Raw genomic sequence first — 46957 nt, 5'->3', positions numbered from 1 at the left:
CCCGCAGGAAAGTGTCGTGGAGGCTATCCCCGGTAACAGCTGCATTGTTCATGAAGTTTCGGTGGAACGGACGCTAAAGTAACCACGCCGTTTTTGGTATGGTGCAGCTCGTTTTTTAACGGACTGCTTTCAAGCCTACGGATCGGCACCTCCTCTACAGTCAAAGAGCTGCTGCAGAAATGCCTGAACCAATACCAATCAAGGATCACGAAAAAGAGACGCGCCTGGTCAATAAAAGACTGATGGCCTGCGCCTTGTTCGTCGTCGCTATTACCTGCGCGCTGGTGGTGCGGCTGTATGTTCTGCAGGTGGTCGAGTATGACTACCACTCGACGATCTCCGAAAACAACCGCGTACACGTATTGCCGATCGCCCCTACCCGCGGGCTGATCTACGACCGCAACGGTGTGCTACTGGCGGACAACCGGCCCAGTTTCAACCTGACCATCACCCGCGAACGCGCCTCCGACGTCAAAGAAGAGCTGGATGAGGTGGTCAACCTCCTGCACCTGCCGGCTGAAGACCGCACGCTGTTCGACAAGGCGATGAAGCAGGCTCGACACCCCTTCGTGCCCGTCACCTTGTTCTACGAACTCAGCGAAGAACAGATTGCGGTGTTGGCAGTCAACGAGTTCCGTTTGCCAGGAATTGACGTAGAGCCACAGTTCGTTCGCCACTACCCGATGGGCGCACACTTCGCACACTCGATCGGCTACGTCGGCCGCATCAACGAGAAAGAATCCAAAGCCCTGGATACGGTGGAATACCGTGGCACCCAAGCCATCGGCAAGACCGGCATCGAGAAATTCTACGAGCCTGAGTTGCACGGCCATGTGGGTTATGAAGAAGTCGAGACCAACGCTCAGGGCCGCGTGCTGCGAGTGCTCAAACACACCGACCCGGTCCCCGGCAAAAACATCGTATTGAGCCTCGACGTCAAACTTCAGGAAGCAGCCGAGGAGGCGTTGGGCGATCGCCGTGGCTCGGTGGTCGCTCTCGATCCGTCGACCGGTGAAGTGCTGGCCATGGTCAGTAAGCCAAGCTTCGACCCGAACATGTTCGTGACGGGTATCAGCTTCAAGGAGTACGCGGCGCTGCACGATTCCATCGACCGGCCGCTGTTCAATCGTGTGCTGCGTGGGCTCTACGCGCCGGGCTCGACCATCAAGCCGGAAGTGGCTATCGCCGGTCTCGACACCGGGGTGGTCACCCCGCAGACCCGCGTCTTCGATCCGGGTTATTACCAGCTACCGGATTTCGATCATAAATACCGTAACTGGAACCACAGTGGCGATGGCTGGGTGGACATGGACGCGGCGATCATGCGCTCCAACGACACCTACTTCTACGACCTGGCGCACAAGCTGGGTATCGATCGCCTGCATGACTACATGGCCATGTTCGGTCTCGGCGAGAAAGTCTCGCTCGACATGTTCGAAGAGTCTGCCGGTTTGATGCCATCGCAAGCCTGGAAGCGTGCCACGCGCCGTCAGGCATGGTTCCCTGGCGAGACAGTGATCCTCGGCATCGGTCAGGGCTACATGCAGGTCACGCCCCTGCAGCTAGCTCAAGCCACCGCGCTGATCGCCAACAAAGGTGTATGGAACCGACCACACCTAGCCAAAACGGTGGATGGCATAGCGCCGGTGGACGAGCATCCGATGCCGAACATCCTGCTCAAGGATCCACGTGACTGGGAGCAGGTCAACCACGGCATGCAGATGGTGATGCACGACGCTCGCGGGATTGCCCGAGCGGCAGCGGCGGGGGCTCAGTACCGCATCGCCGGCAAGAGTGGGACCGCGCAAGTGGTGGCGATCAAACAGGGTGAGCGCTACAACCGGGCGAAAACCCTGGAGCGCAACCGTGACAATGCCTTGTTCGTCGGTTTCGCCCCGGCCGAACATCCGAAGATTGTCATCTCGGTCATGATCGAAAACGGCGAGGCCGGTGGTCGCGTTGCCGGTCCTGTGGTGCGGCAGATCATGGATGCCTGGCTACTCGATCAGGACGGTCACCTGAAGCCGCAATACGCTGTGCCGAGTAAAACGCCGGGCGACCCTCACGTCTAACGATCAAAGCTTCACAGCACAGCCTCACAAAGCATGAGTACGTGCTGGCGGATTGCGAACATTATCTCGGCTCGCCTGCCCTGCAGGGCAGCCCCCAAGTGTTGTCGCAAATCGCGACAACCAATGAGACGACGAACAACCTGTTACGGTCTTGAGACACCTGCTATTGAGGATTAGAATTTTTGGGTGAATGAGGGAACTTTTGCCCGGGCACACATCTGGCGTGAGGGAGGTAGCGATGTTCCTTTCAACCCTGGAAATTCAGAACATCATTGAACATAGTTTTTTGCCCGCTGTGTGCACTTGCAGCATGGAGGCGGACCAGTCCCTGACAATTCGGGTCTGCGATTGCATGACCGGGAAAGTGGATCTGGTGGCCACCCATGTTCCGGTATGGACACTGGATAGCCCCCACGCGATCGCGTCGCTAGTGGCTGATATGCGGCAAGAAATCGAGGCTCACAAAGGCACTCACCTTCCGTTGTACCGCTGAACCTGCGTCACGCCGCACCACGTTGGGGGGCGGCGTGAATCCCGAAGCCGAGAAGGTAGTCCGGCCACCGCCGAGTACCTCTACGGGCTGTTCAGCATCGACCTGAAAACCGGCAAGACCGAAACCATTCGGTAATTGTGGTGCTTGAGCGGATGCTTTCGCGGGCAAGCCTCGCTCCTGCATTGGGTTTTGGTGGGCACACAATTTATGTACCGCCGAAGCCCCCTGTAGGAGCGATGCTTGCCCGCGAAGAGGCCTCAAGAACACCGCAGCATCAAGCCCCAGGCACCGGACAACTCAAATCCCCTTCCTGACACTTCAAGTAAGTCTTGAACGCCTCGACCCGCGCCTTGGTCAGCTCAGTGGTGCAGTTGCTGTAGATCAGCGGATACACACTGCCACCCGCCACCCCGGACGCCGAGAACTTGCACTCGGCATCGCGAAACGCAATCCATGAGCGCTGCGCACCGATCAACAGCTTTTTCGCGTCGGGGCTGTCCTTCAACCGTGTGGTGATCTGCTGATAAAGCGCATTCAGCTCCTTGTCGGCCGCCTTGTTCTGCTGCGCCGCGCACTGATTCATCGTCGTCTGGTCAGTGGCATTGTCGCAGTCAATGGCATGCGCAAAGGGGGTAAACAGCAGCGGCGTCAACGCAAGGAGAAAACGTGGGGGCATGTGGGGTTCGCTGTGATGATGGAAAGTTGGAATGCAGTGTAGCGGGGCGCCGCCAGCCAACAAATCAGAGTCTGGCGCGGTGTATCCGGAAAGCTATGTCTGCCACTCCTGACATTTCTCATTCGATTCATATTCAAGCCAGGGCACGTCATGGGACGTCCAGATATGAGCCTGAGGTGTCATTTTCGGATCATCGTCGAGCGTCGCCACGCGAACGATTACATGGGGTTGGGCCAAGCGCTCTGCCATCAGATGCGATCCGCAGATCGAACAGAAGTGCCGAAGCTTGCCCGGCGACGACTCATAGGTGCTTAGCCGATCCTGTCCTTTTATCCAGCGAAAGTGCTTACGCATGACCCCGGCCGTCGAGGCGAATGCCGCTGCATGTGCCTTGCGACAGGTGTGGCAGTGGCAGTGACTGATGGGCATGTCGAGGCTATCAAGTTCGTATTCGATGGCTTTGCACAAGCAGCTGCCATGCAAGTTATTCATGGGGCTTTTCCTGGTTGCGTGGCTGATATGTCGGCAGCGGCGGCCCGAAGCAGGGCGTCAGCCGTGGCCTCGATGTCTTCGCGCAAGTGCAACTTCGCAAGCCACCCGTCAGGGATGGCCTGCACACCGTAGTGAGCCCCGGCCAACTGGCCGACGATGGCGGCAGTGGTGTCGGCGTCGTCGCCCAGGTTCGCGGCTTCGAGGATGGCGGCTTCAAAACTGTCAGTGTGGTGAAAGCACCACAAGGCCGCTTCCAGTGATGCAACGCAGTAACCGGTACCGCGAATATGGTCTTTGGATTTTCCGAGGTAATCGCCGCGGGCGATGCTCGCGACCTTCGGTTCCACAAACGTCGTCTCTGGCAGGCTCTGCAAATCCTGCCTGGACGCTCCTTGCAATGCCTTGCGGATCAGATCGGCAAGCAACTGACAGCATTCAAGTGCCTCCGGCGCCGCATGGGTAGTGCGCGAGCTGTCTGCGGAAAACCTCCTGATCCGGTCGGGGTCGGGAAAGTAGTACAACACTATTGGCGCTAACCGCATCAGTGAGCCGTTACCGGCCGTATAAGGATCGGTGGATCCCGCGAATGGCTGACCGGTTTGCTGATAACGAGCCAGCGCTTCACGGACGGTCATACCAATGTCGAAGCATTCGCCAGTCGAACTCAGATAACCCCATTGCCACCAGTTGAGGTAACGACCCATTTGATCGGCCGCATCAAAACCTTTTTTGTTCAGCAAGCTTTCTGCCAGGCAAAGTGCCATGGAAGTGTCATCGGTCCATTGCCCTGGCTTCAGATTGAACGGGCCGCCGCCAACCATATCGCTCAGAGGGGCGAATGAGCCGCGCGGCTGGAATTCGGCATGGGTGCCAACGGCATCCCCACAAGCAAGCCCCAGCAGGGTTGCGCGATAACGTTCCGTGAGTGAAGGCTGCATGAATCTTCCTTGTAAGGGTTCCTCGTCGTTGCAAACGTTAGCAGTTTCAGCCCGCTGACTCCCCCGAAAAACCAGAACTTATGGCCAAAACTGAGGCCGAATATTTCAGGTACGGGTGATTGCGGCACCTGTTTGATACAACTTTTAGGTTGGTCTTATGGTCTTTACAGGCCTACTGTTCAATACAGGAGGTGACTTATGAACCCAGCATCAGATCGCATCGAAAGGAAGATCCTGCTCAAGGTCCCGCGTTCGCAGGTCTGGCGCGTGCTGGCCAATGCCGAAGCCTTCGGGCAATGGTTCGGTGTGGCACTCGAAGGCAAGCGTTTTGTCGCCGGCGAGTGGACCCAGGGGCAGATTACTTATCCTGGTTATGAGCACTTGTTGTGGAATGTACTGGTGGAGCGGGTCGAGCCGGAGCGGGTGTTTTCGTTTCGCTGGCACCCGTATGCAGTCGAACCCGATACCGATTACTCCCAAGAGCCCACAACGCTGGTGAAATTCGAACTCCAGGATATGGACGAAGGCACGTTGTTGACGGTTGTCGAGTCCGGTTTCGATCACATCCCGCAGTCGCGCAGGCTCAAGGCGTTCCGCATGGACAGCCGGGGTTGGGATGAGCAGATGAGCAATATCGAAAAATTTCTGGTAGACACCAAGGACCACGAGCGTCAGGGAGGTTGATGGCTGCAGGCCATGAAACTCGTGGCTTCAGCGCATGATGGCTGGTACATCTAAGGGTTTTCGGAGGGGCGGCTATAGCGAATGTCTTACACGTGGTAGTAGCTATGTCGTCTATTGCAGATTGGATCCCAAGCGTAATTTAGCCTCATCAACTGAAGCACAGGAAGTGCTCCAGGGTCACGGATGATCGACCATTGCAAGGATCGCTGCCGACAGGGAGTCGATATGGTCTTGGGAAAAACCCGCTTCGGCGGGTTTTTTTTGCCTGCAGAAAACTGCAGCGCGGTTTCCTGTAGCAGCTGCCGAAGGCTGCGTTCGGCGGCGCAGCAGTCGTAAACCCTACAAGCACGGTGTACCTGAAAGACTGCAGCTCCTGATTTTGCGACTGCTGCGCAGCCGAACGCAGCCTTCGGCAGCTGCTACAAGTGCAGTTTAGGCGTTGAATGGTCAATGGCTTACACGTAGCCAGTGGTATGTCGTCTTTTGAAGCTTCACAGATACGTCTAATCTGGGTCCATCAACTGAAGCACAGGACGTGCTCAGGATCACGGATGATCGACCATACGCCAGGATGGCTGCCGACAGGATGTCGCAATGGTCTTGAGAAACCCGCTTAGGCGGGTTTTTTTATGCCCTTGATTTGCCGCTGGATTGCCTGGGCACGTAGCCGGGCGATGTCCTCGCTCGGCGAGGCGCTCCCGCAGCCGTTTCTTTCACTGGCGGGCGAGTTTCGCCGCTGCACGTTCGGTGATTTCCGAGCGCAATTTCAACGACGCGGCAGCGCGTTTGCGGGCTTCATCCAGCACGCTGACCGGCGCTGTCTCGGGACTTCCCGAAGCAAACGGTGGTGCCGGCGCGTATTCCAACTGCAACTGCACCAGTTGCGCCGTGTCCTTATCGAACAATTCCGCCGCCAGGGTCAGGGCAAAATCGATCCCCGCGGTGATCCCGCCACCGGTCAGCAGATTGCCGTCGCGCACCACCCGATCGTTCACCGGAATCGCTCCCAAAACCCCAAGCAATTGGTGATACGCCCAGTGAGTGGTGGCGCGCTTGCCTTTGAGCAACCCCGCCGCACCAAGCACCAGCGCGCCGGTGCAAACCGAAGTGACATACTTCGCGTTAGCCGCCTGAGCCTTGATGAAGGCCAGGGTTTCGTCATCCTCCATCAACGGCCCAACGCCGCTGCCGCCGGGAATGCAGATCACATCCAGCGGCGGGCAATCGTCGAAGGTTGTGGTCGGTTTCAACACCAGTCCGGTACTCGCGGTGATCGGGACCAGGTCCTTCCAGATCAGATGCACTTTCACGTCCGGCAGCGAGGCCAGCACGTCATAAGGGCCGGTCAGGTCCAGTTGTTGAAGCTGTGGAAACAACAGAAAACCGATCTGCAACGTCATGGCGTTTTTTCTCCTGGTTGAGGTGGACGACTTCACTGTAGGCTCGTAGGATCTGGCGCATACGCCAATAACCCCACGAATTACGCCAAATATGACGAGCCATCCGAAAACCATCCATGTGCTGGCCTTTGCCAACGTGCAACTGCTCGACGTCACCGGGCCGTTGCAGGTGTTCGCCTCGGCCAACGACATTGCTCGCCAGCAAGGTTTGCCACCGCCCTATGCGCCGTCGGTGATTGCCAGCGGTGGCGGGGCGGTGATGTCGTCGGCGGGGTTGGCGCTGTTGGCAGAGCCACTGCCGGAACAGGGCAGCGACACTTTGATCATTGCCGGTGGCTGGGGCGTTTACGCGGCGGCGAAAGACGAGTCGCTGGTGGCCTGGGTACGTGAGCACGCGACGGGGTGTCGGCGGGTGGCGTCGGTGTGCACCGGGGCGTTTTTGCTGGCGGCCAGCGGTTGGCTTGATGGCAGGCGGGTGGTCACACACTGGACCCGTTGCGAGCAATTGGCGCATCAGCATCCCAAACTGCAGGTCGAACCCAACCCGATCTTCATCAACGACGGCCCGGTCTGGACCTCGGCCGGTGTCACCGCGGGCATCGACCTGGCCCTGGCGATGGTCGAAGAAGACCTCGGCCGAACCATGGCCCTGGACGTCGCCCGGCAATTGGTGGTGTTTCTCAAGCGTCCGGGTGGCCAGTCGCAGTTCAGCGTGACCTTGTCCCTGCAAAAGGAAGGCAACCGATTCGACGATCTTCATGCCTGGATCAGCGAAAACCTCACCAAGGACCTCGGCATCCCGACCTTGGCCTTGCAGGCCGGCATGAGCGAGCGCAGCTTCGTCCGTCACTACCGCGCCGACACCGGCCAGACTCCGGCGCGGGCCATCGAACTGATTCGGGTCGAGACCGCGCGACGGCTGCTCAGCGACACCGGTGTACCGATCAAACGGGTCGCGGTGCAATGCGGGTTTGGCAGCGAGGAAACCTTGCGCCGCAGTTTTCTGCGAGCCATGGGCGTGACACCGCAAGCCTATCGCGAGCGGTTTTCCGTCAGCTCCCCTGCAGATCCAGTATTGCCTTGAGGGGCTTGTTCATTTGACACTCCATAGAGGCTGTAATGGGTTATCCGAACAGCACCTTTTGCCAATACTCTTCACTGATGATCGCTATCGGCACACCGCTTTCTCTCAGTTCGACCGCTCTTTTGATCTTTGTCCCGTAGGTGCTATGCAGCCATTGATCATTGCCGATGCTGCCTACCACTAAATAGTGGATCTTCTTGCTGACGGATCCGCCGATAAGCCCGCCACGTTCAATTATCAGTGATTCGCACTCCTTGCGCGGACCGTAAGCCATGATCCCGGTAAACAGGAACACTCGGTCAGCCCAACTTAAAGAGGGCGCCGGGTTATCGAGAGGAAGGCTGGTCGGTGCAGTGAACGTTTGGGCCGAACCAATCGGCAGGCCTGCAAACTGGTGAAGCATCTCCAACAGTTCGCCAGACTCCTCGGCATCAAGCACGCCGTCGCTCAGCATGCCGGCGAGGCGTTTGTAGAGGATATTCACCACCGGATCGCCGAGATGGCTTAAATGAGTTTCGATCCAAGTCTTGAGAAACTCGGCTTCCTGCTGGTTGATCGTACCGTCGGCAGCGAGCCCGGCGGCGATTCCCACCAGTGCGTCAGCCGATCGTCGATCAATCCGCGCTTCGTGGAAGAAACCGCTGTTTTGAAATTCCTGATGTAGGTCGACCATGCGTCCTTCTCCTTAAGCTTCCACGTCCGCCACCTGATTGAAATACTTCGACCGATCCGGCGTAAACGTCACCATCATTTTGGTCCTGGAACAGGTCAATGCCCGTTCTGAGCTCAAATCAATATCCAGATCTTCCCCGCGCAACCCCTGCCATTGGGCGAGGTATTTGAGGGATCCGTATTTTTCGAGTTTCTTCAGACTGCGACTGACACCACCTTTCCAGCCCAGCACCGGGAGTTCGCCGGAGAGGCATTGTTGGGCGAGGTCGGGGAAGCGGACGGCGCGTTGGCGGCCGATTTCCCAGCATTTGATCAGGCCTTTGTCGTGGCCTTCCCACAGTTCATCCCGGTTCAGGCCTGATCGGAGTGGGGTGTCGATGCTGCGATGGATGCGCTGGGTCATTCTGGTTCCTTGAATTCGGGTTTTGTTGGACAGCTCCGCTGTGCCCGTTGACGTGGATGGTAGGGATGGATGTAAGCGGTGGCAACAAAGTATTTCTGGATGTAGGAATGAGTGACTGCGTGTTGATTAGGCGAGTTTGTTTAATAAATGTAGGTGTTTGGCTTACACGATCCTGTGGCGAGGGGGCTTGCCCCCGTTCGGTTGCGCAGCAGCCGTAAACCCAGCAAATGCGGTGTTTCTGGAGGAATGTGGTTGTAGATTTCAGGGCCGCTGCGCGCCCCGACGGGAGCAAGCTCCCTCGCCACAGGGGTATGTAGAATGTGTTTTTGTTTACTGCCTGTAAGCCTTTCTCCTACAAAAAATGCAGCGAAAGCAGGCATTTCCGACGGGTTTTGGCGACAGTAAGCCTTGTGCTGGGCTGATGGCCCTTTCGCGGGCAAGCCTCGCTCCTACGGATTCACACTGAACCTGTGGGAGCGAGGCTTGCCCGCGATGCAGGCGCCTCGGTCTCAAGGCTGCCAGAAGTTTTTCTCCCCGCTCAACTTCCTGTTCAGAAAACTCGCCGCGCTGATCAGCGCCAGGTGCGTCAGCGCTTGTGGTGTGTTGCCCAGATGTCGGGCATGGCTGTCGAACTCTTCGGCATACAGCCCCAGCGGGTTGGCGTACTTCAGCAATTGTTCGAACTCCAGGTGCGCTTTCTCCACTTGGCCGGCCCGGGCCAGGCATTCGACGTACCAGAACGAGCACGCGGCGAAGGCGCCTTCGGTGCCGGGCAGGCCGTCGATCTGGCTGTCGTCGTTGCGGTAGCGGTAGACCATGCCCGCACGCACCAGGTTTTTTTCGATGGCTTCGAGGGTCGAAATCCAGCGCGGATCCTTGGCGCTGACGAAGCGCACCAGCGGCATCAATAGCATCGAGCCGTCGAGGCCGGTACCGCCGATGTGCTGGACGAAATGCCCGCGTTCTTCGTTCCAGAAGTTGCTCCAGATGTCGGTGTAGATCGCTTGACGGGTCTGGTCCCAGCGGGCGAACGGGGCGGGCAGCGAGCGTTTGGAGGCCAGCCGGATGGCCCGGTCCACGGCTACCCAACACATCAGTCGCGAGTGCAGGAAATGATACTGCTCGCCGCGCATTTCCCAGATGCCGACGTCTTTTTGCTGCCAGGTTTCGCAGACCTGATCGACCACCTCCACGGTGTGTTTCCAGCCTTCATGGGAGATGGCCTCACCGTACTTGTTGACCAGGTACACCGCGTCCAACAGCTCACCGAAGATGTCGAGCTGGATTTGCTCGTAGGCCTGATTGCCGATGCGTACCGGTGTCGCGTCGCCATGACCGGCCAAGTGTGGAAGTTCGACCTCCGGCAGTTCTTGGCGACCGTCGATGGCGTAGAGGATGTTGAGTTTCCTGGTCTTGCCGTGACAATCCCTGACCCGGCAGCGCAGCCAGCGCATGTAGGCGTTGGCCTCCTCGACGAAGCCCAGGCGCATGAAGGCATAGACGGTGAACGAGGCGTCGCGGATCCAGGTGTAGCGGTAGTCCCAGTTGCGTTCGCCGCCGGGCGTTTCCGGCAGGCCGAAGGTGGCGGCGGCGAGGATGGCGCCGTGCTTGCGCGAGGTCAGCAGCTTCAAGGCCAGGGCCGAGCGATTGACCATTTCCCGCCAGCGACCGCGATAATTGGACTGCCCGATCCAGTCACGCCAGAACTTCAGGGTGCGTTCCAGGCACAGCGCGGCGGCGCCTTCCTTGAAGCGCGCATCGTCAACGCCGCCGAGCAGGAACTCGGCGCTCTGGTCCTGTTCGAGGATGAATTCGGCGACGGCCACATGGCCCTCGATGCGTAAGTGCTGATCCGAACACAGCTGCATGGCTGGCTGGCCGGTGGCCTCGAAATACACACTTCGATCACGTGCGCGAGCCTTGGTCGGAGCCCGAGCATAGTCATGACGAACAGCGCAGCGCATGCGGATCGTCGCTTGTCCGCTGACCACTCGCACCCGGCGCATCAACATCGGCAAATCATCTTCGCTGTCGCCGATGGGCAGCAGGTCGGTGACTTCGACCACCGCGTGATCGCTGAGCCAGCGGGTTTGCAGGACGTTGGTGTCGGGCAGGTATATCTGCTCGCGACGGGCATCGGGCAGGTCCGGGGCCAATTGGAAGATGCCGGCTTCGGGGCTGTCCAGCAGCGAGCAGAAGATCGACGGACTGTCGAATTCCGGCCAGCAGAAAAAGTCCACGCTGCCCTTGTCGTTGACCAGCGCCGCGCTGCGCATGTCGCCAATGATGCCGTGGGCGTCGATGGCGCTTTGTCGTTCGGAATGATCAACCATTGCCGCAGTGCTCCGGGGAACCGAGGGTCTAACTAGCTGACCGGTTTGAGCCGCAGAGAGTTCATTTGCCGGCATGTGGCAAGTTGCAGGCCCTTGTTGAGGCCGGACCCCATCGCGGTCGGACTGAGTTGCAAACCGCTTATGCGCTGGAATCGGTGCTGGACGAGGTGCTTTATTGTCGGGCCGCCGCTGTCGGTGGGGTAGCCCGGTGCAATGCAATTCAAAATGTGGGAGCGAGCCTGCTCGCGAAGACGGTCTGGCAGGCGACATTGATGTTGAAGGTGATGGCCTCTTCGCGAGCAAGCCCGCTCCCACAGGGGTTATATGTCGAGCATAAATAACCGGGGCAATGCAGATCCAGAGTGCAGCAGGCTTGCTCCCATAAAGGATTACCAGCCTCTTCCCGAATTCACCCAGAAATTCACCGACAACGAAGTCGACACCGATTCCACCTGATGGAACCAGCCTTCGGGTAGAAACAGCAGGTCGCCGGCCTCCAGGGTCACCCGCAGAAACGTCACGTCCCGCGCGCCGGGAAAGCGTTGATAATCCGGCGCATCCGGATTGAAATCACAACCGTCGAGCCCGCCCTGGGGGGCCGTCGACCAAGTGCCGAGGGCTTCGCGGTGATGAGGCGCGGCGAGGGTGAAGGTTTTCTGGCCCCAGACTTGTGCGAACAGGTTGTCGGTATCGTCGCGATGCAGCGGTGTCAGCGTGCCCTTGGGGCCGATCCAGATGCGTGGCGGGATGAACAGCGCTTGATCGAAATAGAGTGGGTACTTGATCTGCTCCATCAATTGGGCGGGCAGGATATTGTTGCCCATGTACGCCGGTGGTTCGCCATCGGCGCTTTTGACCGCCGGGGTATCCAGCGAGGCGATGAACGCGGCCATGGAGGTGGAGCGGAAATCCCGTTCCGTGGAGAAGGTTTTCTTCACGTAATCGCCGTGTCGGGTGATGCCTTGCAGTTCGGCGAAATGCACCAGCGATTCTTCACGGCTGAGCTTGAACAGGGGCCAGTCTTGCAGGGCATCGCTGATCACCAGCGGAATACCGTGGGGCAGGTAGCTTGTCTCGAACTCCAGCACCGACAGCTCGCTGCGTGGCCGGCGCTCCACCGAATATTGGGTTGGCAGGCTCGCGGAGACCTTTTCGCTGAAACGCGGTGGGGTCGGGTAGCGCTTGTTCATGTCGACCTTTTCCACCACACCGCCCCCATGGCGAGCGTGATCGATGATCTGCGGCAGCATCGTCGCCAGGCCCATGTTGCCGCCGATTTTCAAGCGACCGCTGGCGAACAGCTCCTCGACGTTGGCCATGCCGCCCATGATCCCGAGAAAGTCCTTTTCCGCAACTTCGATGGTCACGTCGGGGCTGGCATGTCGGCCGGCTTCGGTGCGGCTGCTGGCCTTGACCTCGGACCAGTACGCCTGGTGCGGGCCGAACACGAATTGAAAAACCCCTTCGATGCCGACGGCACCGGCATTGGCGAACAGTTTGCCCAGGATGGTCTGCAGGTCCACGGCTTTTGCCCCTTGTTGGTTTTGGTCTGAGCTGGTTTTGGTCTTAACAGGGGACGATAACCTGCAGCGGAAATTTAACCGGCGCTGACTAATTTGCGTCGCTTGCGGACCGTCCCTCCTTACAGACGACTTTTTGAGGTGAACGTGGTGACCAAGCTGACCTTGCTGTGCCTGCCGTACTCTGGCGCCAGTGCCATGGTCTACAGCCGCTGGCGGCGCAAGTTGCCGCAATGGCTGCAGTTGCAGCCGGTAGAGTTGCCGGGGCGGGGCGCACGGTTCGGCGAACCGCTGCACACCGACATGCGCGCACTGGCGATGCAATTGGCCAGGGAGCTGCGTTCGACGCTCAAGGCGCCCTACGCCTTGTTTGGTCATAGCCTGGGTGCCTTGCTGGCGTGCGAGATGGCCCACGCCTTTCGTGAGCTGGGCTGCCCGGAACCGGTGGCCCTGTTTGCCTCGGGAACGGCGGCACCCACGATGCGGGCCGACTACGACCGCGGCTTTGCCGAGCCGAAAACCGATGGGCAGTTGATCGAGCAGCTACGAACGCTCAACGGCACCAGCGAAGAGGTGCTGGCCAATGAAGAGCTAATGAGCCTGACGCTGCCGATTCTGCGCGCGGATTTTCTGCTGTGCGGACATTTTCAGCCGGTGCAGCGGCCATTGCTCAAGTGCCCGGTGCACGTGCTGGGAGGCAAGTCCGACAAGGCCACCACCGAACAGTTGATCGGTTGGAGCAAGGAAACCCATGGCAGCTTTTCGGTGGACATGCTGGCCGGCGGGCACTTCTTCATCCATGAGCACGAAGCCAAGGTGCTACGGGTGATCAAGGATCAGTTGGAGGTTCATCATCGGCGGGGAGCCATGGTTGCCACGGCCTGAATTCCACCCTGTTTCACCTTGTGGAAGCGAGCCTGTGTGGCGAGGGGGCTTGCCCCCGTTGGGGTGCGAAGCGCCCCCGGCATTTCAAAGTCAAACCGCATACATAGGGTTTACGACTGCTTCGCAGCCGAACGGGGGCAAGCCCCCTCGCCACACAAGGGCTACGACCATCTGTGTTTCCTCGCTCGACCTCCCTTCCTGATACTTATTCTCAAACGCTAATTTTTCCGGTCTGCATTCGTTTTATAGGGACGACGTGCCTTTGTGCTTCCTGCCTACTGATCCGGATGCTAAGAAATGAATGCTGAAGACTCCTTGAAACTTGCTCGCCGGTTTATCGGGTTGCCCCTGGAAAAGCGCCAGATGTTCCTTGCGGCCTTGCACAAGGAGGGCGTGGACTTCGCCCGTTTTCCGATTCCGCAAGGGGTCGAGGCCGAGGACCGGCAGGCGCTGTCCTACGCTCAGCAGCGCATGTGGTTTCTCTGGCAACTGGACCCGCACAGTGGCGCCTATAACTTGCCGGGTGCGGTGCGTCTGACCGGGCGGTTGAATCTGCCGGCCCTGGAGCAGGCGTTCGCCAGCCTGGTGGCGCGTCATGAAACCCTGCGCACGGTGTTCCAGCGTCAGGCCGACGAGACCCTGCAACAAGTGCCGGCCAGTGTGCCGCTGGTGATCGAACAGGTCGATTTCAGTGCCTTGCCGGCCCTTGAGCGCGAGCAGGCCGTGGCCGAGGCCGCCCAGCAGCAATCGTTGCTGCCGTTCGACCTTGCCGTCGGGCCGCTGCTGCGGGTCAAGCTGCTCAAGCTCGCCGAGCAGGAGCACGTGCTGCTACTGACCTTGCACCACATCGTTTCTGATGGCTGGTCGATGAATGTGTTGATCGATGAGTTCATCCGCTGCTACGACGCCCATGATGCAGGCGCGCAACCGCAGCTCGCACCGCTGCCGATTCAGTACAGCGACTATGCGTTGTGGCAACGCCGCTGGCTGGAAGCCGGGGAACAGGCGCGGCAACTGGAATACTGGCAAGCCCAATTGGGCGACGAGCACCCGGTGCTGGAGTTGCCCACCGATCACCCGCGCCCGGCGATGCCCAGCTATCGCGGTACACGTTATGAGTTCGGGATCGATGGCCAACTGGCCGAGCAACTGCGAGCCACCGCGCAGAAACACAACATTACCTTGTTCATGCTGTTGCTCGGCGCTTTCAACGCCTTGCTGCACCGTTACACCGGGCAGACCGACATCCGCGTCGGCGTGCCGATCGCCAATCGCAACCGCGGTGAAATCGAAGGCCTGATCGGTTTCTTCGTCAACACCCAAGTGCTGCGGACCCGGCTCGACGGCCAGACCCGCGTGGCCGATTTGCTCGGTGACATCAAGGAAACCGCCCTCGGCGCCCAGGCCCATCAGGACTTGCCGTTCGAGCGGCTGGTGGAAGCGTTGAAGCTGGAGCGCAGCCTCAGTCACACGCCGTTGTTCCAGGTGATGTATAACCATCAGCCGCAGGTGGCAGACATTTCCACAGTCGCCACCGCGTCGGGCCTGGAACTGGGCGTGATCGAATGGGAAGGGCGCACCACCCAGTTCGACCTGACCCTGGATACCTATGAAAAGGCCGGCAAACTGCACGCCGCGCTGACCTACGCCAACGACCTGTTCGACGCCGCGACCATCGCCCGCATGGCACGGCACTGGACCCATCTGTTGCGCGGCATGGTCAACGACAGCCAGCAGCGCATCAGCGATTTGCCGTTGCTTGAGACCGCGGAGTATCAGCGCATCGTTCACGACTGGAACCGCGCTGACCAAGGATTCGCCGATGATCTGTGCATCCATGAGCTGATCGCCAGGCAAGTCGCGGCCATGCCGGACGCGCTGGCGGTGACCTTCGCCGCCAAACAACTGACCTACGCCGAACTCGACGCTCAGGCCAATCGTCTGGCCCATAAACTGATCGAGTCGGGTGTGGGGCCGGAAGTGCGGGTCGGCGTGGCGATGCAGCGTACCGACAGTCTGCTGGTGGCGTTGCTGGCGGTGCTCAAGGCCGGCGGTGCCTACGTGCCGCTGGACCCGGATTACCCGGCCGAACGAGTGGCCTACATGCTCGAAGACAGTCGCGCCTTGGTGCTGTTGACCGAGCAGGCGTTGGCCGCGACGCTGCCCGTGACTGCGCAAACCCAAGTGCTGCTGATGGACGCCGCAGAGCCGTGGCTGGCCGCTTACCCGAGCAGCGCGCCGGTGACCCGCGTCACGCCGGATAATCTGGCTTACGTGATCTACACCTCCGGCTCCACCGGCAAGCCCAAAGGCGTGGCCATCGCCCATCGCAACGTGCTGGCGCTGATCGACTGGTCGCAATCGGTCTATAGCCGCGACGATATTCAGGGTGTACTGGCCTCGACGTCGGTGTGCTTCGACCTGTCGGTGTGGGAGCTGTTTGTCACCTTGGCCAATGGCGGCTCAGTGATCATCGCGCGCAACGCCCTGGAGTTGCCGCAATTGCTGGCTCGTGATCAGGTGCGCCTGATCAACACCGTGCCATCGGCGATCAATGCATTGCAGCGCGACGGACAGATTCCGCCGAGTGTGCGCATCATCAACCTCGCCGGTGAGCCGCTGAAGCAGAGCTTGGTGGATGCGTTGTATCAGCAGTCGACCCTCGAGCACGTCTACGACCTCTACGGTCCATCGGAAGACACCACCTATTCCACCTGGACTCGGCGCGAAGCCGGCGGCACCGCCAACATCGGCCGCCCGCTCAAACACACCGCCGGCTATTTGCTGGACGCCGATCTGCAACCGGTGCCCCAAGGTGTATCGGCCGAGCTGTACCTGGCTGGCGCCGGCATCACCCGAGGTTACCTGGCGCGGCCGGGCATGACCGCCGAGAAGTACGTGCCGAACCCGTTCGCCAGCAACGGCGAGCGCCTGTATCGCACGGGCGATTTGACCCGTTATCAGGTCGACGGTGCATTGCAATACGTCGGTCGCATCGACCATCAGGTCAAGGTTCGGGGATTTCGTATCGAACTCGGTGAGATCGAAGCGCGGCTGTTGCAGCAGGACGCGGTGCGCGAACTGGCAGTGCTGGCGCAGGACGGCGCCAGCGGTCAGCAACTGGTCGCCTACATCGTGCCGACCGATGCAGGCGTGTTGACGGGCAATGCCGATGCTCAAGCGAGCCTGCGTGAAACCCTGAAAGCCGCGTTGCGCCAACATTTACCGGATTACATGGTGCCGGCTTATCTGCTGTTCCTCGAACAATTGCCGCTGACGCCCAACGGCAAACTCGACCGCAAAGCCTTGCCTGCGGTCGACGGCACTCAGCAGCAACGCGAACACGTGGCGCCACGTTCGGCGCTGGAAAAGTCCGTGGCAGCGATCTGGCAGGACGTTCTGGCCATCGACAACGTCGGTCTGGAAGACAACTTCTTCGAACTGGGCGGCGACTCCATTGTGTCGATGCAGGTGGTCAGCCGCGCGCGTCAGGCGGGCATCGTGTTGAGTCCCAAGGACCTGTTCCAGCACCAGACCATTCGCAGCCTGGCGCAAGTGGCCCGCAGCGGTGAACAGAACCTGATCGATCAAGGTCCGGCCGTTGGCGCGGTGGCCCTGACGCCGGTGCAGCACTGGTTCTTCGAGCAAGCCATTGCGCAGCGTCAACACTGGAACCAGTCGCTGCTGCTGGTCCCACGCGAAACGCTGGATGCCGGGGTGCTGGATCAAGCGTTGGCGCAGTTGCTCAAGCATCACGACGGTTTGCGTCTGCGATATGAAATGACTGATGTCGGTTGGCAGCAAGCCTATGACGCGGTGTCCAGCGAGTCGGTGTTGTGGCAACGCTCGGCGCAATCGGCCGAAGAACTGAATGCCCTGTGCGATGAAGCCCAGCGCAGTCTTGATCTGAGACACGGCCCATTGCTGCGAGCGCTGTTGGTGGACATGGCCGACGGCACGCAACGGCTGCTGTTGGCTATTCATCACCTGGTCGTGGACGGTGTTTCGTGGCGGGTGTTGCTGGAGGACCTTCAGCAATTCTACTGTCAGGTACGCGACGGCTCGACGCTGACCGCTGCGGCGAAAACCAGTTCCTACCAACGCTGGGTGGCTCGTCTGCAAAGCCACCTGCCGACATTCCAGAACAGTATCGATTATTGGCAGGCCGAACTGCGCGATGCTGCGCAAAACGACTTGCCGTGCGACCGCCCTGACGGCGCACTGCAAAACCGTTTCGAGCAGAAAATCGAACTGACCTTCGACGCCGAGCGAACCCGCAAACTGCTGCAACAGGCGCCAGCCGCCTACCGCACCCAGGTCAATGATCTGCTGCTGACTGCGCTGACGAGGGCCATGTGCCGCTGGACCGGGCAGTGCAGCACGCTGATCCAGCTCGAAGGGCATGGCCGCGAAGACCTGTTCGACGACATCGATTTGACCCGCACCGTTGGCTGGTTCACCAGCCTGTTTCCGGTCAACCTGACCCCGGCCGGCGATCTCGGCGCATCGATCAAAACGGTCAAGGAGCAATTGCGCGCGGTACCGGACAAAGGTCTGGGATACGGTGTGCTGCGCTACCTGGCCGATCCGCAAATTGGCGCCGCACTGGCAGCCCTGCCGCAGCCGCGCATCACCTTCAACTACCTGGGGCAGTTCGACCGCCAGTTCGACGAGGCGGCGCTGTTTGTGCCGTCCAGCGATGGCAGTGGAGCGGCCCAGGATCCGTCGGCGCCGTTGGCCAACTGGCTAACGGTCGAAGGTCAGGTGTACGGCGGTGAGCTGTCGATGAGTTGGGGCTTCAGCCGTGAGATGTTCGACACGGCGACCATCCAGCAGCTGGTTGATCAATACGCTGTCGAACTCAATGCGTTGATCGAACATTGCTGCACCCTCGAAACCCCACAGGCTACGCCGTCGGACTTCCCGCTGGCGCGCATCACCCAGGCACAACTCGATGCACTACCGGTGGCCGCCGGACAACTCGACGACCTCTACCCGCTATCGCCGATGCAGCAGGGGCTGTTGTTCCACACCCTTTACGAGCAGGCGGCGGGCGAGTACATCAATCAGCTGCGGGTGGATGTGCAAGGCATCGACCCCGAGCGTTTCCTCGCGGCCTGGCAGGCCACTGTCGATGCTCAAGACATCCTGCGCACAGGCTTTGTCTGGCAGGGTGAACTGGAGCAACCGGTTCAGATCGTCCACAAGCAGGTTCAGTTGCCGTTCACTGTGCTCGACTGGCGTGAGCGTGGCGATCAGGTTCAGGCCCTGAGTGAGCGGGCTGATGCCGAACGCCAACAAGGGTTCGACCTGAGCCTGGCACCGTTGCTGCGACTGGTACTGGTGCAAACCGCCGTCGATAGTTGGCACCTGATTTATACCCATCACCACATCCTGATGGACGGCTGGAGCAATTCGCAGTTGCTCGGCGAAGTCTTGCAGCGTTACAGCGGTCGCGCGCCGGTGGCCTCCGTCGGGCGCTATCGCGATTACATCGGTTGGTTGCAACGTCAGGACGCGCAATCGAGCCAGGATTTCTGGAGCGAGCCCTTGGCCTCCTTGCAAGAGCCGACCCGGCTGGCCCTGGTGGTGTCTGGCAACGAAACCCTTAGCGGGCACGGCGATCACTTCCAGACCCTGGAAGTCAGTCGCACCCAAGGCCTTGAAGCCTTTGCCCGACTACAGAAAGTCACCCTCAACACCCTGGTGCAAGCCGCATGGCTGTTGTTGCTGCAACGCTACACCGGTCACGAAACCGTGGCCTTCGGTGCCACGGTGGCTGGGCGCCCGGCAGACTTGCCCGGCATCGAGCAAGCTGTCGGCTTGTTCATCAATACCTTGCCGGTGATCGGCGCGCCGCGTCCGGACCAGAGCGTCGGCCACTGGTTGCAAGCGGTACAGGCGCAAAACCTCAACTTGCGCGAGTTTGAACACACGCCGCTGGCGGACATTCAACGCTGGGCCGGGCAGGGTGGCGAAGCGCTGTTCGACAATATTCTGGTGTTCGAGAACTACCCGATTGCCCAGGCGCTGCAACAGGGGGCGGAGCAAGGTGTGGTGTTCGGCGAAGTCGCCAACCTTGAGCAAACCCATTATCCGTTGAGTGTCGCGGTGACGCTGGGCCAGACGCTGGCACTGCATTACAGCTTCGACCGGGCGCATTTCTCCACGTCGGCGATCGAGCGCATCAGTGCGCACCTGTTGCAACTGCTGGAGCAGTTTGCCGAGTCGGCCGAACGCAACCTCGGCGAAATCGCCCTGGCCAGCGCCGCCGAACTCGCGCAGCAACAGGCCAGTAACCGCCCGCAACCGTATCCGGTGAATGTCGCCGTTCACCAACGCATCGCCGAGCTCGCTGCCCAGCGCCCGGAGCGCACGGCGGTGATCTTCGCCGGTCAGCGTTTCAGTTATGGCGATATCGACCGACGCGCCAATCAGTTGGCCCACGCCCTGATCGCGCGAGGTGTCGGCCCGGAAAGCCGGGTTGGCGTGGCCTTACCGCGTAGCGAAGGGGTGATCGTCGCGTTGCTGGCGGTGCTCAAGGCCGGCGGTGCCTATGTGCCGCTGGACACCAGCTACCCCCGTGAACGCCTGGCCTATCTGATTGAGGATTCGGGGCTGGCATTGTTGCTGACCGATTCTTCTGTTTCTGCGCAGTTGCCGGTGGAAGATTCGGTCCCGGTGCTGGAGCTCGACCGCCTCGATCTGCGCAGCCAATCCCTCAATGCGCCTGAGGTGCAGCTCGATCCGCAGAACCTCGCTTACGTCATCTACACCTCCGGCTCCACCGGTAATCCCAAAGGCGTGAGCGTTGCCCATGGCCCGCTGGCGATGCACTGCCAGGCCATCGGCGAGCGCTATGAAATGCGTGACAGTGACTGTGAATTCCACTTCATGTCTTTCGCATTCGACGGCGCCCACGAGCGTTGGCTGACCAGCCTGACCCACGGCGCCTCGCTGCTGATTCGCGACGACAGTCTCTGGACCCCGGAGCAGACTTACAACGCCATGCGCGAACACGGCGTGACGGTGGTGGCGTTCCCGCCGGTCTACCTGCAACAACTGGCCGAGCATGCCGAACGTGAAGGCAACCCGCCGAAGGTGCGGATCTACTGCTTCGGCGGCGATGCCGTGCCCAACGCCAGTTTCGAGCGGGTCAAGCGCGCGCTCGATCCGGACTACATCATCAACGGCTACGGCCCGACCGAAACCGTGGTCACGCCGCTGATCTGGAAGGCCGGGCGCGACGTGCAGTGTGGTGCGGCCTATGCGCCGATCGGCAGTCGTATCGGTGACCGCAGCGCTTACGTGCTGGACGCCGACCTGAACCTGCTGCCCCAAGGTATGGCCGGTGAATTGTACTTGGGCGGCACGGGCCTTGCCCGGGGTTACCTGAACCGTCCGGGGCTGACGGCGGAACGGTTTGTCGCCGATCCGTTCAGCGTTGTCGGTGGCCTGCTGTACCGCACCGGTGACCTGGTGCGTCAGCGTGCCGACGGCACTTTCGATTATCTGGATCGCATCGACAATCAGGTGAAAATTCGCGGTTTCCGTATCGAGCTGGGAGAAATCGAAGCGCGCCTGCAAACCCTCGAAGGTGTGCGCGAAGCCGTGGTGGTTGCCCAGGAAGGCACCGCCGGCAGCGGCAAGCGCCTGGTGGCTTATGTGGTGGCCGACGCGCTCAATGCCGATCGCGCCGATTTCGCCGAAAGCCTGCGCGAACAACTTAAAGCCGTGCTGCCGGCGCACATGGTGCCGGCTTATTTGCTGCTGCTTGAGCGCCTGCCTCTGACCCCCAACGGCAAACTCGACCGCAAGAACCTGCCCAAACCGGACGTCAGTCAATTGCAGCAAGCCTATGTCGCGCCGCAAAGCGCTCTGGAGCAGCAACTGGCGACGATCTGGCAGGACGTGCTGAAGCTCGATCAGGTCGGTTTGAGCGACAACTTCTTTGAGTTGGGCGGCGATTCGATCATCTCGATTCAAGTGGTCAGCCGCGCCCGACAGGCCGGTATCCGCTTCACGCCAAAAGACCTGTTCCAGCACCAGACCATTCAGGCACTGGCCACGGTGGCGCGGCTTGGCGAACAGGCTCAGGTCATCGATCAAGGGCCGGTGACTGGCGAACTGGCGTTGTTGCCAGTGCAACAGGTGTTCTTCGGACAGGCCATCCCCGAGCGCCAGCACTGGAACCAGACGGTGATGCTCAAGCCGACGCAAACCTTGAATGCCAACGTGCTGGAGCTGGCTTTGGGCGCACTGGTTGCGCACCACGATGGCTTGCGCTTGAGCTTCGCCGAACAGGCCGAGGGTTGGCAGGCGCAGTACCGTGCGCTGGACAGCCAGACCGATGCGATGGTCTGGGCGGTCGATGTCGCCGACGCCACGGCACTGGAAGCGGTAGCCAACGAAGCGCAACGCAGCCTGAACCTGCAAGACGGGCCACTGATGCGTGCGGTGCTGGCGAACCTCGATGACGGCAGTCAGCGACTGTTGCTGGCGATCCACCATTTGGTGGTGGACGGCGTGTCGTGGCGCATTCTGTTCGACGATCTGCAAACCGCCTACCGTCAACTGTTGACCGGCGAAACCCTGCAATTGCCAGCCAAAACCAGTGCCGCCAAGGTCTGGGCCGAGCACCTGCAAACCTACGCTCACAGCGCTGAACTGCGCACCGAACTGGCCTGGTGGCAACAGCAGTTGCAAGGCGTCGAAGTGGCTTTGCCGGCGGATAATCCCCAGGGCGGGCAACAGAACCGACACGCACTGACGGTGCGTACGCAACTGAACAAGGAACTGACCCGCCAATTGCTGCAAGACGCCCCGGCGGCCTATCGCACCCAAGTCAACGATTTGCTGCTGACCGCACTGGCCCGCGTCATGGTGCGCTGGACCGGCGCCGACAGCACATTGATCCAGCTTGAAGGTCATGGCCGTGAAGAGCTGTTCGACGGCATTGACCTGACCCGCACGGTCGGCTGGTTCACCAGCCTGTACCCGGCGAAACTGACGCCGGTCGCAGACCTTGGCGGCTCGCTGAAACAGATCAAGGAACAGCTGCGCGCGATCCCGAACAAGGGCATCGGTTTTGGTGCGCTGGCCCATCTGGGTGACGAGGCTGCACGTAAAACTCTCAGCCAATTGCCGGTGCCGTGTCTGACCTTCAACTACCTTGGCCAGTTCGACGGCAGCTTCACCGAAGCTGACGGCGCGTTGTTCGTGCCGTCCAGCGAAGCGGCTGGCGATGAGCTGGATGCCAACGCGCCATTGGCTAACCAACTGGCCCTCAATGGTCAGGTGTATGGCGGCGAACTGAACCTGGGCTGGACCTTCAGCCGTGAAATGTTCAATGAGGCGACCATCCAGGGTCTGGCCGACGATTACGCACTGGAACTGCAAGCACTGATCGCCCATTGCTGCCAGACCGGAAATCACGGCATCACCCCGTCGGACTTCCCGCTGGCGCGCTTGAGCCAGGCACAACTGGACGGCTTGCCGCTGGCGCCGCAGTCGATCGAAGACCTGTATCCATTGTCGCCGATGCAACAGGGCATGTTGTTCCATGCCGTGTACGAAGAAACCACGGGCGATTACATCAACCAGTTACGCCTGGACGTCGAAGGGCTCGACCCCGAGCGTTTCCATCAGGCCTGGCAAGCGGCCGTGGACGCCCACGACATTCTGCGTACACGATTTGTCTGGCAGGGCGAACTGGAAAACCCGGTGCAAGTGGTTAGCAAACACGCGCAAATGCCTTACAGCCTGCATGATTTGCGCGTGCATCCGCAGCGCGATCAGAACTTGCAGACGCTCGCCGACACTGAGCGCCAACACCTGAACTTGAGCGAGTCGACCTTGTTGCGTTTGGTGATCGCGCGCATCGACGACAACCGTCATCACCTGATCTACACCAACCATCACATCCTGATGGATGGCTGGAGCAACTCGCAGTTGCTCGGTGAAGTGCTGCAGCGTTACAGCGGTCAGTTCAACGCCACTCACAGCGGGCGTTATCGCGATTACATCGCCTGGCTGCGACGCCAGGACACGGCGGCCAGCGAAGCGTTCTGGACCCCGGCGCTGCACGCGCTGGACGAACCGACGCGTTTGGCCCAGACCGTCGCGAAGCCTCAAGCGTCTATCGACACCCAAGGTTATGGCGATCATTTCCAGGTACTGGATACCGATCAAACCCGGCGTCTGGGCGAGTTTGCCCGGGCCTCGAAAGTCACCGTCAACACGCTGGTGCAGGCAGCCTGGTTGCTGCTGCTGCAACGCTACACGGGTAAAAACACCGTGGCCTTTGGCTCGACGGTTGCCGGTCGTCCGGCCGACCTACCGGGTGTCGAGCAACAGATCGGTCTGTTCATCAACACCTTGCCGGTGATCGCAAGCCCTCGGGCCGAGCAATCGCTCAACAGCTGGTTGCAAGCGGTGCAGGCGAAAAACCTGGCATTGCGCGAGTTCGAACACACCGCGCTGTTCGATATTCAACGCTGGGCCGGGCAGGGCGGTGAAGCGCTGTTCGACAACATCTTGGTATTCGAGAACTACCCGATTTCCCAGGCCCTGGAGCAGGGCGCGCCGCAAGGACTGCGCTTTGGTCCGGTGGCAAGTCTGGAGCAGACCAACTATCCGTTGACCCTGCTGGTGAGCCTCGACACTCAATTGTCGGTGCACATGAGCTATCAGCGCGCCAGTTTTGCATCGGCGACGGTGGCGCAATTGGCGGCTCATTTGCAGCACCTGTTGAGCCAGATGATCGACGCCGGTGAACGCTGCCTCGGCGAGTTGGTGCTGTTGGATGAGACCGAACAGCAACAGCTCTTGCTGGACTGGAACCGCGCTGACGAAGGTTTTGCCCAAGACCTGTGCATTCATCAGTTGATCGACCGCCAAGTCGCCGCCCAACCGGACGCGCTGGCGGTCACGTTCGCCAGCCAACAGCTGACTTACGCCGAACTTGATGGCCGCGCCAACCGTCTCGCCCACAAGCTGATCGAGTTGGGCGTGGGCCCGGAAGTGCGGGTCGGCGTGGCGATGCAGCGCTCGGACAGCCTGCTGGTCGCGCTCCTCGCGGTGCTCAAGGCCGGCGGTGCCTACGTGCCGTTGGACCCGGATTACCCGGCCGATCGCGTCGCCTACATGCTCGACGACAGCCGCGCCCTGGTGCTGCTGACCGAGCAGGCTGTTGCGGCAACATTAAACGTAGCGGCGCAAACCCAAGTGCTGCTGATGGACCTGATCGAGCCGCAACTGGCGGATTATCCGCGCAGCGCCCCGATCACTCGTGTCACGCCGGATAACCTGGCTTATGTGATCTACACCTCCGGCTCCACCGGCAAACCCAAAGGCGTGGCCATCGCCCATCGCAATGTGCTGGCGCTGATCGACTGGTCGCAATCGGTGTACAGCCGCGACGACATTCAGGGTGTGTTGGCCTCGACCTCGGTGTGCTTCGACCTGTCGGTGTGGGAGTTGTTTGTCACCCTGGCCAACGGTGGTTCGTTGATCATCGCGCGCAACGCCATGGAGTTGCCGCAATTGCCGGCTCGGGATCAGGTGCGCCTGATCAACACCGTGCCGTCGGCGATCAATGCGCTGCAGAGCGCCGGGCAGATTCCGCCGGGTGTGCGCATCATCAACCTCGCTGGTGAGCCGCTGAAGCAGTCGCTGGTCGACGCGCTTTATGGGCAACCGACCGTGGAGCATGTCTACGACCTTTACGGCCCGTCGGAAGACACCACTTATTCCACCTGGACCCGCCGCGAGGCGGGTGGCACGGCGAACATTGGCCGGCCGCTCAAACACACCGCCAGTTACTTGCTGGATGCCGATTTGCAACCGGTGCCTTTGGGCGTGTCCTCCGAGCTGTACCTGGCCGGTGCCGGCATCACCCGGGGTTACCTGGGCCGGCCGGGCATGACGGCCGAGAAGTACGTGCCGAACCCGTTCGCCAGCAATGGCGAGCGCCTGTACCGCACCGGCGATTTGACCCGCTATCAGACCGATGGCGTGCTCGAGTACCGAGGGCGGATCGACCATCAAGTGAAGATCCGCGGTTTCCGCATCGAACTGGGTGAAATCGAAGCGCGTCTGCTGGAGCAGCCAGCGGTCCGCGAAGTGGCGGTGCTGGCGCAGGAAGCCCTGGGCAATCAGCAACTGGTGGCCTACGTGGTTGCGCCACAACTGGACCTCACTGCCGCCAACGATCAGCAGTCTTTGCGCGATGAACTCAAGGCACGGCTCAGGGAATCCCTGCCGGAGTTCATGGTTCCGGCGCACTTGTTGTTCCTCGCCAGCCTGCCACTGACGCCTAACGGCAAACTCGACCGCAAGGCGTTGCCGACTGTGGAGACCAGTCATTTGCAGGTGCGTTATATCGCCCCGCAGAGCGAGCGCGAGCAGCAGGTCGCGGCGATCTGGCAGCACGTACTGCAAATCGAGCGGGTCGGCTTGCTGGATAACTTTTTCGAACTGGGCGGCCACTCGTTGCTGGCCGTCAATGTGGTTTCACGCCTGCAACTGGAACTGGGCCTGAAACTGACCCCACAACTGATTTTTCAACACCCCGTACTCACGGATTTCGTCAGCAGTCTGGCAACCGCAGGTGAGCAGGTCGATACGTTGAAACTGAGCAAGCTGGACGCCCTGCTTGACGAAATGGAGGAAGCTTGATGGATACCAATGTCGCTTTGAAGATCGCCCGGCGCTTCATTACTTTGCCGCTCGACAAGCGCAGGGTCTATCTGCAGAAGATGCTTGAGGAGGGTGTTTCGCCGGCGAACTTGCCGATTCCCGAAACACAGTCGCAGTTCGATCCGGTGCCGCTGTCCTTTGCTCAGGAACGCCAGTGGTTTCTCTGGCAGATGGACCCCGACAGCGCCGCCTATAACATTCCCAGTGCCATGCAGTTGCAGGGCGAGCTCGACGTATCGGCGCTCGAACGCGGTTTCAATACCCTGATTGCCCGTCATCAAAGCCTGCGCACCACATTCCAGCAGCAGGATGAGCGGGCGGTGCAGGTGATTCATCCGCACATGAGCCTGACCGTCGCCGTGCATGAACTGGATGACAACCCTGGTGCTCCGTCGCAAGAGGCGCAGATTCAGGCGTTCGTGTCTGAGCAGACCGGACAGCCTTTCGACCTGGTCAACGGGCCGCTGTTGCGCGTCAGCCTGTTGCGCCTTGGCGCGCAGGAGCACGTGCTGACCCTGACCCAGCATCACATTGCCTCGGATGGCGCATCGATGCGGGTCATGGTCGATGAGCTGCTGCAACTGTATGGCGCCTACCGTCAGGGCCACGAACTCGCTTTGCCGGAGTTGTCGATCCAGTACGCCGACTATGGCATCTGGCAGCGGCACTGGATGGAAGCCGGGGAGCGCGAGCGGCAACTGGACTACTGGCAGGCGCACTTGGGCAGCGAGCATCCGGTGCTGGAATTGCCCACCGATTACCCGCGTCCGGCGGTCCAGAGTCTGCGGGGTGCCCGTCATGAACTGGCGTTGCCGGCGGCACTGGGCGAGCGCTTGAGAGCCTTGGCCAAAAGCGAAAACGTCACGCTGTTCATGCTGTTGCTGGCGTCCTTCCAGACCTTGTTGCATCGCTACAGCGGCCAGGCTGACATTCGCGTCGGCGTGCCGACCGCTAACCGCAACCGGGTCGAGACCGAGCGGCTGATCGGCTTCTTCGTCAACACCCAGGTGCTCAAGACCGAATTCGATGCGCAGGCCTCGTTCAGCGCGTTACTGGCCCAGGTCAAGAACACGGCGATGGCCGCCCAGGCTCATCAGGACCTGCCTTTCGAACAGCTGGTCGAGGCCTTGCAGCCGGAACGCAGCCTGAGTTACAGCCCGCTGTTCCAGGTCATGTACAACCACCAGAGCACCGGTGCCACCCAAAGCCGGCAGGGCACGGGCGAGTCTGCGTTGACGATCCGCCACTTGCATCAGGAGTCGCGCACCGCGCAATTCGACCTGACCCTGGAAACGTTCGACGGCCCCGAGGGCCTCGGCGCACAGCTGACCTATGCCACCGACCTGTTTGACGGCGCGACCATCGAGCGTCTGGCACGGCATTGGCAAAACCTGCTGGGCAGCATCGTTGCCGATCCGCAGCAGCGGGTGGGCGAACTGGCCCTGCTCGACGAAACCGAACAACAGCAGGTGCTGGTGGACTGGAACCGCAGCGCCGCCGAGTACCCGACCGACCGCTGCATCCATCAACTGATCGAAGCCCAGGCCCTGCGCACGCCTCAGGCCACCGCGCTGGTGTTCGCCGGGCAATCGTTGAGTTATGCACAACTCAATCGCCAGGCCAACCAGTTGGCGCATCGGCTGATCGAACTGGGCGTCGGTCCGGATCAATTGGTTGGTATCGCCATCGACCGCGGCCTGGAAATGCTCGTTGGTCTGTTGGCGATTCTCAAGGCGGGCGGTGCCTACGTGCCGCTGGACCCGCAGTACCCCGAAGACCGTTTGGCGCACATGATCGAAGACAGCGGTCTGCAACTACTGCTGACCCAGGCACATTTGATCGGGCTGTTGCCGATTCCGGCTGGTGTGCAGACCCTGTCGCTCGACCCGCAAGGCGAGCACGCTCGCGGTTACAGCGAAGCCGATCCGCAGGTAGCGATCAGCGGTGAACACCTGGCGTATGCGATTTACACCTCCGGTTCCACCGGCAAGCCCAAAGGGGTGATGGTGCGCCATCAGGCGCTGGTGAACTTTGTGGTGAGCATGGTCAAAGAGCCGGGCATTGACGCCCAGGACCGCATGCTGTCACTGACCACGTTCTCGTTCGATATCTTCGGCCTGGAAATCTACGGCCCGCTGTTCAGCGGTGCCCGTGTGGTGCTGGTGGACAAGCAGACCGCCCAGGATCCACAAGCGCTGCTGGAAATGATCCGGCAGCAGGAGGTCACGGTGGTGCAGGCCACGCCGTCGACCTGGCGCATGTTGCTCGACCACGAACAGGCTCCCATCCTCCAGGGCTGCAAATTCCTCTGCGGCGGCGAAGCGCTGGCCGATGACCTGGCCCAGCGCATGCTTGGCCTGGCGGGACAGGTCTGGAACCTTTATGGCCCGACCGAAACCACCATCTGGTCGGCGGCCTGGCAGCTGACCCGCGAGCAGCGCCAGCCGTACCTCGGCAAACCGATTGCCAACACCACGCTGTACATTTTGGGCGACGATCTGGCGCCGAACCCGGCGGGCTCCATTGGTGAACTGCTGATCGGTGGCGACGGCCTGGCCCGTGGGTATCACGACCGTGCGGCGATGACCGCCGAGCGCTTCCTGCCCGACCCGTTCGGCAATGGTGCGCGGCTGTACCGCACAGGCGACCTGGCGCGCCATCGTCACGACGGCGTGCTCGAATACATGGGGCGCATCGACCATCAAGTGAAGATCCGCGGTTTCCGCATCGAGTTGGGTGAAATCGAAGCGCGTTTGCTGGAGCAGCCAGCGGTTCGCGAAGTGGCGGTGCTGGCGCAGGAAGCCCTGGGCAGCCAGCAACTGGTGGCCTATGTGGTCGCGCCGCAACTGGACCTCAATGCCGCCGACGATCAACTGCGCCTGCGTGATGAACTCAAGGCGCGGCTCAAGGAATGCCTGCCGGAATTCATGGTCCCGGCGCATGTTCTATTCCTCGCCAGCCTGCCGCTGACCCCCAATGGCAAGCTCAATCGCAAGGCGTTACCGGCGGTGGATGCCAGCCAGTTGCAGACGCGTTATGTCGCCCCGCAGAGCGAACGGCAACAGCAAGTCGCCGCCATCTGGCAGGACGTGCTGAAGCTGGATCGCGTAGGCCTGACCGACAACTTCTTCGAGCTGGGCGGGCACTCCCTGTTGGTGACACAAGTGGTGTCGCGGGTACGTCGGGTGCTGGACATCCAGGTGCCGTTGCGCAGCCTGTTCGAGCACAGCACCTTGGAGGATTTCGTTCTGGCACTGGGCGCCGAACCCGGCGAGCAGTCACCGGTGATGACCCGGGTCGACCGTGATCAACCGCTGGCGCTGTCCTTTGCCCAGGAACGTCAATGGTTCCTGTGGAAAATGGACCCCGACAGCGCCGCCTACAACATCCCGACCGCGCTGCGGATGCGCGGCGAGTTGGACAAAAGCGCACTGCAACGCAGCTTCCAGGCGCTGGTGGAGCGCCACGAAAGCCTGCGTACGGCGTTCGTCGAGGAAGATGGCCGGACTTGGCAGGTGATTCGCCCGCAAGGTCGCGTGAGTTTCGTCGAACAGCGTCTGGCCACCGGCGATGAGGCGAGCATCAAGGCCTTTGTCGAACAGGAGACGCAACGTCCGTTCGATGTGCTCGACGGTTCGTTGGTGCGCTTCGTCCTGCTGCAGGTGGGCGAGCAGGATCACGTGCTGGTGCTGACCCTGCACCACATCGTCTCCGACGCCTGGTCGTTGCAGGTGATGATCGATGATCTGATGGGCCTGTACTCGGCGATCAGCCAGGGCCGGCCGGCCGAACTGCCAGCGTTGCCGGTGCAGTATGCCGACTACGCGGTCTGGCAGCGTCAATGGATGGCCGCCGGTGAACGGGATCGGCAATTGACGTACTGGACCGAAAAACTGGGCAGCGAACAACCGCTGCTGGAGTTGCCACTGGATCATCCGCGTCCGGCGCAGCAAAGTTTCCGCGGCGCGCGTCTGCCGATCACCCTCGACGAATCCCTGAGCAATGACCTGAAGGCATTGGCCCGGCGCGAAAACGTCACGCTGTTCATGCTGTTGCTCGGCTCGTTCCAGACCTTGCTGCATCGCTACAGTGGCCAGGCCGACATCCGCGTCGGGGTGCCCATTGCCAACCGCAACCGACTGGAAACCGAGCGTCTGATCGGCTTCTTCGTCAACACTCAGGTGCTGCGCGCCGAGTTTGACGGCCAGATGACGGGCGCTCAATTGCTGCAACAGGTGAAGCAGACGGCCATGGCGGCGCAGATGCATCAGGACTTGCCGTTCGAGCAGTTGGTCGATGCCTTGCAACCGCAACGTAACCTGAGCCACAGCCCGCTGTTCCAGGCGATGTTCAACCACCGCAGTGAAGCGGCGTCAACGCTGGCCGAATCCTTGCCGGGCATCGATCTGGAAAACCTCAGTTGGGAGCACCGCACCGCGCAGTTCGACCTGACCCTGGACACCAGCGACAACCCGCAAGGCCTGCACGCCTCGCTGACCTACGCCACCGATTTGTTCGAACCATCGACCATCAAGCGCATGGGCCGGCACTGGCTGAATCTGTTGCGGGGCCTGGTCGAGGACATCAACCGGCCGGTCGGGCAATTGGCAGTGCTTGATGACCAGGAGCGGCAACTGACGGTTGTCGACTGGAACGCCACCGCTGTCGACTACCCGTTGCACCGCAGCGTGCATGACCTGATCGAAGAACAGGTCGGTAAAACCCCGAATGCGTGTGCGCTGGTGTTTGCCGAACAAAGTCTGAGCTACGCCGAGCTCAATGGCCGAGCCAATCAACTGGCTCACGTGCTGATCGAGCAGGGCGTCGGCCCGGATGTGCTGGTGGGCATCGCGGTCGAGCGGTCGGTGGAAATGGTCGTGGGCTTGTTGGCGATCCTCAAGGCGGGCGGTGCCTATTTGCCGCTGGACCCGGAATACCCGCAGGAACGCCTGGCCTACATGTTTGAAGACAGCGGCATTCAGCTGTTGCTGACCCAGAGCCACTTGCTTGAGCAATTGCCGATCCCGGCAGGCATTCGCAGCCTGGTGCTGGATCAGGACGGCGATTGGCTGGAAGGGCACAGCGATTCCAACCCAGGCATCGACCTTGAGGGTGAAAACCTCGCTTACGTGATCTACACCTCGGGCTCCACCGGCAAACCGAAAGGGGCGGGCAACCGTCATTCAGCGCTGGTCAATCGCCTGTGCTGGATGCAACAGGCCTATCGACTCGACGCCACGGACAGCGTGCTGCAAAAGACCCCGTTCAGCTTCGATGTCTCTGTCTGGGAATTCTTCTGGCCGCTGTTGACCGGCTCGACACTGGTAGTGGCCGCGCCGGGTATTCATCGTGATCCGGCGCAGTTGATTGAACTGATCACCGCACAACGCATCACCACGCTGCACTTCGTGCCTTCGATGTTGCAGGCGTTCCTGCAAGACCCTTCGGTGGGCGAGTGCACCAGCCTGACCCGGATCGTCTGCAGTGGCGAAGCCCTGCAAGTGGATGCGCAGCAGCAAGTGTTTGCCAAGCTGCCCAATGCCGGGCTGTACAACCTCTACGGCCCGACCGAAGCAGCCATCGACGTTACGCACTGGACGTGTATCGAGGAAGATCGCGACAGCGTGCCGATCGGCCAGCCGATCGCCAACCTGGGCACTTACATTCTCGATCACGAGTTGTCGCCGGTACCGGTGGGTGTGGTCGGTGAGTTGTACTTGGGCGGCGAAGGCCTGGCCCGGGGTTATCACCGCCGTGCAGCACTGACCGCCGAGCGATTTGTCACCAGTGCCTTCGGTGATGGCCAGCGTCTGTACCGTACCGGTGACCTGGCGCGTTATCGCGCCGACGGGGTGATCGAATACGCCGGGCGCATGGACCATCAGGTGAAAATCCGTGGCCTGCGCATCGAATTGGGCGAGATCGAAGCGCGTCTGGCCGAACACGACGAAGTCCGTGAAACGGTGGTCATCGCCCAGGACGGCACGCTGTTGGTGGCGTATGTGGTGCCGGCCCGCGACGCACTGCTGCATGCCGATGATGACGTTCGCAACGCCGTGCAGCGCAGTCTCAAGGAATACTTGAGCCAGACCTTGCCGGATTACATGGTCCCAAAGCATTGGCTGTGGCTGGAGAAAATGCCGGTCAGCCCCAACGGCAAACTGGAACGCAAGGCGTTGCCAAAGGCTGACACGACCACCAGCAGCAAGGCTTACGCCGCACCGACCACTGCCACCGAACAGGCGTTGGTGGAGATCTGGCAAAGCGTGCTGGGTCGGCCGCAGGTGGGTATCAGCGACAACTTCTTCGAGCTGGGCGGCGATTCGATCATCTCGATTCAGGTGGTCAGCCGGGCGCGCCAGGCGGGGATCCATTTCAGCCCCAAAGATTTGTTCCTGCACCAGAACGTGCAAAGCCTCGCGGCGGTGGCGACTGTCGGCGACAGCGGGTTGAGCATCGACCAGGGCCCGGTCACCGGCGACACGCCGTTGCTGCCATTCCAGCAGTTGTTCTTTGAGCGCGAGATGGCCGAGCCGCACCACTGGAACCAGTCGGTGCTGCTCAACTCCGCCAAACCGTTGCACGCCCAACACCTGGAGCGTGCGTTGCAGGCACTGATCACGCATCACGACGCGTTGCGTCTGGCCTTCATCCGTCAAGGCGACCGCTGGACCGCGCAGCATCGTTCGCTGGCTGAGCAACAGGTGCTCTGGCAACAGTCTCCTTTGCTGTGGACCGCCGAGATCGCCGATCCGGCGGCGCTCGAGCAGTTGGGCGAGCAGGCCCAGCGCAGCCTCGACCTGGCGAGCGGCAATCTGCTGCGCGCCGTGCTGGCGAACATGGCCGATGGCAGTCAGCGTCTGTTGCTGGTGATCCATCACCTGGTCGTCGACGGCGTGTCCTGGCGCATTCTGCTCGAAGACCTGCAACAGGCTTACGAGCAGTTGCAGGCCGGCGAAGCGCTCAAATTGCAGGCCAAGACCAGCGCCACCCAGGCCTGGGCGCGGCGCTTGCAACAACATGCCGACAGTGCGGTGATGCAGGCTCAGCTGACGTTCTGGCAAGGGCAATTGCAGGATTCGCGCAATGACTTGCCTTGCGATCGACCACAGGGCGAGTTGCACAATCGTCACGCCTTGCATGTGCAGACCCGTCTGGACAAAGAGCAGACCCGCCAGCTGTTGCAGGAGGCGCCGGCGGCGTATCGCACACAGGTCAACGATCTGTTGCTGACGGCTCTGGCGCGAGTGATCGCTGACTGGACGGGCGACGCATCGACCCTGATCCAGCTCGAGGGCCATGGTCGCGAGGCGTTGTTCGAAGAACTCGACTTGAGCCGCAGCGTAGGCTGGTTCACCAGTCTGTTCCCGGTCAGGCTGACCCCGGCGGCGACTGCGCAGGACTCGATCAAGACGATCAAAGAGCAGCTGCGGGCGATCCCCGATAAGGGCCTGGGCTTTGGCGCGCTGCGCTATTTGGGCAATGACCGCACCCGGCAGGCGCTGCAAGCCTTGCCCGTGCCGCGCATTACCTTCAACTACCTGGGCCAGTTCGATGCCGGGTTCGGCGACGAGGCGGGTGCACTGTTCACCCCAGCCAGCGAATCGGCCGGCGCGCAGCAAAGTCCGCTGGCGCCTCTGGACAATTGGCTGACCCTCAATGGTCAGGTGTATGGCGGCGAATTGAGTATCGGCTGGACATTCAGCGGGCAGATGTTCGATCAATCGACCATCGCGCGGTTGGCGGATGCTTATGCGCGGGAACTGGGGATCTTGATCGAGCACTGCTGTCAGGCTCGGCATCAGGGGCTGACACCGTCGGATTTCCCGCTGGCCGGGTTGACGCAAATCCAGCTCGATTCGTTGCCCGTGGCGCCACGCCAGGTCGAAGACATTTACCCGTTGTCACCGATGCAGCAAGGCATGTTGTTCCACACCCTCTACGAGCAGCAGGTCGGCGATTACATCAATCAGCTGTGCGTGGACGTCGAAGGTTTGCAGGTCGAGCGTTTCCGCGACGCTTGGCAAGCGGCACTGGATGCGCACGATGTGCTGCGCAGCAGTTTTATCTGGGACGGCGAATTGCAGCGGCCGCAGCAAGTGATCCACAAGCGCTTGCCAGTGCCGTTCACCTTCCATGACTGGCGTGGGCAGAACGACCTGCCCCAGGCGCTCGAGGCACTGGCTCATGCACAACGGCAACAGGGCTTCGACCTGCATGAGGCGCCTCTGCTGCGCCTGGTGGTGGTACAAGTCGCCGCCGAACGCTTTCAGCTGATTTACACCAGCCACCACATTCTGATGGATGGCTGGAGCAACTCGCAGCTGCTGGGCGAAGTGCTGCAACGCTACAGCGGCCAGGCACCGGCGATCGCGGCGGGTCGTTATCGGGATTACATCCAGTGGCTGGGGCAACAGGACGCGCAAGTCGCCGAGCACTTCTGGAAGGGCCAACTGGCGAACTTCGAAGCGCCGACCCGTCTGGCCGACGCGCTTGTTTACCGTGGCAACCAGGCTGGCATCGATACGCAGGGTGAGCACTTCCTGACCCTGGACGCCGCTGTCACCGATGACCTCAACACCTTTGCCCGGGGACAGAAAGTCACCGTCAACACGCTGGTTCAGGCCGCCTGGCTGCTGTTGTTGCAGCGCTACACCGGGCAGGACACCGTCAGTTTCGGCGCCACGGTTTCTGGTCGTCCGGCGCAGCTGAGTGGGGTCGAACAGCAGATCGGTCTGTTCATCAACACCTTGCCGGTCATCGCCAGCCCCCGTGCCGAACAACCGTTGGCGCAGTGGCTGCAGCAGGTGCAGGCGCAGAATCTGCTGCTGCGTGAGCAGGAACATACGCCGCTGTTCGACATTCAGCGCTGGGCCGGGCAGGGCGGTGAAGCCCTGTTCGACAACATTCTGGTGTTCGAGAACTACCCGATCGCCGAAGCCCTGCAACAGGGCGCGCCACAAGATCTGCGCTTCGGCGAGGTGGCCAGGCATGAGCAAACCAACTACCCGTTGACGCTGGCGGTGAGCCTGGACAGCCGATTGACGGTGCATTTCAGCTATCAGCACAGCCGTTTTGCCGCGGCCACCGTGGCGACACTGGCGGCGCAGTTGCAGCACCTGTTGATCCATATGAGCGCCAGCGCCGAGCGTTGCCTCGGCGAGTTGGAGTTGCTGGACCAAGCCGAACAGCAATTAGTACTGCGCGACTGGAACCGCACCGAAGCCTGTGGGGTCGAGGATCTGTGCATTCACCAGATGATCGATCGTCAGGTCTTTGTGCAGCCGCAAGCGTTGGCCGTGACCTTCGGCAACCGGCAGCTGACGTATGCCGACATCGAAGCGCGGGCCAATCGTCTGGCGCACAAGCTGATTGAATGCGGTGTCGGCCCGGAAGTCCGTGTTGGCGTGGCGATGCAGCGTTCCGACAACTTGTTGGTGGCGCTGCTGGCGGTGCTCAAGGCCGGTGGCGCCTATGTGCCGCTGGACCCGGATTATCCGGCCGATCGCGTGGCCTACATGCTTGAGGACAGCCGTGCCCTGGTGCTGCTGACCGAACAGGCGGTGGCGACGACGCTGGCCACAGGCGCTGATACTCAGGTGCTGTTGCTCGATCAGCTCGAAGCGCCACTGGCGGCTTATCCGCATCACGCGCCGGTGACTGCGGTGACGCCGGACAACCTGGCCTACGTGATCTACACCTCCGGTTCCACCGGCAAGCCCAAAGGCGTGGCGATTACCCATCGCAATGTGCTGGCGCTGATGGACTGGTCGCGATCGGTGTACAGCCGCGACGACATTCAAGGGGTATTGGCCTCGACGTCGGTGTGTTTCGACCTGTCGGTGTGGGAGCTGTTCGTCACCCTGGCCAACGGCGGTTCGCTGATCATCGCCCGCAATGCTCTGGAACTGCCGCACTTGCCGGCGCGGGAGCAGGTGCGCCTGATCAACACCGTGCCGTCGGCCATTGCCGCTTTGCAGGACGCCGGGCAGATTCCGCCGGGCGTACGCATCATCAACCTAGCCGGTGAGCCACTGAAGCAGAGTCTGGTGGAGACGTTGTACCAGCAGGCGAGCATCGAACATGTCTACGACCTGTATGGCCCGTCGGAAGACACCACCTATTCCACCTGGAGTCGCCGCGAAGCCGGCGGCACGGCGAACATCGGTCGGCCGCTCAACGGCACCGCCAGCTACCTGCTGGGTGCCGATCTGCAACCGGCGCCGCTGGGCGCATCGGCCGAGCTGTACCTGGCCGGAGCCGGCATTACCCGCGGTTACCTGGGGCGCCCGGCGATGACCGCCGAGAAGTTCGTGCCGAACCCGTTTGCCAGCAACGGCGAACGCTTGTACCGCACCGGTGACCTGGCCCGCTATCAGGCCGACGGCACATTGCAATACGCCGGGCGTATCGACCATCAAGTGAAAGTGCGTGGCTTCCGTATCGAGCTGGGCGAGATCGAAGCCCGTCTGCTTCAGGCGCCGAGCGTGCGACAGGCGCTGGTCGTGGCGCATCCGGGCGCGTTGGGCCAGCAGTTGGTCGCCTACGTAGTGTTCGATGACCCGGCGCAGACTCTTGGCGAGGCCTCGGCACAGGCCGTACTGCGCGAAGAACTCAAAGCACGACTTAAGGAAAGCCTGCCGGATTACATGGTGCCGGCGCATGTGCTGTTCCTCGAAAGCCTGCCACTGACGCCCAATGGCAAGATCGATCGCAAGGCGTTGCCGAGCATTGATGTCAGCGCATCGTCTCGGGACTTTGTCGCACCGGTCGGCGAACTCGAAGAACAGATTGCGACGGTCTGGCAGAACGTGCTGGAACTCGAGCGGGTCGGTCGCGAGGATCACTTCTTCGAGTTGGGCGGGCACTCCCTGCTGGCGACTCAGGCGATTTCGTGCCTGCGCAAACTCACGGCCGGCGCCTTGAACTTGCGTGACCTGTTCAACCATCCACGCCTCAAGGAACTGGCGATCTGGATGCGCCAGCAGCAGGACGCGCCAACGACGGGCACGGGCGCTGGTTCCGTGGCGCTCAAGGCCCATGGCGCCAAGGACAGCGCACCGTTGTCGTTGGTGCAGCGCCGTCTGTGGATCGCCGAGCAGTTGTCCGGCGGCACGTCGACCTACGGCATGCCGATGGCCCTGCGCTTGCGCGGCGAGCTGTCGATCGAGCGACTATTGAGTAGCTTTGCCGAGGTGGTGCGCCGCCACGAAGTGCTGCGCACCGCCTATACGCAGGACGACGAGGGCGACCCAATTGCGCTGATCGCCGAGCATGTCGAGCTGGACTTCCCGGTGATCGACCTGTCCGGGCTGTCGCGCAGTGCTCAGGAAGAACAGGTGGCGCAAACGGCACTGGATAACGCGCGCACACCGATCGACCTGGAACAGGCACCGCTGTTGCGTGGGCGAATCCTGCACCTGGGGCCGACCGAACATGTGTTGCTGTACGCCATGCACCACATCATTTCCGATGGTTGGTCGATGGGGGTTTTGATTAATGAATTGGTGCAAGTTTACGACAGCTACGACCGTGCCGAGGACGGCGACCTGACGCCACTGCCGGCGCTGGAGGTGCAGTATTCCGACTTCGCACTCTGGCAGCAGGCGCTTGAGCAGCAAGGGGTTCTGGGGCAACAGGCCGAGTACTGGAAAGACCGGCTCGCCGGTTACAGCGGGCAGCTGATGCTGCCACTGGATAACCCGCGCGGCCTGACGCCGTCCTATGAGGGCGACGCGGTGCAGTTCCGGCTTACCACCGGTTTGAGCCGCGCACTGCGCAAGCTATCCGTGGACGCAGGCGTCACGTTGTACAGCACGCTGCTGGCATCGTTCCAGGTGCTGCTGCACCAGGTCAGTGGTGGCGCCGATGTGCTGGTCGGTGCCGATGTCGCCGGGCGTGAGCAGCCGGAGCTCGAGCGGCTGATCGGCTTCTTCGTCAACGTGCTGCCTCTGCGTTCGCGGTTCGAGGCCGGCACCGTGTTCTCTAACTTCCTCGCGCAGACCCAGGAAACCCTGCTCAGCGCCCTGGAGCATCAGGACCTGCCGTTCGACATGATCGTCGACGCCTCGGGCGTACCGCGACACAAGGGCATGAACCCGTTGGTGCAGGTGTTGTTCGTGATGAACAACCTGCCGGGACGCGTCCAGGCCATGGGCGGTTTGAGCGTGGAAGCGCTGCCGGCGCTCGAGACCCATTCTAAATTCGACATGGCATTGTTCGTTGACGATGAAGAAGGGCAATTGCTGGGTACTTGGCAATTCGCCACAACCTTGTTCGGACATGAGCGCATTCAGTACCTGGTCAAGGCCTGGATAGCCCTGTTGGAACAGATCGTCGCTGATCAGGACATTCAATTGGGAGCTCTCAGTATGCCTGTCGACAACCGCGCGGTGGCTGCTATGCCCGCCGCCGCCCCGGGACCCAAGGCCGACAAACTCGGCAAATTCCTCAAGCGTTCCGCGACTCCGGTCGCCAAAATCCGGCCGTCGCCGCTGCGTGAATCCCTGCTGGTTGCACCGCAGCGGTTTCCGTTGCTGCTGGAGCCGAACGAGCCGCACCTGGACGTGATCGAGTGGATCAACCACAACCGGCCATTGATCGAACAGAAACTGGCCGAGCACGCCGGCATTTTGTTCCGCGGCTTCGAACTGGACGGCATTCAGGGCTTTGAAGCTTTTGCCGAAGCGATCCAGCCGGGGCTCTATGGCCAGTATGGTGACCTGCCGAAGAAGGAGGGCGGCAAGAACACCTACCGCTCCACGCCGTACCCGGAACGCAAGATGATCCTGTTCCACAACGAGAGTTCGCATCAGGACCGCTGGCCGCGCAAGCAGATGTTCTATTGCGAGCAGGCGGCGCCCGTGGGCGGTGCGACCCCGGTGGTCGATTGCCGGTTGATGTACGAAAAACTGCCGGCGGACTTGCGTGAGAAGTTCGAAAACAAGGGCTTGCTCTATGTGCGCACGTTCACCGACAAACTCGACGTGTCCTGGCAGCACTTCTTCAAGACCGAAGATCGCGCCGAGGTCGAGGCGCGTTGCCGTGCCGGTGGTATCGAATGGCGCTGGCTCGATAACGATGAGTTGCAAACCCGTACTCCGGGGCCGGCGATCATCCGTCACCCGGTCACCGGCGAGAAGTCGTTCTTCAATCAGGTGCAGTTGCACCACATCTATTGGCTGGAGCCGGATGTGCGTGAAGACTTGTTGTCGATGTTCGGCCTGGAGCGCATGCCGCGTCATGTCTATTACGGCGATGGCTCGCCGATCGAAGACGACGTGATGCAGTGCATCGGTGAGTTGTACGAGGAATGCGCGGTGCGTTTCGACTGGCAAAAAGGCGATGCGATCCTGCTGGACAACATGCTCGTAGCTCACGCCCGTGATCCGTTCGAAGGCCCGCGCAAAATCGTCGTCGCCATGGGCGACATGTTCGACCGCAGTGCCCTTGAAAGCGCACAGAACGCCCAAGGCACCATGAACACCGAGGAAACCGGAGCATGAACGAGGTATCGATGGACGCGCAGGACCTGGGTTACGCCTTCACTCCCGAGCAGCAAGGGCTGCTTGAGCAGCTGCCCAAGGCCCCGGCCTGCAGTGATGCGCTGCATTTGCTGGAAGTGGACATTACCGGTGCGCTTGACCCGCAGCGTCTGCAAGCGGCGCTGGATGCGCTGTTGGCGCAGCAACCGATGCTGGTGCCGCGCCTGGCCAAGGCGCCGGGCTTCCATGGTCTTCGCCAGTTTGCCGGGGGCGTCGGGCGCTTCCCGTTGACGGTGCAGACACGCCTGGAAACGGCGGCCGAAATCCAGGCTCAAGTCGCCGAATGGGCGGCACGATCGTTTGTCGTCGGTGAGTCGGAGAACGCTCAGGCGATGCTCTATCGCCAGGCGGACAATCACTGGACCCTGGTGCTCGGCGTTGCCCGGCACTGTATCGATGAAAGCGGCTTGCGGCTGATTTATCAGCAACTGTTGCGGGCGTATGAGCAGGGGCTGGCCGAGGCTGATGACGAGACCGGGGAATTCACCCAGTACCTGGAATGGCGCAGCGAAGTGGTGCTCGACGAGGATGCGTCCAGTGCCCGGACTTACTGGCAGCAGCACCTGCAAGGCGCGGATGTCGACCTGTCCACCCCATGGCTGGGCTACCGGGCCGCAACCGCCAAGACATCGTCCGCTACAGCGCTGTTGACGACCACGCTTGAGCCCACGCTGCACAACGCGCTGCAGCAGTTGGCAGGCTCGCTGGCGCAACCGCTGAGCGTCGTGATGCAAGCCGCCTGGTGGTTGCTGTTGGGGCGTCTGGGTGGAAATGAACAGCTGCTGGTCGGGGTGCGGCACGACAGTCGCGACGACTATGAGTATTTCTGCGACGCCGTGGGCGTTTTCGAGAAAACCCTGCCGCTGCATTTGTCGATGGTGGCACGTACTTCGTTCAGCGCCTGGGTCAGTGAACTGGCGGCGCGCCTGGAGGAGCACCGCACCTGGCAGGAATACTGGTCACCGGAACTCGCACCCGCAGCGGCCAGACCGGCCTATGGTTTCGCGGTCTGGCGTGCACCGCAGCCCCAGACTTCAAGCACGCTGCAGTGGACGCCCGTGCAGCGTCCCGTTGCTCGGGAAACTCAATTTGAACTGATGCTACAAATCGAACCGGGCGAATCGGGCCGCCTGCATCTTCATTACGCCACGCAGCATTATTCGCTGATGGCTGTCGAAGGGCTGATGACGCAGTTCAGCGTATTGCTGGCGAGCATCGTGGCCAATCCTCAGGCCGAGTCGGGGCAACTGGCATTGCTGGGGGCCGCCGAGCAACGACGCTTGCTGGCAATCAACCCGCCACCCCGACCGCTGGTGGATGGCCGATACCTGCCGCAGCGCATTGCCGATTGGGCGCATGCCACACCGGACACCGTTGCGCTGACCGACGCGCAGCAACACCTGAGCTACGGGCGATTGCAGGCCAATGTCGACGTGTTGGCCAAGGCTTTGAAAGCCCAAGGCCTGGCCCGAGGTTCGATCGTCGCGTTGGCGTTGCCGCGCTCGGCCGATCTGGTGGTGGCGATGCTGGCGGCCTGGCGTGTCGGTGCGGCGTATCTGCCGCTGGACCCGCAATGGCCGATGGCGCGTCAGGTGCTGATGCTGGAACAGGCCGGGGCCGATTTGTTGCTGGTGGATGTCGCGCAAATTGATCAGTGGCACGGTCATCCGTTGAGCGTCTCCACACTGAATCAATTGTGCCAATCGACGGACCTGTCGGCACCGGTCATCGAATTCGATACCCAGGGCAGCGATGCGGCCTATGTGCTGTTCACTTCAGGCTCCACCGGTGTACCCAAAGGCGTAGTGATCGAACATCAACAATTGCTCAATTACACCGCTCATGCCAGTCAGGCCCTGGGGCTGAGTCAGTGCAAACACGTTGGCTTCTCGTCTACCGTGGCGGCAGACCTGGGTAACACCGCATTGTTTGGCGCCTTGTTCAACGGTGCGACGTTGCATGTGGCCAGTGACGAGCAGATGCAGGACGGCCGGTTGTTCGCCGACTACCTGAAACAGCAGGCTATCGATTGCCTGAAGATCGTTCCGTCGCACCTTGCCGCGCTGCTCGACAGCGACAGTCCGCTACTGCCGTCTACGCTGATTCTCGGTGGCGAACCGATCGCCCCAACGCTGCTTGAGCGTATCGCTCAGTTGCGCAGCGATTGCCGGGTGTTCAACCACTACGGCCCGACGGAGGCGACGGTGGGTGTGCTGATCCATCCGCTGGTGCTGGACGGTGGAACTCAAGAGCCTGCCGCCCTCAGCCAGGTGCTGGGTAACAATCAGGTGTATGTCCTTGACGACCATCTGCAACTGGCCCCGGTCGGGATGTTGGGCGAACTGTACCTGGGTGGCGCGCAATTATGCCGTGGTTACATCAATGCCGAAGCCGATGCGCAGGTGTTCATTCAGAGCCCGTTCAATCCTCAGGAGCGTCTGTATCGCACCGGAGATCTGGCGCGTTATCGCCCGGATTTGGCGATTCAGTTGCACGGTCGGCGCGATCAACAAATCAAGGTGCGTGGTTTCCGTATCGAACTGGTGGAGATCGAAGCTGAACTGCTGCGCCTGCCTCAGGTGGCTGAAGCACTGGTGTTGCCAGGCGCTACAGCTGAACAGGGGATGCAGGCATTCGTCGTGCCTCATCAGCCACCTTCGCCGGCCTTGCTTGAGATCGTTCGCAGCGAACTGGCCCAGCGCCTGCCCGCCGTGATGCTGCCGCAGCACGTGCAGTTCATCGAGCGTTTTCCACGGCTGGCCAATGGCAAGATCGACCGCAAGACGTTGCAGCAACTCAGCGCAAGTCTGGCTGACGATGACGGTCAGGCGCCACGGGATGCGCTCGAGCAATTGCTCGCGGCACGCATGGCGCAGCTGCTGGGTATTGAGCGTTTGGGCATTGATCGGGATTTCTTCGCCGCCGGTGGCCATTCGTTGTTGGTGATCAAACTGGTGGCCGGTATTCGCAAGTTGTTGCAGTGCGAAATCCATCCCGGTGTGGTGTTTGATCATCCGACCGTGGCGGGTTTGGCATTGGTGTTGCGATCTCGGGAAAGCAGCCCCGGTCAACTGGAGAAACTGGCCCGGACGCGGTTGCGCCTGGACAGCATGAGCCCGGAAGAAAAAGCCTTGTTGACGGAAAAAGCCCGGCAACTGCAAAACGCCAAGGCTGCACAGAACAGCTGAGAACCCCCGCAAATAAAAGGCCGACGCCCAACGCGTCGGCTTTTTTTTAAATATGCTGTTAATGATAAATAAACTCATTCCGGTTTCTGCGTGGCGCTACGTCTTACTAAGGTATGCAGACAATTCGGGTCGGGCAGGGTAGCCCCAGGGTTCGGGTTTGTAGGGCAGAACACGATTTTTTCCGTTGTCCAGACAGATGACCTGTGCCCGGGGAGGGGCCGGGTCGACCGCCAACTGATGTGCTGCCCTAGAGGTGGCCGACAGAGCGGTTTACGTGTTTGGGCAGCGTCGGGCACTTGGTGGCCCATCGGTCTTATCCACTTCTAACGAATAATAGAGAGCACGATGTCAGCAATTCATGAGTTGAAACCTCTGTTCAAGGCTTTGATCGTTTCCCGTACGCTTCGCTCACGTCATTCGCTGGCCGGTCTGGGCATGGCCTGTCTGATGCCGTTCAGCGCGCAGGTCTGCGCCGAAGAGATCGCCGTCAACATTGCCGCGCAGCCCTTACCCCAGGCGTTGCAAGCGTTTGGCGAGCAAACCAACCGGCAGGTGATCTACAACGCCGCCGACATCGCCGACCTGCGCGGTAACCGCGTCAGCGGCAAACTGAGCGCCGAAGCGGCCATTGCCGAACTGCTCAAGGGCACCGGCGTGCGCTACAGTTTTGAAGGCAACACGTTGATGCTGGTGCGGGGTTCCGCCACTGAAGGCCTTGAGCTGGGCGCGACCACCGTCAATGCACAGCAGCTGGATGCGACGACCGAAGGCAGCAACTCATACACCAGTAACGCGGTGACCATCGGCAAGGGTACCCACACCCTCAAGGAAATTCCCCAGTCGATCACCGTGATGACGCGTAAGCAGATGGATGACCAGAACCTGGTCGATCTCAAGGACGCCGTCAACCAGACCACCGGCATAGTCGGCCTGCAGGGCGTCGGCGAAGGCATGATTCTGTCGTCGCGTGGTTTCCAGATCGACGATTGGCAGTACGACGGTGTGCCGATCCCGCGTAACACCTATTCGCTGGGCAACTGGGCGACCCAGGACCTGATCTTCTATGACCGCCTGGAAATCCTGCGCGGCGCCTCCGGCCTGCTGCAAGGCACCGGCAGCCCCGGTGGTGCCATCAACCTGGTGCGCAAGCGTGGCCAGAGCACACCGACCGTGACCCTGACCGGCAAGGCCGGCTCTTGGGATCACTACGGTCTGCAAGTGGATGCCGGCGGCCCGCTGAACCAGGCCGGCAACATCCGCGGCCGCATCGTCGTAGACGAAGACCAGAGCAACTCGTTCATCGACCACGCGTGGAGCAAGACCCACTCGCTGTACGGCGCCCTGGATATCGACCTGCGCGAAGACACCACCCTGGGCTTCGCGGTCAGCCAATCCAACGGCGAATCGCGCGGCAACATCCGTGGCCTGCCACTCTACGCCGACGGGTCGATGCCGGACGTTTCGCGTTCGACCTACACCGGCGCGCGCTGGAACCGTTCCGAAATCGACGTCACCACCCTTTACGCCGATCTCGAGCACCGCTTCAACGACGATTGGGCCCTCAAGGTCGGCACCGTGTACATGACCGAAGACAATCAGTCGAAAAACCAGCGAACCCAAAGTCCTGGCGGTCTCTTGCCGGATGGCAGTCGCGTGCAATATGCCGACTTCGTGACCGATTTCCAGTCCACGAAGGCCGGTCTGGACGTGAACCTGACCGGCAAGTTCGAAGCCTTGTCGATGCAGCAGGAAGTCATGCTGGGCGGCAACTTCTCTCAGCTGGAGACGGATGATCGCTTCGCCCGTACCTTCAACAGCAGCAGCGACACCATCTTCGACCTCGACAATGACCGTCCGGACATCAGCTACGACAGTCTGCTTGCCGCGGGCGGCCAGGGCACCCTCAGCAAATACGATATCCGTCAGAAAGGCCTGTACGGCACCTGGCGCGTCAAGCCGGTTGACGATCTGACGCTGATACTGGGTTCCCGGGTTAGCTGGTACGACTTCAGCTACAAGTCGAAAACCGAAAGACAAACCGGTATCACGCCCAACGATCCAAGCACCGGAACTGAAACCGGAGTGGTCACGCCCTACGCCGGTATCGTCTATGACCTGAGCCGCGAATGGGCGGTATACGCCAGCTACACCGACGTGTTCCAGCCGCAAACCAACCGTGATACCAGCGGTAAGGTGCTCAAACCCATCGTCGGCACCAACTACGAAATCGGCCTCAAGGGCGAGTTGATGGACGGTCGGGTCAATACCTCCTTGGCCATCTTCCGTTACGACCAGGAAAACCGTGCCGTCAACGACATCGCCGGTGGTTTGGAGTGTGCTGGCTCGTACTGCTCGGTAGCCTCGGGGAAAGTTCGTAGCCAGGGTATCGACGCGGAAATCAGTGGTGAAGTGACGGACAATCTGCAGCTATTTGCGGGCTATACCTACAACACCACAAAATACCTGGAAGACCTGACCAACGAAGGCAGCGTCTTTAGTACCTGGACGCCGAAACACATGCTGCGCGTGTGGGGCAACTACCAGTTCACCGGTGACTGGAGCCGTGTCAGCACCGGTCTGGGCTTCACCACCCAAAGCCACACGCTGGTTTACGATCTTAACAAAGATGTACCGGGTTACACCGTGTGGAATGCCCGCATCGGCTACCAGCTGACGCCGGAGATCGGTTTGGCGGTCAACGCCAACAACCTGTTCGACAAGACGTACATTTCGCCCGCTTACAACCAGCTCAATGGCAACAATAACTTTGGCGACCCGCGCAATCTGATGTTCAGCGTGACGTACAAACCGCAGTTCTGATTGCAAGCACCAGTCAACAAAACCTAAGCCCGGCCCGCACATTGCGGGCCGGGCTTTTTATTTGCCTGCGATTTGGCGGGCGGACACACAACTCCCTGTGGGAGCGAGCCTGCTCGCGATAGCGGTCTGGCAGGCGACATTGATGTTGAAGGTGATGGCCTCATCGCGAGCAGGCTCGCACACAAGGGTTTTGCAGTGCCTGATTTTTCCGAATGCGGCCCAGACCGAACGCAGGTTGCTACGGACCGCATGACGGCTTATCTGACTGGCAACCCGCCGCAGCCTGCCGGCGGGTTGATGGGGCGGGGGAGATCAGTGTGGGGTGGTGCTGGACAGGAAGGCTTCGATCAGTGAGTCGATCAGTGCGCCATCAAAGATCATGCTGCGGTGCAACAGCGGTGAGTGCACCGAGCATTTCAGCTCGCCCGAGGGGCTGTAACGCCGGATCAATGCCTCGCAGAACGCCAGTTCTTGCGCGGTCTTTTCCGGCACGGCCCACCAGCAACTGGGCCGGACTTGCACAGGTTTGAAGGTATAAAGCTTGAAGGCCTCCAGCAGACGGTCATGCACCGAGAACGCCTGAGCATTCATGACTTCGTTCTTCACGCTTTGCACGATCGACAACAAGTCGCCTTGGCCCGGTTCGACCAGGCTTGCTGCCCAGTCATAGAACTGCTTGACCGAGCTGTGTGGCGAGTCTTTCAAATACGCCGCCGTACGGTCTGTCAGGGTCGGGAACAGCAGATCGAAATAGTGAATGGCATCGAGGATTTCTTCCGAAGCCTCGCTGCTCTGTTCAGCACTTGGCAAGCGTCGATAACGGGGTAAATCCTCAGGGTACAGGTGTTCCGGGATGGTGCTGTCCACCAGGCCGAGAAAGGCCACCTGATGACCCAGGCCTTCCAGTGTGGCGGCGATATCCAGCGCTATCGCGCCCCCCAGCGACCAGCCCATCAAGTGGTAGGGACCTTGAGGTTGTGCCTTGACGATTTCTTGACTGTAATCGGCCACCATCTCGTCCCAGCTTTGGCTGCCATCGCTGAAACCGCGATGC

18 protein-coding genes (1 of these 18 cut by a window edge) are annotated in these 46957 nt (G+C 61.0%); 9 read left to right on the top strand and 9 right to left on the bottom strand.

The features are described from left to right. Positions 1-179 precede the first annotated feature (179 nt). A complete protein-coding gene (gene mrdA, locus JFU11_RS25945) occupies positions 180-2072 on the top strand; it encodes a penicillin-binding protein 2 (protein WP_201062526.1) in 1893 nt (630 codons plus the stop codon). Positions 2073-2310: 238 nt separating this feature from the next. After that, positions 2311-2565, top strand: a complete 255-nt coding sequence (locus JFU11_RS25940; RefSeq protein WP_123720443.1) for a DUF1652 domain-containing protein — start codon at positions 2311-2313, stop codon at positions 2563-2565. A gap of 274 nt (positions 2566-2839) precedes the next feature. On the opposite strand, the gene JFU11_RS25935 is transcribed toward JFU11_RS25940, so the two are convergent. The 3 genes from JFU11_RS25935 to JFU11_RS25925 all read right to left on the bottom strand — a co-directional run bounded on the left by JFU11_RS25935 (position 2840) and on the right by JFU11_RS25925 (position 4671). Further along, complete coding sequence (locus JFU11_RS25935) at positions 2840-3241, bottom strand: lysozyme inhibitor LprI family protein (protein WP_123720442.1); 402 nt, start codon at positions 3239-3241, stop codon at positions 2840-2842. A gap of 93 nt (positions 3242-3334) precedes the next feature. After that, positions 3335-3733: a GFA family protein gene (locus JFU11_RS25930; protein ID WP_123720441.1), complete on the bottom strand. Its 399-nt coding sequence runs from the start codon at positions 3731-3733 to the stop codon at positions 3335-3337. Continuing rightward, complete coding sequence (locus JFU11_RS25925) at positions 3730-4671, bottom strand: ADP-ribosylglycohydrolase family protein (protein WP_123720440.1); 942 nt, start codon at positions 4669-4671, stop codon at positions 3730-3732. The genes JFU11_RS25930 and JFU11_RS25925 overlap by 4 nt, the downstream gene beginning before the upstream one ends. Before the next feature lie 198 nt (positions 4672-4869). On the opposite strand from JFU11_RS25925, the gene JFU11_RS25920 reads away from it, so the two are divergent. Next, on the top strand, positions 4870-5355 hold the full coding sequence (locus tag JFU11_RS25920) for an SRPBCC family protein (RefSeq protein ID WP_007907615.1): 486 nt from the start codon (positions 4870-4872) through the stop codon (positions 5353-5355). Positions 5356-6068: 713 nt separating this feature from the next. On the opposite strand, the gene inhA is transcribed toward JFU11_RS25920, so the two are convergent. After that, a complete protein-coding gene (gene inhA / locus JFU11_RS25915) occupies positions 6069-6755 on the bottom strand; it encodes an isonitrile hydratase (protein ID WP_201062525.1) in 687 nt (228 codons plus the stop codon). A gap of 91 nt (positions 6756-6846) precedes the next feature. Between inhA and JFU11_RS25910 the strand changes: the two genes are divergently transcribed. Further along, positions 6847-7839 (top strand): GlxA family transcriptional regulator, encoded by a 993-nt coding sequence (locus JFU11_RS25910; RefSeq protein WP_201062524.1) that lies wholly within the window; start codon positions 6847-6849, stop codon positions 7837-7839. A gap of 40 nt (positions 7840-7879) precedes the next feature. Here JFU11_RS25910 and JFU11_RS25905 read toward each other — a convergent pair whose 3' ends face one another. The 4 genes from JFU11_RS25905 to JFU11_RS25890 form a co-directional block, all read right to left on the bottom strand. Continuing rightward, entirely contained in the window at positions 7880-8512 is a 633-nt protein-coding gene (locus JFU11_RS25905) for a BRCT domain-containing protein (protein WP_201062523.1), read from the bottom strand. Positions 8513-8524: 12 nt separating this feature from the next. Next, on the bottom strand, positions 8525-8914 hold the full coding sequence (locus JFU11_RS25900; protein ID WP_052963087.1) for a hypothetical protein: 390 nt from the start codon (positions 8912-8914) through the stop codon (positions 8525-8527). A gap of 509 nt (positions 8915-9423) precedes the next feature. Then, complete coding sequence (locus tag JFU11_RS25895) at positions 9424-11247, bottom strand: glycoside hydrolase family 15 protein (protein WP_201062522.1); 1824 nt, start codon at positions 11245-11247, stop codon at positions 9424-9426. A gap of 389 nt (positions 11248-11636) precedes the next feature. Continuing rightward, a complete protein-coding gene (locus JFU11_RS25890) occupies positions 11637-12770 on the bottom strand; it encodes a cupin-like domain-containing protein (protein WP_123720430.1) in 1134 nt (377 codons plus the stop codon). A gap of 144 nt (positions 12771-12914) precedes the next feature. On the opposite strand from JFU11_RS25890, the gene JFU11_RS25885 reads away from it, so the two are divergent. From JFU11_RS25885 to JFU11_RS25865, 5 genes are all read left to right on the top strand, one after another. Next, positions 12915-13652: an alpha/beta fold hydrolase gene (locus JFU11_RS25885; RefSeq protein ID WP_201121407.1), complete on the top strand. Its 738-nt coding sequence runs from the start codon at positions 12915-12917 to the stop codon at positions 13650-13652. Positions 13653-13949: 297 nt separating this feature from the next. After that, entirely contained in the window at positions 13950-26330 is a 12381-nt protein-coding gene (locus JFU11_RS25880) for a non-ribosomal peptide synthase/polyketide synthase (RefSeq protein ID WP_201062520.1), read from the top strand. Then, positions 26330-39856, top strand: a complete 13527-nt coding sequence (locus tag JFU11_RS25875) for a non-ribosomal peptide synthase/polyketide synthase (RefSeq protein WP_201062519.1) — start codon at positions 26330-26332, stop codon at positions 39854-39856. The genes JFU11_RS25880 and JFU11_RS25875 overlap by 1 nt, the downstream gene beginning before the upstream one ends. Beyond that, entirely contained in the window at positions 39853-43083 is a 3231-nt protein-coding gene (locus tag JFU11_RS25870; protein WP_201062518.1) for an amino acid adenylation domain-containing protein, read from the top strand. Before JFU11_RS25875 ends, JFU11_RS25870 begins: the two co-directional genes overlap by 4 nt. A gap of 345 nt (positions 43084-43428) precedes the next feature. Further along, on the top strand, positions 43429-45903 hold the full coding sequence (locus JFU11_RS25865) for a TonB-dependent receptor (RefSeq protein ID WP_201062517.1): 2475 nt from the start codon (positions 43429-43431) through the stop codon (positions 45901-45903). Positions 45904-46215: 312 nt separating this feature from the next. Here the strand turns inward: JFU11_RS25865 and JFU11_RS25860 are convergent, their stop codons facing one another. Continuing rightward, on the bottom strand, positions 46216-46957 hold the final stretch of the coding sequence (locus JFU11_RS25860) for a non-ribosomal peptide synthetase (RefSeq protein WP_201062516.1). Its footprint extends 3404 nt past the window's final position; the window shows 742 of its 4146 coding nt (coding positions 3405-4146); its start codon lies off the right edge, out of view — the gene reads right to left on this strand; its stop codon occupies positions 46216-46218.

The sequence above is a fragment of the Pseudomonas sp. TH37 genome (genome assembly GCF_016650735.1).
GTDB classification, from domain to species: Bacteria; Pseudomonadota; Gammaproteobacteria; order Pseudomonadales; family Pseudomonadaceae; genus Aquipseudomonas; species Aquipseudomonas farris.
Note: the sequence above shows the minus strand (reverse complement) of the source record. Positions and strands in the feature narration are given on the sequence as shown.

Bases quoted from the DNA above. Each gene is read 5' to 3' on its own strand.
- JFU11_RS25940 (WP_123720443.1), top strand. From the start codon at position 2,311: ATGTTCCTTTCAACCCTGGAAATTCAGAACATCATTGAACATAGTTTT.
- JFU11_RS25920 (WP_007907615.1), top strand. From the start codon at position 4,870: ATGAACCCAGCATCAGATCGCATCGAAAGGAAGATCCTGCTCAAGGTC.
- JFU11_RS25905 (WP_201062523.1), bottom strand. From the start codon at position 8,512: ATGGTCGACCTACATCAGGAATTTCAAAACAGCGGTTTCTTCCACGAA.
- JFU11_RS25870 (WP_201062518.1), top strand. From the start codon at position 39,853: ATGAACGAGGTATCGATGGACGCGCAGGACCTGGGTTACGCCTTCACT.
- JFU11_RS25935 (WP_123720442.1), bottom strand. From the start codon at position 3,241: ATGCCCCCACGTTTTCTCCTTGCGTTGACGCCGCTGCTGTTTACCCCC.
- JFU11_RS25925 (WP_123720440.1), bottom strand. From the start codon at position 4,671: ATGCAGCCTTCACTCACGGAACGTTATCGCGCAACCCTGCTGGGGCTT.
- inhA (WP_201062525.1), bottom strand. From the start codon at position 6,755: ATGACGTTGCAGATCGGTTTTCTGTTGTTTCCACAGCTTCAACAACTG.
- mrdA (WP_201062526.1), top strand. From the start codon at position 180: ATGCCTGAACCAATACCAATCAAGGATCACGAAAAAGAGACGCGCCTG.
- JFU11_RS25895 (WP_201062522.1), bottom strand. From the start codon at position 11,247: ATGGTTGATCATTCCGAACGACAAAGCGCCATCGACGCCCACGGCATC.
- JFU11_RS25930 (WP_123720441.1), bottom strand. From the start codon at position 3,733: ATGAATAACTTGCATGGCAGCTGCTTGTGCAAAGCCATCGAATACGAA.
- JFU11_RS25865 (WP_201062517.1), top strand. From the start codon at position 43,429: ATGTCAGCAATTCATGAGTTGAAACCTCTGTTCAAGGCTTTGATCGTT.
- JFU11_RS25910 (WP_201062524.1), top strand. From the start codon at position 6,847: ATGACGAGCCATCCGAAAACCATCCATGTGCTGGCCTTTGCCAACGTG.
- JFU11_RS25875 (WP_201062519.1), top strand. From the start codon at position 26,330: ATGGATACCAATGTCGCTTTGAAGATCGCCCGGCGCTTCATTACTTTG.
- JFU11_RS25900 (WP_052963087.1), bottom strand. From the start codon at position 8,914: ATGACCCAGCGCATCCATCGCAGCATCGACACCCCACTCCGATCAGGC.
- JFU11_RS25880 (WP_201062520.1), top strand. From the start codon at position 13,950: ATGAATGCTGAAGACTCCTTGAAACTTGCTCGCCGGTTTATCGGGTTG.